The following is a 57,671-nucleotide window of genomic DNA, read 5'->3' on the forward strand; positions in this document are numbered from 1 at the left end:
ATTTTTGTCATGGTTTTATTTATTAACATCGCTGTTCAGGTCTATGTCTCTAATATAGCGAAAAATAACCCCTACGGTGTCATGTACTATCCTGCATATCCGGATTATCGATCTAACTCCAATAAACCCATGATAAATGGTCCGGTAGCTTTGGCGTCGTTCTCCCGGATACGTTCGTTGACGTAATAATCATAGCTTCCGTCGCGGTAAGGATGTCCACCTAAACCCGCGACCGCATTACATTGGATAAGCGTAAGTGTACCATCGGCTTCCTTTTTCAACAGTTTCTTTTGGATGCCTTGCAATGTCTTCTCTGCTACAGTTTTGTAAGATTCGGAAATATATCCTTTATTGGCAGCTTTGGCGAAGCTGTACATAAACATGGCGTTGACAGAAGCCTCCTGATAATTTTTTTCCTTCCCGATCTTATCCAATACTTGCCACCACAAGCCTTCATTATCCTGATATTTAGGCAATGTCTCGGCGAGCCCGTTAATCAGGAAGACTATTTCATTCCTTTGGGGATAATCTTTCGGGATGAAGTCCAACACATCCACCAACGCCATAAACCACCAACCCATACTACGTCCCCAAAAGTTAGGCGATTGTCCTGTTACTTTGCTGGCCCATTGTTGCTTTTTGCTTTCGTCCCAAGCGTGATAATAAAGTCCGGTTTCGGGATCATAGGTATGTTTTGCGGTTACGAGAATGTGGTTTATTACGTCGTCAATATTCGTATTATCATCGGTGAACTGCCCATATGCGGCAATGAAAGGATCCGCCATATAGATACCATCTAGCCAGATTTGATGCGGATAAATCAATTTATGCCAGTAGGCTCCCTCCAATGTACGGGGATGCACTTTCAACTGGGACATCAAATTTTCAATAGCTAATTTATATTTTTCTTTCCCGGTTTTTTCGTATAACGTGAATAGGATTTTACCGGGGTTAATATAATCGATATTGTAGGTCTCTCTTTTGTAGAGATGGATACTTCCCTCATCATTGATGATGGTATCCGCCCAAGCCTCAACATAATCGAAATATTTTTTATCGTTGGTTTTCTCCCACATTTTCAACATGGCTAAACAGCCCAGTCCTTGACCGTACCCGAAATAAAGCCGTTTGCCATGATCAATCTGCCAAGCTTCCGGGAAGCGCTTCATTTCAGACTCCGCAAATTGGAGATAGAGTTTTTGTTCTTGGGCCACAGAACGGAGACTCAAGAAACCGAATAGCAACATGAAAACTGCGATGGTTATTTTTCTATTTGACATAGGAATTAATATAAAGGATGCTGTTGACCACGAAGGCCGGGGTTATTGTCGATGGTCGATGTATTCAACGGGAAAAGCTCCACTTTGTTTTTCTCTAGACCGCGGAAGATATTTCTCACCCAAACTTCGTTTGCAGAAAATTTGTTATTAAAGAAAGCTGCAGTGCTTCCATACATATCCAAAAGGGTGTACCCCTGTTCTTCCAACGCTATTCTTTCGTCTGAGGTTGGTTCATTGGCGAACGGAATAAAATCTAAAGCAACAGTCGGATCGTTGAACGTCTTTGCATCTGTCATCTGATAAGCGCGATATCTCGCGACATCCGCATATTTCCCGGTACGGTTTGCTAGATCCAAGATTTGCTGTTTTGTTTCCGTCAGTTTTTCGTACAGTATACCCCAACGGATTAAATCGGTTCTGCGCCAGCCTTCAAATCCCAGTTCCAGCTTCCGTTCCTGTATGATTGCATTTCTGAAATCCGCATACATCGCGGGCGTTTCTCCTATCTTCGATCGATCATTTTGGAAGGCTCGCAAACGCACTTTCTCGTACATTTCTTTGGCCACGGTCGTCGGTCCGTTGTTCAGTTCGTTCTCGGCCTCGGCATACATCAATAACAGGTCTGCATACCGCAAGTGGATCCAGTTAATATCCCGTTGAGCAGCAGAAACACCTCCATCTGCCTTCCAGTTTACACGGTATTTACCGATCGCATGGTTCGCATAAGTATTCATTTGATGGGTACTTTGCGCCGTTATCGCATAATTGGCGATGGTGACATCCCGACGAACATCTCCTTCTTCAAATTCAAAATAATAAGTTGGCAGCGCAGCCATTGCCGGTTGAGATTTATTATAAAACGATTGGGTATGTGCGAAAATACCATTCGTATATCCCAAACGTGCCTCATTACGGTCGGCACCCTTTTGACCATATTCAAACATCGATTCGCTGTTGTATTTCCCGTTGACTAGGTCGCGAAAAATCGTTTCATAATCGATCAACGCATGCTCCCCTCGATCCACAACTGCCTTACAGGCGTCGCGTGCGATCTCGTATAGCTCTTGAATACGCTGCGTATCGGAGCGCCGCGCCAACTGTACGCTGCCCGGAGCGTAGCTATCCAAATCCCAGCGCAACGAATAGCCCGCTGCATATAGGGCTAGACGTGCCAATAGGCCATAAGCGGCATTCTTGGACACTCTTTCTACAGGCATCCCGGACTCCCCTTTCCACGGAAGCAATTCGATAGCTCGTTGTAGATCCGCTACGCAGCCGTCTAGTATGGTATCCCTGCTTACGCGTGACGATGAAAAGTCGGGCATTTCCACGACCGGGATAGTGGGATAAGGTACATCACCAAAATGCCGTACAACATGCAGCATATTCATCGCCCGGATAGCATAGGCCTCTCCTAACAGTGCATTTAGCTTTTGCTGTTCAGCGTCATTGGTACTCGTCATAAGTGGGATATTGCTGATCAGTACATTAGCCTGCTCCACACCAGCATACATCGTGGTATAAGTAGATGTAGGACTTATAGCAGGGTTAAACACATAGTTCGAAACCTGATTTTTCGAATTGGTTTCTCCTTCCGTGGAGAAGCACTCGTCCGTTCCCATACCAAATTGATAAAATAGTTCTGCATTAAATGTGCTGGTATAGGCACCCAAAACAGCCATCTCTGCTTTTCCAACGTCTTCGAATATGGTGGAGCTATCGAAATCCTTTTCTGATGGCAGTTCTAAGAAATCTTTACACGAGGTTGTACCCAATAGAACGCCTGCAATAACGATATATATATTTTTCTTCATGATGCTATGCTTTAAAAAGTTAAATTGATTCCGGTTACAAAACTCTTAATCCTTGGGTAAGCCGAATTATCGACACCTCGTGTCAAAATCTCGTTCGTAGCCGAAACCTCCGGATCATATCCTGAATACTTCGTAAACGTGTGAATATTGTTTAAGGTCACGTAGAATCTCAACCGCTGGATGAACGCTTTTTTCGAAACCGTACCCGGCAAAGTGTAGCCCAACGTAATGTTATTTATGCGCAGAAAGGAAGCATCTTCCAGGTAATAATCAAGCGGGTCGGAAATCGCAATATTGTTTCCCGAATTCAAACTCCATATCTGCCGTGCGTCGTGTTGATTAGGATTCAATTCTGCCAAGCGATTTAAGTTGTTTGTTTCCAGCCCGGTATTTGGATCAATGAGCGTGAAGCGATCGGCCATGTTGCCGAGCGAATTTTGGTTCGGCAAATACGGTCCCATAAAGCGTTGACTATTCATATTAAACACTTTGTTCCCGTAGGCAAAGTTTAGGAAAACACTCAGATCAAAGCCCTTATAGATAAATTCATTGTTGAAACCACCAAAAAACTTCGGCTCCGGGCTCCCCAATTCGGTACGGTCTTCGGGCGACCATACCGGATTGCCGGCATCATCGGTTTGGCCAGCAACTGGCAGGTATTTTACATCGCCCGGCTTCACCGTTGAACGGTTTTTACCTTTTAAGGACGCGACGCCATCTTTTAAGATATAACTGCCATCTCCCTGCTGAATGAAGTCATCGGTCGTGTATACGCCGTCATATCTATACCCGTAGAACGTACTGATCGGCCCACCTACGCCGGTATAGAAATTGATTCTGGACTCATAGCTCGTAATCATGTAGTCGTTACCCGCACTTCCGAAAAGCTGCCCTACCTTCGAACGGTTGAATGTAATATTGAACGCCGATTTCCATTGAAAGTTCTCATTCCTTACATTCAATGTATTGAGGGAAAGTTCCACCCCCCTGTTTCTTAAGCTGGCAACATTTTGGTATTGTTCACTGTATCCTGTTGACGTGGGGATGGCAGCTTTCAACAATAGGTTTTTCGACTCGTTGTTATAAAAATCGGCGGTTAGATTCACCCGGTTATTTAACAAGGCAACATCTAAAGCCACGTTCGCCGTCTGTGTCTTTTCCCAGACCAACGCGGGATTTCCTAAGGTATTGCTCGGTTTAACCCCAACAACAGTCTTATTATCTACCGCAACCACAGTCGATCCGTATAAGGTTGCGTACCGCGTACTACCGATACGATCATTCCCGGTTGTACCGTAACCGACACGTAGTTTCAGTTGGTTAAAAATTCCGTTGTCCTCCATAAAGCTTTCGTTATGGATGTTCCAAGCAGCGGATGCTGACGGAAAAGCCCCCCATTTATTCCCTTGCCGGAAGGTGGATACACCATCGGTACGGACAGTAGCTGTTACCAAATAACGATCATCGTAATTGTAAATTCCGCGGAAGAACCCCGATACCAAGCCGTATCGACGAGCTTCGGATTCGCCCCGTTCGGTACGCCCGGCTAAGCTAACGTCCTTCAATCCAAAATTACTCGGCGGAAATTCGAAATAATCATGTTTAAGACCTTGACTTTCTTCATAGCGCACTTCATGTCCTACCATTAAATTGATATGATGTTTATCCAGATCTTTCAACCACGATAAGGTGTTTGTCCACTGCCACTCAAATCCCTCTGCATTTTCCATCGAACCATACGGACCGCCATTGTTTCTGGCGTCCCGTGTCCTACCATCATCCCAAAAATCGGTACGGGTTTGCCCCCATTGGTATGATCCCTGCGTACGAAAGGTAAAATTATCGAGGAACTTCGCTGTTAAACCTACGTTGACATTTGCCAATCGGGAAGCGCGCTCCCTCATCCTTGCATCATTCATAATGATGGGGTTGCTCAGATCGTATTGGGAATTGATCAAGGCCATATCCTCACCAATATCGGTATGTAACAATTCTTCGTTGGTATACCGCACACCACCCGTAACTGGCTGTAGTGCCGCCATCTTGAGCATCCCTCCTAGAGAGCCACCTCCTTGTCGATTGGCATCTTGAAATAACGAATTAAAGTCTACATTAACGCCCTTAAATAATTGATGATCTACCTTCGCACGGACACTGTTCCGGCGGAAACCCGACTTTGCCAGTATACCATCTTGGTTGGTGTTGTTATAAGACAGCATCAATTTTGTCTTGTCGTTACCACCGGAGATATTGACATTATGGTTTTGTAACAACGCGCTACCACCGAATACTTCATCCTGCCAATCAATACCGGAGCGCGCCGCATAATCACGCTGGATTCTGTCGTATGCACCAGCGGCAAAATCAGGAGCAGACACATCGCCGCCATACATCTCGGCAAAATTATGTTCCTGCCCGGCCAATGTCTGGAATTCGTATTGGTATTTTACGTAGTCTTCTACGCCTAATAAATCCATCGTACGGCTCAGCCTTTCAAAACTCAGATAGGCGTTATAGTCAATGGCGGTACGACCGGATTTTGCGGACTTTGTCGTAATCAGCACCACGCCGTTTGCTCCCCGAGCACCATATATAGCAGTCGCCGAGGCATCTTTCAGGATGTCAATGTTTTCGATATCATTGACGTCAATTTTCATCAACGCGTCTTCCATGACAAACCCGTCTACAACATACAACGGCGCCGTTGAACCGGTTATCGATGTTCCTCCACGCACGGTAATATTGACGTCGGCTCCGGGTGCACCGCTTTGCGTAACTACGTTCACACCAGCGACCTTACCGGTCAATGCCTGCGCTGCCGTTGTAACGGGAACTTGACGAATATCTTCTCCTTTCACGGAGCCCACCGCACCAGTCAGGTCTCTTTTCCGCGCCGTTCCATACCCGATCACGACGACTTCGTCTAAGTCATTGTTGGCTGTCATCAGCAAGACGGTAATTGGGTTGCGATTAGCTAGGCTTACTTCTTCCGGGGTGTAGCCCACATAGCTCACTTGCAAGACGTCGCCGACTGTAGCCGGCAGAGAGAAAGTACCGTCACCACCTGTTAAGGTGCTTGCATTTTTTCCTTTAACCTGTACACTGGCACCACTAATGGGTTGATTGCTGGGATCGGTAACTCGACCCGACAGGGAAAATTCTTGTGCCCAAACGGCGGGCATTAATACACAAAAAAATACTAAAACAAGCAACCTTTTAAGATTGCCGTTTCGGATTACGTTCCATTTTGACATCGTTACTGGCATATAATTATAATTAGCGCTTAAACTTAACACCCGGCCATGTTCATCGTTAAAACAATGACGAATGTTACTTAACGATGTCAAAAGTAGAATTCAATTCTGCTTTTGACTTTTAAAAATTGACGAAATCTGTTTAAAAATTGACTACTTCCGGTAAATAGCACTCTTTATAAAAAGCAAAATTTTGTGTGTTGCTTTTTATAAAGAGCATTAAATACATTTGATTGCTTTACACAGAGCGTAATAAAAGCACATTAATCTTACAACGGATATTGTACAAACCAGTTTTGTTCGTTCATTAAATGTCCCCTGACTTGTTGTTTTTGTCCATCCGAATATTTTGCAGAAACGATATCGGCTAGGATAGCTGGATCATTCCATCGCTTGGCAATACGCATCAATGCGAAATAAGCTTTTGCTTCGCCTGCACTTTCCATCAGCGTTTCTTCAGCTATAAGTTTATCCAATGCTTTCATATATGCGCGTTTCTTCTCCTCGGTATCCAAATCATCTTTCGATAAGCCTTGTGGGTATACCGGTGCAAGGCTCACTCTCCTTCGGATCCCCATATTGATTGCAAAATGAGAATTGATCGTAGGATCATCAAACGGAGCTTCCAAATTATCTCCGTTGCGCGATCGATATAGCTCAACACCATCATTAAACAAAGCCTCTGCCGGTCCAAACTTTCCTAGATTATTCAGCGCTTCGATTACAAAGAAATGCACATCGGAATCCCGGTAAATTGAAATATGGACATTGTTTTTATAAATTTCAGAAGCACTCTCGCGATCTCTGGAAAACTTACGGATCACCCACTCCCCATTTTGGAAATAATACGTAAAATCAACCCCCCGATATCGATCTCCCAGGGTATGCCCATCATAACGTAATTGCGACTCGTAACGTTGCATAGCCACCTCTGTAGGTTTTAGATAATAAACAGAAGGTGCCTCGTTCGAGAAAAAACGGATTAAACGATTGGTCTGGTTTCTTTCAAAATCGTAAGGAACCATATTAATCAACACGCGCGTACGCGTGATAGGATCCCGTGTAAATGCCTGTATCCATTCACCATTCCAATCCTCATTGCTGACTTTATATCTTTTGCCACCGCCATCTGAAATAAACGGTATACCGATGTCCACTACGCGCTGATATTCTTTATTCCACAGGTACAATTCCATACGAAGAGGAGCCGGTGACGGACAGATCATGTTCCACACCAAATCTTGTTGGTTGGCCGGTATACCGGGATATAATATATTTCCCCAATTGGCTTCATATAGGCCATTTACACCATCTTCACCATTTTCCATCAGGGTAATCAACTTCGGAATCAATTCATCAAAACCGATTACCGGAATTTCACCTATTTTATCTAGATTCAACTCGGGATCATCGAAATAGGCTACCTGCCCATATAATTTACCCAAAGTTAGATAAGTCCATACTTTAAAACGGATAGTTCCGGATATCAATGCCGCATAGTGCGCCTCCTCAATGGCAGTGGGGTTGCTTTTTCTGTACGCAATAATCTTACTCAGGTAAGCGTTTGCATTGACGATCAAATCGTAATACGGTCTCGGATTGGCAAAGCTATTGCCTGGCTTTTCCTTGAAATTGTATAAATCCCAAAGATCCTGCGGGGCATTCACGGTCGGCTCGAGTAAATCCGTACGTAAATCACTGAGAAACACCGTCTGGTCCGCGATTGCCTGCATTTTAGACGCAACGCCCATATAACCGGAATACAGCTCATTCGACTCCTTTACATAATCTTTATCTAACAATATATCGTTCGTATCCACTTCAAAATAACGGGAACATCCCGTTAAAGTCAAGGCAACAGTGGCTATTCCACATACGAAAAAACTCCTTCTTATATTCATATTCTTCATTACAGCTTAATGTTAACACCAAATTTAAATGTACGTGGCAATGGAATCTTACCATAATCTGCTCCCATATAGCTAATCGCATTGCTATATGCGGTCACGGGATCCAAACCAAGATAGTCTGTCCATGTAAATAAGTTTTCGCCAGCAATGTACCATTCCGAATTAGATAGCACATTTAGTCGGTGCTGTCCAAACTTATACGACAGGGTGATGTTTTCCAGTCGTAGGAACGATGCATCTTCTATCCACCTGTTTGAAAAGCGCGCATTTTCCATAGGGTCACCATAAGCAGCTTGGGGAATATTGGTCTGCTGACCGTCAGTTTGCCAGCGGCGGAGTACGGCTTCCGACTGATTGGCATAACTATCCATGCTCTCCATACTACGACGCAAACCGTTGTACATCTGATTTCCTTGGCTGAAACTGAGCAATCCCTGTAGATGGATGTTTTTATAACGGATGCTAAGGGAGGTTCCTCCGAAAAGGTTCGGCAAACTGTTGCCCAACGGTACCTGGTCTTCATTGTCAATTACGCCATCTTGATTAATATCTGCGAAGTGCGCATCACCGGCACCAAAATATCTGTTCTTATAATCCTGTAATCCCAAAGCGTCTGCCTCTGCATCACTGGAAATAACACCGCGGAAGTTTGCACCGTAAAAAGAGAAGGGAGAGACGCCGACGCGATTAATGCGGGTAACACCGTCCGCCTGCTGATGGAGCATATCGGCTCCACCGACCAAACGCTTAACCTTACTATTCAAGGTAGACAGATTACCTCTCCAGGTTAAAGACCAGTCCCGGTTATCGATGACTGCCACATTCAGCTCCACTTCCAGCCCTTGATTGTCTATGGCACCGCCATTCATGTAGATCCGGTCGATGCCACCGATTGGCGAGACAGGAAAGGCATTTAATAAGTTGCTGGCACGATTAAAATAATAGCCTACATTAAGATTCAGGCGCTGGTTCATACCCGAGAAAATTAAACTCGCCTGCCAGTTTTCGTTATCTTCCCAGCGGATGTTTTGATTAGGAATGTTACCTACCACGATGCCCGCTAATTGGCGGTACAACTGGCTCCCATAATATGCCTGTCCAATCTTCGACGAAAAGCGACTATTTCCAGTCTTCGCATAGCCAATTTTAAATACGAGGTTATCAATACTGTTGATGTCTTTCAAAAGTGCTGTGTTGGACAGTAGGAACGACAAATCGGCTGCCGGGAACACACCGAAACGACTGGCGTTCGCCCCCGATACAGACGAACCATCTATACTCAAATTGACGTCCAATTTGGCTAAACTACGCCAACTGTACTGTGTATAGCCGTATATATTCATCCAGTTCCACTGTTCATTGTAGCCCCAAAAAAGGCGACCAGCATTATTCACATAATTGAGGGTACGGTAGAAATCCGAGCTGGTGTTTCTTCCACTTCCGGCATCATACTCCTGAGAAGTTAACAAGCCCTGTACACCGCCTCCGAAGAACGCCTCATCCTGATTCCATTTTTTGTGGTAGGTTCCGTAGAGGTTCCATGAAATATTGGACGTTTGTCCCGCTCCTGCTCTGGCGCTATTCAACGCTAGTCCATCTTCAAGCGGCAAGATCGTACCACTGGATAATCCGGGGATGAAAGCATTCTGCCGTGTATAATTGGAAAAAAGGCCTAAAACAGCGTTTAATCTAAAGCGATCGGTAGCTTGATAGCCTAAGTTTGCCTGTACAAACACATCATAGATATCCGATTTAAAATCGGCAGTTTGCAAAAGCGCCAATGGGTTGGAAACACCAAACTGTCCGACGCGATCCAGATCTGGCAAAACATTATTGTCCACATCTTTTTGGTATGGGCTAAGGATCGGCGCTCGGTATAATGCAGATATTAAGGGGTTTGTTGCCGTTAGGATACCCTGTTCCTGTAAACGGGAAGTACTATACGTAAGCGCTGTAATAGCTTTTAAATCGAACTTACCTCCTAAATTGATGCTGGAATTCAAGCGTGTGCTATATCGTGTGGTCGCAGTCTGATCCAGTGCTCCTTGCTGGCTAAGTACGCCCAGCGACAAATCATATTTCGCTACCGCATCGCCACCTTTGATACGCAAATGGTTATCGGTTACAAAGGCATTTCGATAAATGACATCTTGCCAATCTGTCGTATTATTATATAGGTAGTTATAATAGTAGTCTGGATCATCACGCAGGAAAGGGAACCTCGTCAATAGTTCGCCCATATCTTCGTATTGCGTCATGCCGACACTACCTAGTAAACTTTTATATGCACTACCTCCTAATAAAGGTAGTGTGCTATAATTGTGGGCGAGACCATAGTTACCTCTGAATTCTACAACGGTTTCCAAATCGTCGGAGGACGATGTTTCTAAAAGAAGTACGCCGTTCGATCCCAAGGATCCGTATCGGGCAGTTTCTGCTCCCTTCAACAAACGGATATGTTTGATATCTTGCAAGGCAAAGGGTGCGAACGTCCCTCTGGAATAGCCGCCGATAAGGGGCGAGTTCCCTAAATCTGGCAAATATGGCACACCATCGACCACAATCAACGGTGTATTATCCGCATCGAACGAGCGTACGCCTCGAAAGTTAAACATCCCACCTTCGGAGACCATCCCACTCTTATTGAGAACGCGCAGTCCCGTCATTTCGCCCGTTAATACCTGCTCGATATCGACGGCGCCCGCACGATAGTCGTTATCAGACAGCACATTGCTGTTCTTATCAGAAAACGTTCCGTCGACCACATTGATATAGTTTGTCCGCCCTTCACCAATCAATGTTATTTCGAAAGTACTGCGTCCCAAAATTTCTACGTATGCCTCATAGTATCCCGGGCTCCAGACCCGAATCGTAGTGGCCCGATCGTCGACCTCATCCAATGTAAAGGATCCATCTTTCTTCGTACGGACGTTGGACGTTGTATTTAATACCGTCACTACTGCATCGGGTACTGGACTTTTATCGTAATTACTAACCACCTTTCCGGTAATCGTCGTTTGTGCAAACACAGGAACGACCCCTAACGCCAACATGGTAAACAATAGCGAACGCCACATCCTCTTTTTCGTTATCTTCGTCATATATTCAGTTAATATTCGGTTCATTAATAGTTATTTTGTGTTGGGATCAAAGCCCAGTGGTAAAGATCCAGCCGTTCAACATTTCCTTTACCTAGGCCTGCAAACTCCACCTTAATTTTAAAGGAACGCACATCGTCACCCTCAAGCATAACCGGGCCGACCAATCCACCCCAACCGTTGTACTTCGTTCCAGGCACCGTATTCGTATTCCGATCGAAATGCCAAGGTGTTGCCGGCTCCACATTGAGATTTAACGCAACGGGTTTATCGTCAATATAAATATTGACAAAGGGATGGTTCGTTGCTCGGAATCCCATATACAGGTTATACTCTCCGGGCGGTACTTCGACGACCTTATAATCCGTCGAACCATCTGCGTTCCGCTCCAACATAACTGGTGTATAGTCAATCGATGTTGGTTTGTTATCTTCCAGATCACCCTCTATCCGTAGTGTGCGATAAGTTATCTCTACACCAATAGTAGGAAACGTTACGGTAACATCATCTGCAGGTCCAATACTTTTGACGTTATTCAATGTAAACCGCAAATCCTTTTCGTCATCCGGTACAAACTCCCAATAATGAAACAATTGCTTAATCATACTGATATGGACGTTATTTGGTATTTTGAGTTTGCTGATCTCGTAGATACGGCCGTTGCTCATGCGCCTAAAATTTGGGTCTACTTTTTGCACGGAAGGCTTCCAAAGCTTTCCAAAAACTGATGTAAGATCTTCTCCCGAAACATCATCGAGTAATGATTTATAAAAGATAGCATCTTTGATCCAGATGAAGGCCACTAAAGAATCCTCTTTCAAAAATTCCTTCCCAAATTGGTCGTACAATAGTCCTAGATCATTAAAACAATTTTCGATAACGTGATTGCTAGGCAAAAACATCGTTATTTCCGAAAACTCCGACCGGATATCTGCTTTTTCGAAAATAGGGTTGGTAATTACATATACCGAGTCATACAGCGTATTGCCCGTCGGGTCTACACCAATCGGAATACTGTTTTCCAGGTCAAAAATGGTATCGTTCATCGCGAGGATGGTATCCCGGATGATCGAGTAATCACTACCCAACGCTTCTATGTATTCATAAATGCTCAAATCAGGGGTCAAGAGTTGGTCGATCTCATGGACTACACCGTTCTGGCAAATCTGATTCCCTTTCACGACTGCTGCATCACCGACGTGTACGACCCCGCCATCTTTGTTTATCGATAAATATTTACCATTGAAGGTCATCACACGTAACCCACTCTTGAGCTTGGTATTATCATACATCAAACTGTTGATATGGTACCGCAGGATAAACTCGATATCTTCTCCCAAATTATTCAATGCGCCCATTTTTTCATTAGAAACCGCCCAAATAGTCAGATTCTGGTCGCGCGCGAGTTCCGCTGCCAAATCATATTCTTCTAGCTTGGCCACAAAGTCCGAATACTGGGGCTGCGATTTTAAATAGTCCAAAAGATTCAGGGAAGATACTGTTCCCTCTTCTTCCCCGTAATGGGTGTCCCAGTTTTTGTTACAACCGACAAGTATGGTAACTAAACATACTGTCGCATAAATTATCTGTTTCATAACAATAAGGTTTAAATCATTCTACGGGATCAAATTGCAAATAATCCATCGTGATCAAACGACCATCCAGTGATAATATACGCAAGGTATGATCTGCTGTTTCTGTAAATTCTACGGTGCCCATCGCTTGCGTTAGATTTCGCTCTTCTCTGGAGTTCGATATGACCAACCGAGCATGGATTATCTCATTATCAAGAATAAAAGCACAGATACCCGTATGTGCCGAATGCTTAGGGCTCGGCCAGACAAAGGAAACTTTATATCGTCCTTTGACGATGGTCGGGCTTTTAAACTCGATCCAGCCCGACTCACCCAATTCAGCACGAAGGTGGTCATGGTTCAATAGGGCATACCAATTCCCCTCCGATGGTCTATTGTTGCGATAGGTAACTACATTTGACTTGTATTCCGGACGTGCAGACCAGGTTATATTCGTTAGTTCATTGGCTGTAAATGTTTTATTGTACTGTGATCCTAAATTGGAATTTCGGTATTGGCTAACATTTGCTTCAATATCGGGGTAATCGGTCAATTCCCATATCACCTGAACTTGCTCTGGGGAAAATAACGGCATCCAGTTGTTTACTTCGTGGACAACACCATTTTTACAGGCAATATTCATCTCCACGAAGGCAATGGACTCCCCGGTTTCGACATCTTCATTGAGCACTAAACCAGCGCCACTTTCAGAAACCTTAAGCAATTCATGGGGAGCCATGGTCTGCAGGTTCATTTTAGTACCATTTTCCGAGAATTTTCCCAGATCGGCATATGAACGCTGCTGATCCAATAAATGGTATGAAACATATTTATTCAATGGGTTATCCGGGTTTGTATAATCGCTGCCTGCCGACACCTCGAGTCGCTCCAATAAATCCTGTATGCCATGGATACCTGCTTTAGTATAGGTCTCATTGCTTACAACAAAGGCTGTATATTTAAACCGTTGCTGAATCGGATTCCCTAAAGGATCGGTCGTTTCGGTGTATACGGTTTCCAATCTTTCCTTATATCCGGTTAGATCTACCAGCTCCTTGAACAGGCTCCAATGTTGTTGTGCTTGCAACCGGTCATAAACGGTCTCCACCAACGGAACCAGCACATCATCGATACTATGAATGATACCATTGGTCGCTTTGATATCATAACTGTTGAATCTCGACACGCCATTCAGATAAACTGCCTCTAATCCCCCATTTCTAAAGTCAACAAATAGGTTATCGTCCGTCGCATTGAGTTCGTTAATGGCGCCACTTTGAAATTGTGCAAATTCTACTTTTGCATTCGGAATTAAATGATATCGCACCAAATAAGCAGCCTGTTCTTCCGACATTTCCGATATCGCCCCCAAGTTTGTTGCTTTTAGGTAACGTTCTACCCCTTCGTTAACCGGAACGAAATGGGTATATATGGCATCGAGATTTAGTGTATTATATAGGTTTGCTTTTTGCAGTATCTCTACCCAAAGGCTGTATTTGTCTTCGTGGTTTTTCAGGTAAAGAGCGATTGGTGTCTCTTCATACGCGGTATAGGTGTTGTTTTCAAAAGCATCCTTACAGGAACTCACCAACGTGAGCATCCAACCCAGAAAGATCAAGAGCCCCCAGCTCCAAATTTGTTTTTTTGTGTTCATCTCTCTTAATTTAAGTGTTCATAATAGGGGTTCTGTACTAAAAGCCTATTGAAGCGCAATTCATCGATGTGGATCGGCAGGTAATGTGCATTTTCATTCATCAGCTGCGCTCGAATCACCGGCGCAGCGGCTCCGGGGTTACCTGCTAGTACCTGTTCAATAAAATATTCTTTGTATTTATAGTTGTCTCGCTGCGCGACACGCAATAGATCAAACCAACGCTTCCCCTCTGCCAGAAACTCTTTTGCTCGTTCTTTGAGCAATGCGTCCAATAGCTGTAGCTCCGTAGTACCTGCGTCCAATGGACGAGATATCGTCGCTCTGGTGCGGACATCGGTAATGAGTTCTATCGCTGCCGGGTAGGAGCTTTCACCTTTCATGATCAGCGCCTCCGCCTTCATGAGATAAATATCGGCCATCCGGTATACAATCCAGTTTTGATCGCTAAACGAGCGTGGTACCCCCGTGCCTGCTTCGGCACCGAGATATTTCCATATTTTCAGATCGGTGGCATAAGAAGCTCCAAGCGCACGTATATCTTCTGTATCTTCCGCATATAATGACAGGGCATAATTCGAGATAATCCAGTTATACGACGCACCGAACATATTCATCAAATCGTTATTCTGCGCCTTGGAGTTATCAAACTGTATCTCGAAAATCCCTTCGTTGGTATTGCCTTCACTAAAGATGGTGAACCAATTATTGGTGGTATTTATCCTTCCCTGAATCAATCCCACTCGCCCCGACTCCATCACGGCGTTACAAGATATGATGGCTTTATCATATTCGCCCATCCATAAATAGACGTCAGCCAATGTGGCGTGGATAGCCCATTTCGTGGCACGTCCTTTTGTTTCCCATACCGTCGGCCAAATTTCTTTGCTATTGGCTAAAGCTGTTGTTAAATCGTGTTCAATCTGTAACATGATCTGTTCTTTGGAGGATTTCGCGACTTCGTAGGCTGCGTGGTCGTCCATATAAGGTTCAAGAAGGAGCGGTGCTTCCCCAAACGTGCGCACGATGTAGAAATAACTTAATGCCCGGAGGAAATACGCCTCTGACAGATAAGATTGCATGACGGCCTGATTAAACGAGGGATCCCTGTCCACCACATCCGGCGCATATTTCAATACCATATTGGCATAATTGATAATCTGATAAAAATTGCTCCATTTCACCAGCTTGTTGGATGGCAGGATGGACAAGCCTTTTAGCCGTATTAAGTCCATATCTACGACAAGACCCGCTACACTTAATGTATTGCCACGTCCGTCACCGAAAATTAACATATCCTTTACCGCTTTCTGGAGTCCGACATAAGCCGCTCCTAAAACCGCTTCCGCTTCTTCTTTATTTGCCCAATAGTCATCAGTAACCTGCTGGTTTTCCGGCTTTAATTCCAGCCATTTTTGGCAAGAACTGCTTATCAACAGCACTGTGATTATTAGGAAGCTATACCATACTTTCATAATTCTTCTGTATTAAAAATTTACATTTACGCCCAACGCAAACCGTCGTGGCCGTGGGGTGTTGGCATTATCTTGACTTAACATATATACATCGCTGGAAAGTGATACTTCGGGGTCTTGACCCGAATATTTTGTCCAGGTATACACATCTTGTAAGGTGGCAAATACGTCACAACGGGAGACTCCAAAGCGCTCTATGAGCGACTTAGGTAACGAATAACGTAGCGACACCATCTTCAATCGCACGAATGATGCATCTTCGACGAAACGATCTGATCCAAGATAGTTATAGCCTTCACCGTACAGCGCCCTCGGGATCATACTGGCATCACCCTCGTTCCGCCATCTTCCCAATACGGCGGTACTCTGATTGCCCGTTCCGCGCATATTCTCTGTACTCATCCGAATTTTGTTCACCACTTTCTGTCCGAATCGTCCGTGGAAAAAGGTGCTCAAACGGAACCCTTTATAATGGACATCAATTCCTCCACCCGCCGTAAAGAGCGGCATGGCATTTCCCAAGTAGACAATATCATACTGATTGATAACCCCATTTCCATCGATATCCTGATATTTGGCATCGCCCGCAAATACGCGTCGATCTCCATTCCGGGTGAACACGGCTTCTCCATCGAGATCCCGAATAACTTCGCCATTCAGATCCCGGGCGTAGGTTTCTTCTATATTTTGATACACGCCTTGATACCGATAACCATAGAATGAACCCAATGGATTTCCTTCTACAATTTTGTGCGCATAATTTTCGTTGTCAAAATCATAGCGTTCAAACTCCATATTATCTGGCAATTCCAGCACGGTATTTCTATTCTTGGAAATATTCAGGTGGCTAAAACTCAAACCAAAGTCTTTACTACGAATGGCCTCGACATTCAGGATCAATTCCCATCCTTTATTCTCCATTTGGCCGGAATTGTAGAAGCTCATTTCTGTGAATCCGGTCGAGGACGGCAGTTTTACATCTTTCTGTAATAAGTCGGTGGTCACGCGGTTATAAATTTCACCGGTAATAGTCAACCTGTTTTTAAAGAAGGCCAGATCAACGCCGAAATCGGTTTGTGTAACCGTTTCCCATTTGAGGTTGTCGAGCTGCATGGATACAGGCCTGATCGCCGCCATATCACCATAACCGGGGGTAATCGGCTCAAATACGCCTAAATAGGTGTAATTACCGCGTGGCGAGTTACCGGTTTTCCCCCAGCTATAACGTAGTTTGACCATATCGGCGATGCCCAATTTCTTGATGAACTCCTCGTCACCAAGATGATAAGCCACCCCGAGCGCAGGGAATCCCTTCCAACGATGCTGCGCAGAAACTGCGGTACTAGCTTCCCAGCGATAGGTTCCGTTAATTAAATATTTATTTTTAAATCCGTAATGCACACTGGAGATCACACCAATATCTCTTCCCATCGAGTTACCGGATCCCATTTTTGCAATCGCTCCACCTGAAGTGGGATCACTCAGTGAGGAAGATGCATTTCCGGAGGTCTCGCTGGCATAACTAAAATTTCTTGACTCTCGCGTCTGTACCAATGCGGCCCCGACAATACTGTGATCTTGTTGAAAAGTCTTATTGTATATAAATTTATTTTCTGTTGAAATGTATAAGTTATCGGCTAGCGCATCTGTACTTCTGTTGAAGAACGGATCTGTCCAGATCACTCCAGTCACGGATTGTGGCAAATACTTTTTATTCTTGGTGGAACGGGTATCAAAGCCTACCGTAGCAGTATATTGCAGTTCAGGAAGGACCTGGTACTGTGCTCTAAAAATAACACGTGCCTGCTCTCCAGATGTTTTATTAACCGATTCATTGACCATCGCGACAGGATTGTACATACTTTCTTTTTCATCCCCAATAAAACTTCCCTGGAAATTAAGACGCGGTGTAAAATACTCGTCCGTATAATTACCGTACGCATCTATAAAGTACGGACTCATGTTCGGCATCTTCGTCATCGCCATGCCACGTGGTGTCTGAATCTTTCCCGTCCAAAAATTGTCGCGGTTACTCAATGAATACGACATATCCGCATTTATATTAAACTTGTTCGAAAACTTATAATTCACGCTTACCAAGGAATTGTAGCGGTTCAACCCCGTTCCTTTTGTCGTTCCGACATCGTTCAAGTAGCCTAAGGATACACGGTAAGTGGCCTTATCTCCTCCGCCGCTGATCGACAAAGAATTGTCGACAAAATACCCGACTTTGGTAACCTGATCCATCCAATTGGTATTTTGGTTATATTCTTTAAAATAAATCCATGACGGATCGTAGTTGATCTCTTGGGTATTATACAACAACGAGAGATAAGGAAGTGCGCGCTGATACCCCAAATCGTTTACGGAATTCCAGATCGCATCCTGAATCATGGCGACATATTGTCCACCATCCAACATCGGAATGGTCTCTGCCTCTCGTTTGACGTCGACTTTACTGGAAAAGGCAAATCGTGTTTTCCCCTGTCGGCCTTTTTTGGTTTTAAAGAGTAAAACGCCATTCGCGCCACGCGATCCCCATATCGCTGTTGCCGCCGCATCTTTCAGTACTTCGATCGATTCGATATCCATCGGCGAAATGTTGATTAACGCGCCGAAATCCTCATCATTGGCCGTCGAGAAATTAAAATCACTGGAAATCTCCGTTGGATAGGGTACACCGTCAACAACGATTAAGGGCTCCGAACTTCCATTGAGCGAGGAGGTTCCGCGAATACGGATCGAGCTACGCGCTCCGGGATCGGCACCGGAAATAATATCTACGTTGGCCAATCGTCCTTGCAGACCACTTTCAATAGAAGCAAAAGGCATGGTTTCCAGAGCTTTCATATCGATACTCTCGGTTGCCGAAACTTGATTTCGGTACGAAATACCCATGGCATTCCGTTGCTGATCTCCGGCGCCGGTAACCACGACCTCTTCAATAGACTTATCGTCAACTTGTAAAGTCACATTCACTTCAGCTTGCCCCGTATAAGGGATCCGTTGTGAAATGTAGCCTATACACGCAACTACAATTGTCAAATCACTTTCTGCGGGCACCTCGACACTATATTGTCCTTGGGCGTCTGTGGAAGCCCCCCTTAAGTTTCTATTATCTTTGTTTTCTACAAAGATCGAAGCCCCTTGTAGCGCTTCATTTCCCTGACCTTTTATATTTCCCGTCAACACATTGGATGATTGACCGACGACCAGAGAAATAACGCTCAAACATGTTATTAAGGTTAATATATATCGCCTCATTTATCTTTTTTTAAATGCTAAACCTAAAATATTTTAATCCGTTATCGTTTTAACAGCTTGTTTATTCGATAAACAGCTCCATCACTGAATACCTGCGGAAAATCTCCTAAAATCGGGACTACGGTACCATCCGAATCAATTAACTCGAGATTTGTTCCGCGATCTGCCAGACTGATCTGTCGGTATCCCGAAGCTCCCAGTCGCAAAGCTGTATCCCATGTTCCCTGAACACCAAATCCCGGAAATGGATAGTCGCCCAAAGAGTTATCCGGAACAGATACAAAATAGGATTTCAGGTATGCTGCTAGTTCCGATTTTTCAGTCGGGATGCTACCATCTTCCAAACCAGCTAACACCGTCTCGTTATCTGGCGCAAAGAGTAGAAAGCGATTACCAAACAGGAAAGACAAGGAGTTCCCGACTTCCATCAATCCGGCACGAGCTAGTAATTTGGAGAATTCGGCATAGGGATGTAGCACGTTCACAGAAGATTCTGCACTGATCAACGTAAACTTGATCGTTCTCGTTTCCGCACCCATCGCTACCTGTGTTTCCATACTCCGACCGTTGTACCATGCACCTTCGATATTACGGGCAGCTACATCTTCTTGCCCGTTATAGGTAGATGTAGAGTATACTTTTCCGTCTATCACATAGACATAGTTAAACGGATTTCGGGTGCGGTACACTTTTTTCCCTTGTAGGGTGGTGATTTCATCATATACAATATGGTCTGAAACAAAGTTCTCCATTTGATTTTGGGATAAGGCCACGAGGACGCCGTCCGAGTTTTCAACCAAAATGTATTCGTCGCCAAATACTGCTGGATTTCCCTCCGTCCAAAACAGCTGGCTATCTCCAATATAAGTATTCTGGATAACCACGTTGGTCGGTATAAAAAGTGTAAAGTCGATATCATTACTCGCTAAGGTTTCATAAAGGCCGGATTGGAACAACATATACATGAAAATTTTGTAATTCGGATTCCGGAATGCCGCACCGGTTACACTATTGAACATATCGGGCACCAATACTTTATCCAAGCCATAGAAAGCGCCATTGGAGGCAATAGCTTTTTGTTTTACATCGTTGTCTGGATCAAATACGATCGGCGTACCGAAAGCCGTCTTGATATCGGGATTCTTTCCGATTTCGGACGGGAAGACAATACTACCCGCATGCACATGGTTATACATTAACAACAATAGGGGCAGTAGATCTACTTGACTCAGCGACGTATAGTGTTCGGCCAAATAGCTATCAAAAAAGCTTTCCAAGGCTCTGTTATTTGGCGCAAACACATTAAACCCTCTATAAGCCAGTCCGGCTAAATCAAAATATGCGACCGCATCTGACAAGCCATAGGTGGTCCATTCGGACGCGATAGATGGCAATGCACCGTGCGACACATTAAAGAGGGAGTCTCCCGCTAGCGCATAGTCTCTGCTAGTCTCCTCATCATAAGTGAACGTCCGGTAACGATCGTAGATAGTCAAAAAATCCTTGTATTCGGGATATTCTTCGAGCGTTGCATGCAAGGTTTTCAACGGCTTCAAGACTTCGTCGACGATGTAGATATATCCGTTATCGCTGGGAATGGAATACTCGGTTACTCCGGCATTTCCCACGTTAAAACCGCTGTCTCCTTTCCAGGTTCCGCTGCCAAAGAAATACCCGTAGTTGCTTGCAGCATCAATACCTTTGGTCTGAAAATGTGTTGGAGATAAAACCGGCAGAAAGCGATCCTTGTTGAATACTTTTCGCTGCTTTCCGGTAATCTGATCCAGCTCTATGCTGATCGAATCTGAGCTACGCGTACGATGTTTGTAATAGAGTCCCGCCATATTGGGCTCTCTCGCTTCGCTGCCGTTGGGCTGATAATTGACCAACATGTCTTTATTGAAGGCGTAGTAGACTAAGTGGTAGCCAATCAGCTTTTTCAATTCTTGTTGTGGAACTTGGGCTACGGAAGACCACTTGTTTTCGGCCAGATATCGCTGAAACGCTTCGTCGGACGGAGCAAAAACCGTGGCGATGGTTTTTCCATCGAGGACCTCTTTAAATCCTGCCCGTTCTGCTGCTTCCAAAAACAGGGTAAACTGGCCCCTATCCTCCAAGACTTCCCAACTATTGCCTTTTAGCCAATCCGGACGTTCGTAATGCGAGACCAGTTCTTTCTTGGAACATGCCACAAAACAAGCTATAAATACACTCATTGTGTACAGTAACAGTTTTCTCATGGATTAATTGGTTTACTGAATTGTTAGTTATTGTTTATTATTTATTCTAGTCTATCTTATTGTTTTGCAAGATGATGGAGATAAACTTCTATATTCAAATATCCCCCGTATTTCGGATCATTACTTAACTGGAGGGCATCTGTCTTCTTATTTTTATCCAAACCTAGACGGACTTCCCACTCGTCGGGAATACCATCATTATCGGTATCTATTAATGATGGCTCATCTGCTAGATCACCCAATCCAGCATTACTTAACGGTAAATCCGACTCGTCATAAACATAAAGTCCGGAGACACCTTTACTAGATAGCTCATCAATTAGCAAAGCATCTACCTGATCTCGTTTCGGCCGTGTTGCGCCAACTTGATTAATCAGATAAGAAACTACTTCTTGTGCTTGCAACGCCGGCGATACGGAGGGATAATCGGCATAATCGGCCTTTGTTTTAAAATTTTTCAACATCAACCCTGGATACCATTGCTCATTCTCTTCTATCAACACTCCATCTAATATCCCATTTTGGTTGTTATCGTAATAATTGCCCGTTTGATACAGGTTAAAATTCTCGTTCCCTCTCGAAAACGGACTTTGCTTGTCCTTCGGTGTGGCAGGACCACCAATAAAATAGTTATTTAGTATGAGCGCATTAGAAATCATCTCCGAATTGCCCCCTAGAATATAAGCATCTGCTGACAACTGATGTTCATTATTGGTCTTATTGGCATTACCAAAATTGTAGACAACATTATTCACAAACTCACTGATTCCTTTTACTTTCGGGTTACGGGTCTTATTACTGATATAAAGCGACTTTAATATGGACAACTTACCTCCTGTTTGCATCAACCCGCCTGCAGAATGATTATACCGATGTAGCCCCTGCGCAATAATGCAGTTCTGGAGCGTTATACTATCCGGCTCCACGCCCTTTTTATCCCAGCTGACAGAGAAAACTTCATCTAATCCCCATGAAAACGACATGTGATCCAAGATTATATTTTTACCGTTTGCGATGCCGGACGCATCCTCATTTTTTCCTGCACCTGTATTAGCACCCAAACGAATACGTAAGAAACGCACGATGGTTTCATTAGCGCCCGAAAAGGAAACTTTTTTTCCATACAAAACAATCCCGTCTCCCGGAGCGGTATGTCCGGCAATGGTGGTGTAAGGGGCAACCGTTATGTTGCTTTTTAAATGTATTACACCCCCAACCCTAAAGACAACAAACCGTCCAGGTTGACTTACTGCCTCCCGAAAAGAACCCGGACCATCGTCTGCAAGGGTCGTTACAAAATAAACACGAGGTTCTTCGTGTCCTCTTGCGCCTTTTGCAAACCGTCCAAATCCTTCTGCTCCCGGAAAAGACAGCAATGACTGCGCCTGTAATACGGAACTTAGGGTGAATAAGACCCCGACAAATAATCCTCCGATTAGGTTCAAATCTCTCCTCATCTTAGTTAGTTTAAGACAGGCTTAAAAAAGCCCCTATTTTAATGTTTATACGTTGGTGTTTAGTTATTACATCCGTTTATCTCGAAACGATGTAGGTGTTACTTCACATAGTCAAATGTAGGGCACGTCTATTTTTTAGGTATTTAAAAATTGACGAAATACATTTAAAAATTGACAAAGCGCTTTTTTTAAACGATTTAACCAAAAATTGCTAGGAAAGCGTTGGTGTATTATGAAGCGACACACCAACAATCATCCCTTTTTTTTCAGATAATCAGATGGGGAAACCTGATACATCTCTTTAAAGCAGGTACTGAAATAACCCGAACTGTTGAATCCCACTTTGTAGGCAACTTCCGTCACCGTAAGCTCACCGGTATCCAGCAACTGCTTGGCTCGTTTCAATCTAATGTCCCGAATAAATTCTACCGGAGACATATTTGTTAAGCTTTTCAGCTTTTTATAGAACGTGGTTCTTCCCATCGCCATCGCATTTACGGCCACGTCAATAGTAAACGAGGTGTCCGACATCTGGTTTTCAATAATTTGGATAACCTCTCGTAAAAAAGTTTCGTCTTTAGACGTGATGACGACTTCCGTAGGTTCCAGTTTCAGTATCGTTTGCTGATCCACAATAGCAGCAACCAACCGTTGTCGATTTTTTAAAAGATTTTGCAGCAGATGCTTTACATAATCGATATGGAAAGGTTTCGTAATATAAAAATCTGCTCCGTAGGAAAGTCCTTTTATTTGATCTTCTATAGCGGACTTCGCTGTCAATAAAATAATGGGAATATGGCTCGTTGTCAGATCACTTTTTATCTTTTCTAACATCTCGATACCATCAATTTCTGGCATCATGACATCCGAAACAATCACATCCGGTATCAATTCTCTCGCTTTCTCATAGCCTTCCTTGCCGTTGCTGGCTTCGTATACCGTATATACCGCTTTGAATTCATCAACCATAAAGCGTCTTAACTCCGGATTATCTTCGACCAAAAGTAATTTAAGGCGGTCTTCTCCATATTTTTCGTCCGCATCGGTTTCGCATATCCCCGTCGGCACATCAGCGCGTTCTTTTTCTTGACGGACTTCTAGATTTTCGGCCAACAGATCTTGCGGTTCAAAATGGGCATTGCCTTCCAAAAATTGGATGGTAAAGGTCATCCCTCCATCTTCGTTTATTTCCGCAACGATCGTCCCACCGTGCAAATTCATAATATCTTTTGATAAGGCCAAACCGATTCCGGTGCCTTTAAACGCTTTATCTTGCGAATTTCCCCCTTCGTAATAAGGCTCGAAAATAACGTCGAGCTGATCTTTATGAACGCCCTCGCCTTGATCATGTATCTGAACGATGATATGCTCTCTTTCTTTTTCGATACGGATAACAATTCGACTTTTGTGCGGAGAGAACTTAACCGCGTTGGATATAACATTAAAAAACACAATATCCATTTTATCCTCATCACACCACATCTGGATTTCCGACTCACCGGTAATCAGCTCTAAGGATATCTGCTTATCCGCGACGATATCCGCGAAATTATCCAACAACTGTGTCAGAAAGCTCACCAATTCTACTTTTTTCACATCTAACTGTGCCTTTTGTTCTTGAATCTTACGAAAATCCAGCAATTGATTGACAAATCGAACCATACGGTCCGTATTCCTATTAGCCACATACAAGTATTTAACACCCTTTTCTGATAACGTTTCGGTCTGCTTCAATTTACGCAATGGGTTGACGATAAGTGTTAAAGGCGTTCGCAATTCGTGTGAAATATTTGTAAAGAATTGTATTTTCAAGGCCGCTATTTTCTTCTCTACGGCTACTTTATGCTTTAATCTTATCATCGTGAAAATAATCCGTCGAACGACCTCCAGTGCACCGACAACCAAAATAATATAACAAAGGATCGCCCAGCCACTTAACCACCAAGGTTTGTTTACGATGATAGCTATACTTTTTTCCGGTATGTTCGCGAAGTGTCCGTTGCTGGTCGTTTTCACCCGAAACGTGTAATTCCCAGGCGGGATTTTGGTATAGGTAGCTTTCTTCTGGTTTTTTACAAAATGCCAGTCTTTATCATATCCCTCCAATATATAAGCATAGGATATATCATCCGGCGCCCGATAATCCAACACGGTGTATTCAATGGTAATCACATCCTGATCATGCCGAAATACAATTTTGTCCGCATAATTAATGGATGTTTTCAGTGGCGATTCGGGATCCTTAATGTCCATCTCTTTATTATACAGTTGGCTTCCCGTAAACACCATATTGCCGGGAAATTTTTCATTCACAATTTTGTCCGGATAAAACGATATATAACCGTCCATTCCTCCAAAAAAGATCTCTCCTTTATCGGTTTTGAGACAGGCCGCTTCGGAAAAGCCCACTTTAGGGAGGCCGTTATAGGTATTGTAGTTTCTGAAATCTTCTGTTGCGACATTCATCACCGCAATACCATTCTCGGTGGTCATCCAAAGATTTTGATGGTTATCCTCAATGATGCTTAGGATGATATCATTTGGCAACCCCTGTTCTTTGGTAAAAGCTCTAAATCGCAGATCCTCATTAAATTGGCCGGGTTTATTCAGAACTTTACTCAGGCCTCCGCCAAAAGTACCGATCCAAACTTGATCATTACTCGATTTAAAAAGGTACATGATATCGTTATTTCCCAAACTACTTTTATCTCCCGCTATCTTTGCCGTGGGTATAAATTTAATGTCATCGGGATTTCCGTCCGGATCAAACCGCAGGAGCCCGTCGGTAGTTCCTAACCATATCTTGTTATCCGGTCCTTCCATAGCATGCCGTATCACCTGAAAAGCGCGTTTGGGATAATGCTTAAAGGAATTGTTAATATTTTTAAAATGCACCTTCCCCTTTTCTTCGACCAATAGATTTGGACCTTTCTGAAAGGTAAATATCCACAATTTACCTTTATCATCTTCGGTAATGTTATAAATCTGATTACTGCTCAGACTCGTGATGTCCCTGGGATCGTTCTCATAACGGACGACCTTATATCTCGTTCGCTGCTCATTTTCAGGCTCCAGTTTAATCAGCCCGTAGCCTTTGGTGCCCATCCAGATGTTCTTATGCCGATCTTCTGTTATACAATATATACTGCCTGGAATTTGGCTATTATTGAGCACTTTTACATCGTCGTTTTTATGGAAATATACTTCACCTCGCTTATTTGTAATCCATATCTTTCCGTCGGAATCCTGTAGTAAAGCCCTTATTTCATTATCAAACCGGTCCGGGGAGGTATTGACTAAACGACTATGCCGGAAGTTGTCAGAAAAAAAAGTTGCTTTATTCACCCCACCATTTCGAGTACAGAACCACAATACCCCTTTTTTATCTGAATATGCCGCAACGATATTGTTCGAAAACAGCCTATTCGTATCGGCAGGATCGTTATAGAAGTAGGCCAATTTATTTGTCCCGCTCTCATACGCGCCAAATCCTCCCCCTTTTAAGCATACCCATATCGTTCCATTAATATCTTCAAAGACTTTAAAACTTCGGTCGTTTATAAATCCTTCTTGCGTTATAAAAGGTAAATTATGTTCTTTCTTATGCACAAAGGCGTCGAATGTATCGGTCGATGGATTGTATAAAACGGCTCCGTCTTTTTCCGGTTCTAACCAGAGACTTCCGGTTCGATCTTCATACATAGACAAATAATTCGCTTGTCCATTTTTCTGCTGCAGGGTACCATGTTGGGTGTCATAAATCTTCAACCCCTGATTGGGCATGGTTAAATAGATCTTGCCTGTTTTGGAGAACAACATATCGGAAATTTCGCCGTCTCCTATCCGCTTTTGGGAAAAGGTTTTCGATGTCGGCTCATACGCTACCAAAATACCATCCGTTGTTGCGAAATACAATTTTCCTTTTGCATTAGTCGCCGCATGCGAGAAGTTATGTTGTTGCCCATACACCTGATTTTTAGGTTCGAGAAGGGGAGTATATTCTTTATTCGCTTTGGTTAAACAGATCAAACCACGTTTCGTTCCAAACCAAACCCGATGCATGAGGTCTTCAAATATGAAGTTGACGTTATTTCCTAGATATGCGGTTTCCATACTGTAGTTTACGACCTGCAACTTTCCATTTTCTAAGTCGGAGACGCATATCGCACTGTTGTCTTCCGTGGTTAACCACACATCCCCATTTGCCGTCGGAATAATACTTGAAATAAAGGCATGTTCCAGACTTCCTCCTTTATCGGTCATCGTAATCGGCAAAAATTCTTCTTTGCGCTTGTCAAAACGATATACTTTCTTATCGTATGTTTTTACCCATAGATATCCACGCTTATCCTCAACTATTTCCCTTATTTTATTACTTTTTAACGTAGACTGGTCTCCAGGTCTGGATTTATAAACGACAAATTTATTGCCATCATAGCGATTCAATCCATCCCAAGTCCCGAACCATATAAAACCTTCCCTATCTTCTACTATACAGGAAACCCCATCATGAGACAATCCATTTTCGGTTGAATAGGTTCTAAATCTAGGTTCTCTCGCGATTCCTTGTGCATGAAATATAATGATAAACATTATCCATATCACCGCACCCCAAGCTTTTCCAATTTTTGCAGTCATTTATATCGGCTCCAATACTATCGTCATTTTGGTTTACAATTTCTAAATATAAACCATTCCTTAACATCGCGCATCATGTAGTATCCTGCTCGGCACTGTATTACAAAAAAACAGGCTGTCCGTGAAGGAACAGCCTGTTGAAAAGTAAACAATATAAACTCCTTTTTTAATACGTTTGCCCGTCTACCCCGAAAATCGCTGCATCCGTTTTTGGATCTATCTCGTAGTATTGAATCGCGCTATCATTCATTTTCGGATAGCTTTTCTTAATCAACGTTATCATTTCTGCTCCTGCTAACAATGCCGGCCCATATCCGTGTGCTGCATAGGCATTTACCGGACGATGGTAATAATAGGCCGGATCAAAAGCCATACCCGTACCTACACAGGTACCTTCTACCTGTCCTTTCGCATTGATTTGCGTGGACACCGCGCTCCATCCCAATTGTGCTACCGGTCCGTAGGATATAACATCCAGCCAACCTTTGTTAATGCCACGCGCAATACAGTATACATAGATCGCCGTAGCCGAAGTTTCTAGGTAGGAATCATTTTTATCCAATAACTGGTGCCAGAAGCCGGTACCTGATTGATAAGGAGCAATACCTTTGACATGCTTTTTATAAATATCGAGTATATCGTCTCTCTCTGGATGATCCAGCGGCAATACATCAAGCACTTCGGTTAGTGTAAGCAACGCCCATCCGTTGGCACGTGCCCAATGAAAAGCAGGGTGGCTATCTGCGCTTTCGATCCAGCCATGCATATACAATCCTTTTTCCGGCACGAACATACGTTGTGTAAATTGCTTTATCTGGCGTACAGCTTCGTCGAAATAACGTTTCTCGCCCGTGTAACTCCCCATTTGCGCAAGTGCAGGTATGCCCATGTACATATCATCCAGCCATAGACTATTCGCCTGTGGACGCATACGGGCGAACGTGCCATCGGCCAGACGGTGTTCTTTATTTTCAATAAAGTCCATGTAATTGTTGATCAGCTCCTTGTAATCTACACCAGATGCCGTATGGCTAAATTTCACCATCGCGGCACACATTGCGCCGGCATCATCCAACGAACCAGGCAATATCACTTGCCGGATTTGCCTATCCACCACATGGTGTTCTTCGTGCAGGCGCCGAAAATGCGGAGCCACGTCTGATAGAAAATCAAAGCGTTTCGCTACGTACTCCCTATATTTCGGATCTGCTGTTGCTTCCGCTGCCTCCAACATACCCGCATAGGTCACTCCCCATTCGTAACTTGCCAGACGAAAGTCACCTTTTTCCAATTGGGCATGTTTATTTAGTTGTGTGTAGTCTGTAATATCCTTTCCTGTTATAGTATCCAGTACACGGGTAGGTGTCTCTTCATCTAGATAAACAAATATCCGATCAAGATGCTGTTTAATTTCCGCTGCGGTCCACTCTTTATAGGGCGTGGTATATTCTGGCGCCAACAGGTGCAGCGGAGTATTCGAATCGTTGACCTTCGTCTCTTGTGTGGTCGTCTCTTGACATGACATCATTCCTACTATGGAAATGAGTCCTATTGATAAATACGCGGTTCTCATATGTTCGTTAATCATTTTATCGTTCTTTTCAAAGGAATTAGGGTTACTTCACCCGAAAGACCAGAAGCTTTCGGGTTCCAATTTCGGGCAGAGAATATACCATCTTCCCCTCTATTTTCTGCACGTCTAGCCGCAAAATTGATATTATAAAATTTTCGCCAAGTCATTCCTTGTTTATCCATATAGGCTATACGGTTGGCCATCAGATTAGATACAGCAATTTTCAAGGTGTCGTTCCCATGCAAGGCTTCTACTGGTATTTCCAATTCGTATGGCGCATTCAACAGGGTACCGATATGCTTGTCATTCAAATAGATGGCCGCACTCTCATGCACATTATCCAAACGCAACAACCAAGCGTCGGTACTTTCCGATAAGGACGGAATAATCGTCATGTATTCCGCCGTCCCAGAAAAATGTTCATAATCGCTACCATAATTCACCCAGGACTGCAATTTTTCTGTCGAGACACTTTCCGGCAAGATAGGACCTCCTTTAATAAAATCAATCTTCCAGTCTGAGAGGGCGACAGCATTGTCCAATATTTCGTAGAAAGGGTATAATTCTCCCGTATAAATATCCTTAAATGTCTCCACGACAATCGATTCTTCGGGACGAATACTTACATATATGACGGTTTTTCTTTCATCTGATTTGGTAAACGCATACCCTTCCGCACCTGTCATCGGGTTATATAATGCGGCCGAAGTGTAATCAACCTGTAGGGCAATCCATCCCTTAAACAATGTATCGGAGGTATTTTTGATAAAATAATAGTAGTTACCATCATCTTTAAGACGACGAATCGATTGTAAACCATCGTTGTAAAACGATTCAGGCTGAACGCCGGAATATGTGACAAGCTCCGGGAGCTCTTCAGCGACCACAATTAATCCTTTTCCATAAGCCGCCATACACCGGTTGCCTTCCTGTTTAAACGATAATTCGTTTTTCAAATGTGCTATCTTCTGCGTTCCCTCTGCCTTTCCGCCCATACCCGGAGCGGCCTTTGGAAGATCTTTCACAAATAACAAAGTTGCTCCCTCATTCGCCAAATTAATCAGTTTTTCAAAGGTCTCAGCCGGCATAAGGGACGCTTCCGGAATTAAAATAGTTTTATAGCTATTCCCATTTGTAAGGAGTTGATTAACCTCGTAGGTAACATCCTGCAATTGTTGATCGGAAATAGCATCCCAGGAATATCCATTTTCCGACAAGTAATCCCCACAGACCTTGAGACTGAGATCGTCAAATAAGGTGTTGGAATGAAAGTGCTTCAACATGTAATTCCCTCGTTCTGACCAGTGGTCGGCAACATTAAAATAAACCAGTATATCATTGGCTGGACGCCCTGCTTGCAGGAAACTCTGGGAACGGGCGACGTATTGGTTTAATGTTTTAAAATCGTCCCACAGACTATTGGTCGGCGTAAAATGTACCGCTGCATAAAAAAGCCATCCTGGCCACATAGCTTCTTGTGGAGAATAAGCCGTACCATGATAAAAGATATGATTTACGCCAGAAAGAAACATGTTATCTACCGCATTCTTTACATCCCCCCAATTAGACTCAAAATGTTCATTAAGCCAAGTGGCCGATTCGGAGGAAATCAGCTTTTTACCCGTAACATGTGCGGCTGAGGCGGCACTTTTAAGGTTAACGATTTCGCGGCCTTCGATTTCGGGCACGTCGCTGGCTGCGTACAAATCCAACACATTTGCCGGCGAGCCGTGCGCCTGATTACGGATGCCTTTACCCTGTGCACTCGCCCATTTCTGCCATGGTTTGGTATAGTTTTCTAACAAAAGCTGACTTATCGTCCAGCGGTAATCATATATAACGCGGCCGTTCATTTCCTCCGTATCTCGTCCTAACAAGGCAGGGATATAGTTGCGCAAATCGTAGTCGTTTAGCTGCTGGAATGCTGTAAAGAAGTCTGGAGTCCAATTGGCTTCGCCATGGGCGTCGTCCACTTCATAGGAATCGTTAAAATAATATCTTAGATAGTTGAGATCATGATTTTTGAACGCTGTATCAAACTTATCCAAATATCCGTCTAACGCTGATCTTGAGAAATGATCGATCACATTTCCTTCTCCTCCAGGGCCAGCACGCTCTACCTGTTTGCCGTGCAAACCTTCAAACAGTGCACAGATCACCCACTCTCCCTCGGGGACTACCCATGTCAGCTGGCCATCTTCTACCTGATTCGTCAGGTCGATCTTCTCCGTAAAACCATCTTGACCAGACTTATGTGCCGAAACCAAAATCAGCGGCAAAGGCTTCTCCAAACGCACCTGATCGAAAGCGTATTCTTGCAAATCACCATAAGTTGACAACGGTTCTTTTACATCGTTGATTTGCACCTTCTTTCCGTCTTGCATACGCAGGACAGGTTGCTGCATATACGCTATGTTTGTTGAAAATGTTTCTCCACCGGCGACGTTAAACACTTGAGAAGTGAAATATCGAGATGCTGTTTCCGCGCCAACCCAAGGTCCACCGAATGGCCATCCTGATGCGTTAGCTAGATCTACACCTAATCCAAGTCGCTCGGATTCTTTCAACGTATACACCAACTTCTCCGTCCAATCAGGAGAAAGAAAATCAATAAACTGTTTTTCTTCTCCTTTTACACCATAAATAGGTGTTATTTCCACACCCCCCAATCCCGCTTCTTTGTAGGCCTCCAGTGATGCTGTTAATCCTTTTTCCGTTACCGCACTACCATGCCACCACCAGCGTGTCCAAGGTTTCATTTCCGGTGTAATTTCCGGCCAGGAAATTTTCCCCGTTTCTTTTTGTTGCAAATTATTTTGCTCGCAGCTCGAGAATACAGTTATCAGACAAAGAGAAAGAAAAATAAAGTGTTTCATATTACAGGGCTTGAGTTATTCATGAACCGACCTTCAATTCATTAGCAGCAGAAACTTCTACCACTACTTTCGCGGCTAATTGTTTCGCCAGATCCACAATGTAGTTTTCAAAATAATCACGGTTACGGAAACCCTCGTCGCTCAATTCCCAACCGGCAATGGCATAATAGCTGACATGGGCATCATCGGAGATGTCTAGTTTGGCCATATAACTATCCACCAATGGACCTATTTTCGGAGCTTCCGTGTATCCGTTGTAACAGTCATACGGCAGGATAAGAGCCAATCCCAACCACCACTCCTGACCGTAGGACTGTCGATCGTGTGTATACAAGACCACCCATTGGTTATCGATGATGATTTCTTTGGGTGGCTGGCTCGAAAAAATATTGACCAAGCCCACAAGTAAGGTATCTCCCTCTTGCACCCCTTGGGCACGAACCGTATTCTGATAGCCGTACATCCCTGCCCAGATAACAGGCTGCTCCGTTAAGCTATAATAACGACCTCCTGCTTTCCAATTCCGGTACTGAAGATCCATTGAAGATCGCAAAGGTCCTTTCTCTACAACCCTAAAAATCGTTGTGTCCACGTTGTTAACGGCATCCAATGCGGTTACCCCGACACGGTACATAGCATCTCCATTGGCCAACGCAATCCCACCAATTCCCACAGAGTTCCCTACAGGCATGATATCCCTTCCCCAATCCAACATCACATGGTAGTTGTCTTCCACAGCCCCCTGCGCATTGATGCCAACATCGGAGGGGCTCATATAAGAAACCTTTTTACCAAAAACGTCCTTCGAATTACGACCGTCCAAGTAATGCCGAAACCCCACTTTGTCGTTTTCCCAAGAAGGCCCATCCGTTTGGTATGGTTGGTAACCTATGCTAAGTGGCAATTGATCAGCGTAAAGTGTGTCTCCCAATCTCGGTTGTACGGGGTTGCCCAGTCCGTCTCGCTTACCAAACCGAACCGCCGTTTTCTGTTCATACGCTATGCTGTCATCGGTATGTTGCGCTGTCAAGACCACTTCGCCCAACGCGGGAATATCGATCAGGAAAAACAGTTCATCCCACTCACCGTCTCCGGTGGTATCATTTACTTGGGAGGGAATGGTATCGCCCTTTGCATCAAGCAAGAGTGGGTAAAATTTCTTATCGTTCGTCAAATCCGACCGTTTGACGACAATGGCCTTCTGCCGTAAATCAACAGAATCAGTATTCTTCAGCGTAATTATCTTTATTTCTTCGCGTTGGCTACATGATGATAATGCGAAAAGGGCTGTACATCCTAAAAAGAATAAATATTTCATCATCTTATCGATTAGTCAAGTCTTTTACTATATGTTCGTTCCAACCAACTTTTTGGTACAGGAATAATACAGATATTCATCGTACGGTCATCTTCCGAGAGCATGGCGGATTGAATCTGGATACGCGTGCCATCTGGACTGAATGTGGGGTGTGGGTGGTCTGCTGCGGTAGTTTTATGCCCCGAAGACAACAGCACCATCTCGTGGGTATGACGGTCAATCAGATAGATATCTCGTGCAAAGTCATCCCCAACCAGCCAGCGGCCATCACCCGAACCAGCTACGTGCCAAAAACCACTGCCACGATGGGTCTGCCCTTCAATACGCATTTCCCGTGTTCGGAGGTTTACAACGGCAAAACCCGTAGGCTTCTCCCGTGTACCGGAAGGACCCCAAGCTGTTTCCTGTCCCGGATTAGCACCACCAACGTTTGTGCCCGGAGACGTCTGACCCTTCACAACCCCAGGAATAGGGCGATGCCCCATAATCGCAACACCGACTTCATCCGTCGTCAGAAATGCTTCATGGGTGACCCATTCGTATTCGGACTCGGGATAGAGCGGTCGCAGTCCGGTACCATCCGCCATAACCGTCCATGTACGCTGAGGCGACTTGCCCCCGGTTTCCCAGCAAAAGACAATTTCACCCTTTTTCCAAGGGTTTGTCTGTATATGTCCCACCTGAAAAGGAACAGAGATCACATGGGCGACTTCACCAGTCTTAATATTCATCTTTGCGATACCTGATGGACCGGCTCCCATATTGCGGGGACCAAACGCTTCTTCAATTTTTGTACCCTCGGGCAGGTGTTTAGCCGCTTCGTCCTTACCAACACGGAAAAACACCCATTCTTCGCTATCGCCGTCCAATGCCATATCGCCACCGGCACCGATTTCAGGAGACGTGGTCCCGCAAACCCTTTGGTAGACCGATGCCGACTGCAAATTTCCCGTCTCAATATCAGCAAACAGCTTTGCCAGATCCACTTCGATAACTTCCATTGATCCATCTGCACTCCTTCCCATAGGTTTGCGCATGAAATAGAGGTGCATGGAGTTTCTCGCGATATTTAACATACCGGTGTACCCTCCTTCAGTAACTTGCACCATTTCTCCGCTTTCTTCATGAGCGGCAATTGCTTCGCCAGGTTCACGGTCTGAACGAAAGATCAACCACTTTCCATCCGACGTCCATTGGTTGTGTGTCTGGTATATTTTTGAATCCCCAACCGGTGTGCTGGTTAAAAATACCAGATCAATACCGGTAACCGGATCATTGACAACCTTTCGCTCGGAAGGAAAACGTTTACCAATCTGTGCTGTGGCAGACCAAGAACACAACAAGACCATACCAAACATCATCAATTTCAAATAAATCGTATACATAAGCTTAATAACTGTCTTTTTTTCTTACAAAATGTACAAGCAAAGTGAAGAGTTGCCCATGATAAAGTTGAAAGATCTCTTCAAAAGCGACCTCATCGCCTTGGCGAAGACGATCGATTAATATTGGATTAACTACACTTCTAGTCATGAGAAAGGTTTATAATGTTTATTTATAACATAGTTGCCAATTGCAATTTAGGGAATACCTTTCGTAACACTATCATGCTGTATCCTGTGTACAGATGGCTATAATGAAAGAGAGCTGCAAATCAAGCAGCTCTCTAACATATACATATAATAAAAACTAATATCCGTTATTTTGCTCATAAAGTCCGGGCGCATTACTCATTTCCGACTGCGGAACGGGATATAGGATATAATCCGTTTTGAAATCTTCCATTTGCCCTCCGGTATCCTCCTCCTCGATCCAAGTTTTCATCGTGGTTTCCGCCGTTCCTGACCGAATAAGATCAAACCAACGCAATCCCTCGCCCACGAATTCACGACGACGTTCCTCCAGAAGCTGTGCCTTCGTTACATCGGTGAGGGTTGTGGTCAAGCCGGCACGCTCACGAACTGCGTTCACGACTGCATCTACATCAGTTATTGTAGAGCCCGGTGCTCCATTCAATACACATTCTGCTTTTAACATCAACAGGTCTGTGTAACGGAATACGATATAATTAATCGGCCAGTCAAACCGGCTCGTGGTGGGCACCTTGGTGATATCTACATATTTTCTGATAAAGGAACGGTTTTCGACGACAGCTCCATACGTATACCCCTCCTGTATACTAAAGGCTCTACGAACATCATTTTCGTCATATTTACTTAATAAATCCAAAGAAACCGGCCGTATCATAAGGCCTCCCTGTACCCCAAAACCTAAAGATTGGAACCAAGTATCGGGTACCAATACCCAAGGGAAGGTTGCACCAACGACAGGGTTGGATCCGCTGGAATATTCAATATTAAATACGACCTCTTTATTACGTTCATTACCGTAATTGAATATCTCTTGATAGGTCGGTAAAAACTGAAACTCATTACTGGTTATAATATCGTTAAATTCATTCACAGCCTCGCTCCATTCGTTTGTATTCAGTCCGGCTCCATCAATACCATAATTAGGCCCCGAACGTGTCATATACACCAGTCCAAGCAACATCTTGGCGGCGTACTTGTTCGCACGCCCTTTATCTGCAGTAGCATACGTACTCGGTGCAGGCAGATAGTCAATCGCCAAGTTAACATCTTCGATGATTAAATTATAGATATCGCTGACCTCACTGCGAGGAATAGTCTTCGCTTCATTCGCGGAGACTACGCGGTCAATTAAGGGGACTCGCCCAAAATAACGAAGCAAATCAAAATAATAAAATGCCCGGAGAAAACGTACTTCTCCTTCCATACGCCGACGTACAGCCTCATCTAAAATGACGGATTCGCCTTTTTCCGCTAATTGCTCCAAATAGTTATTAGCCCTAAAAATACCGGTAAAATTGGCCTCCCAAGCTTCCTCCACATAAGGATTGCTCGAAATGGTACGATGAAAACTGTTAATGCCCTCCCAATCGCGCACCCCTCCATCCGAAATTGCATGCAGATTGTCCGATCTCGTCTCGGATAGATTCATGAGTCGGTCCGGATAGCTTCTTGCCGAACTATAGACCGCATTTAGTCCTTGGTTAAAATCATCCACCGTTTGAAAATAAGTTTCAGACGACGCCTCTGAGATCGGCTGCTGTGCTAAATCCATATCACAGGACGTTAACAACCCTAAACTCATTACAAAATATAATATCTTTTTCATCGTTTTAGAAAGTCAAGTTAACACCAAATGTAATTGTTTTCGGCAGTGCCAGTCCGCCGTAATCGCCAGCTTCGGGATACCGATCGCTACCACTCAGATTCGTATTAGCCGATTCGGGGTTAAGTCCACCATCGTATTTATCGTTACCCCAAAAGTTTTCCAAGGTCAAATATACCCGTCCGGAATTTAACCAGGATTGCCCTGCTAAGCGCAGTTCTCGGAAATTGTATCCGAACGTCACGTTGCGCAAACGCCAATAGTCTGAAGAATACAGCCAATCGGTATTTTTGATACGCCCGAAAGTAGAGTAAGCCTTTCCGACCCGTCCCTCACCAGGGTCTTCGGCCGAATACCACCTATCTCTATAGAAACCGAGCGCATTGTCCGTCGCTCCTTGGCCTGTACGCCCTAAAGCCCGACCCAATAGCGAGTAGAGGTGTCCGCCGTTCTGCCCTTGAAACATAAAGCTTAAGTCAAAATTCTTGTATCGAAAGTCATTGGTGATCCCCCAAACATAATCTGGATTCGGATGCCCTACAATCACCCGATCATCTGCATCAATCACTTTATCGCCATTGGCATCTACATAACGTGGATCACCAGCAACCTGGCTACCGTATAAAGCCACTCCATTATCAATATCCTGTTGCGTCAGGATACCATCTTGCTGTACGACATAAATACTATACATCGGTTGCCCTACCCGCAGGATGCTATGTTCAATATCAAAAGAAGAAGGAATCAGGATTTCCTGTTGATCGCCTATTAACTGCGTCACTTTATTGGTATTATGGCTCAGATTAAAGGAGGTCGACCAAGTAAAATTATCCCGTTGTATATTACGCGAAGTGATCTCCAGATCCCAACCGCGGCTGCGCACTTCGCCAGCATTGTCCAATAAAGAACCAAATCCCGTCGACCACATCGTCGGTACATTCAGCAATAGATTGCTACTGGTTCGTTGATAAACATCAAACGATCCCGATAGCCGGGACTGGAACAAGGCAAAGTCTAATCCCACATCGAAGGTTCTGGACTTCTCCCAGGTGAGATCCGGATTGATGATATTCGATGGCGCCCAACCCGGCGCCGCGCTACCATCCCAAGAATAATTGGCTTCACCTAGAACGGCTATACTACTATAATCGCCGATGTTATTGTTTCCAGATTCACCGTAACTACCTCTGATTTTCAAGTCTTGAATAAATGTTGCCGATTGCATAAAACTTTCATCCGACAGGCGCCAACCCGCGGATATAGATGGGAACCAACCCCATTTGGTATTCATACCGAAGCGGGACGATCCATCACGACGCATGCTTGCAGAGAACAAATACTTACCGTCGAACGCATATTGCACCCGTCCGAAATAAGATAATAGCAAATTTTTCGTCGCATTCGTCGATGCTATGGTTCCCACCGCCGCGTTTAACGTCATGATATTACTGTTCCTATAACCTCCCTGCGACGTAATGGTTGACCCATCAAACCTGTCGTAGTTATAAGCATGCCCTAACAACGCCGTTAAATTATGTTTATCCCGTTCCAAATTATAGGTTAAGGTATTCTCGTTGACAAAAGTCTGTTTCCGGTATTTATTACTCGACCCGTAGGTAGCCTGATTTGGATTGGTTATCCGTTGCTGCAACGTTCCCCCAATCGTATACGGCCGGAAACTAAACGCCGTACGGTCGGTATGGTCCACGTTTACCGTGGTCTTAAAGATCAAATTATCTAAAATATTATATTGACCATACAACGTAGCCAGTATCCGAGCGGTCTTATTTTCACCCACATAATTGGTCAACTTAGCTATAGGATCATTAGTAGATGTACTCCAAGGGTATTTTTCATTTTCAAAAACATTGACGGTACCCACAGGGTTGTCCTGAACGGGTGACATCGAATAAATCTGGTGTATCATATTGTCTTTGCCTTCTACACCCGGATCGTTTGCCTCCGAATACGTCGGTGCCAGATTCATCCCGAAGGTCAGCTTCTTCGTTGGCTTCACATCGATATTGGCACGAAGCGCATAATTTTTATAATCCAATCCCTGCACAATCCCTTTCTGATCCATATAGTTACCCGACACATAATAATTCACGAACTCCGTACCACCAGAAGCACCCAACTGATAGTTTTGTACCAGTCCGTTACGATAGGCCTCATCCTGCCAATCGATAATATGCAATCCGGGGTATCCTGGCTCCAGCCAGCGTTCGTCATACATATAAGCAGTGTTATAGGTTCCCGGGGCCAAGCCTAAAATTGCCCCGCGTTCGGCTATGCTTTGTGATGCGGTGCGTCCCGCGCCGGAAGTGACCCACGCACTGTTAATCATTTCTATAGAACGATCTATCCATTCCTCTCCATTTAACATATCCAGCTTCCTATAGGGTGATGACGCCCCTAGATAGGTATTAAAAGAAATCGTCGGCTTTCCAGATTTCCCACGTTTTGTGGTAATGAGTACGACCCCATTGGCTGCTCTTGACCCATAAATGGCTGCTGCCGAAGCATCCTTTAACACTTCAATCGATTCAATATCGTTCGGATTAATGTTATCTAATGGATTACCTGACGCATAATTTCCGGATCCATTTGGTGCGGCCGTTGCCAAGGGAAAGCCATCGATAACATACAACGGCTCGCTTCCCGCTGTAATCGACCCGGATCCACGAACTTGCACACTAAGGCCTTTACCCGGCACACCGGTTGTCTGTTTTACGCGGACACCGGACATTTGCCCCACCAATGCCTGATCAACACGTACCAATGGACGCTCCTCCAAGCCTTCGGCATTAAATTTAGAAACAGGGGCAATAACATCCGAACGCCTTTGCGTCCCATAACCAATAACAACGACTTCGTCCAATACTTCATCACTCGCTTGCAGGGTTACCGTAAGTGGCTGTAAGTTCTTCACGACAATACGCTGACTTCTGTATTCCACCGACGTGAAGACCAATGTTTCGCCGATATTAATCGACACGCTAAATTCGCCTCCCGTTCCGGTCGATGTCGACCGCTGATTGTCTCCCAACACTTGCACAGAAACCCCAACTAATGGTTGTTCCGTGGCGTCCACAACCTTACCCGTTAATAGTTCTTGTGCTACGGCCTGATGAGCAGCTCCAAGAAAGAGGGCAAGTAGACTGTAAAAAAAGATTTTTCCTCTCATAGATTTATCAACTCGTTATAAAGATTTATACTAGCTCAAAAGCAAGGTAGAAAGTTTGCGTAACAAAACTGTTATGCACTCTCATGGTCATTATAAAAGAGGCCATTTCCTTTTCGAAAATGGCCTCTTTTATAGAAAATAGACAGGAAAGTATTAATAGCTGAATAAACGCACTGGTCCTTTTAGACCGCTATCCATTAGTTTCCATTGACTTGCATCGAAATCGTTATAATCAATATTCACAAAGTTGATTTCATGATAATTACGCCAGGAAACTTTTCGTTTATCGAGATCCCGAACGCGATTGGCCATCAAATTCGCCACTTCAATACGAATATCATTCTTACCATTTTGTAACAGTTTTCCAATCTCCAGCGTAAACGGATGAGCCCATACGATACCGGCGTCTTTTCCATTTACCCATACCTGTGCACTTTCACCCACTGTCCCCAAATGCAATTGATATCCTTTGTCCGACTTATTTTCGATGGTGAACGAGGTTTCATAAGCAGCCATGCCAGAAAACTTATCAGCAACCGCATCTCCCCAAGTTGTCCAATAGCTTAGCGTGTTCAATGTTCGTGCTTTTGGTAATTGTGGTCCGCCGTGCAAGAAGCTTACCTTCCACGGATGAACGAACACCTTTTCCTCCTGCGGCTGATTGATATAGTGATAGTCCGGATCTACCTTATCCGTATTGGACGCGTACACCACCCAAGCATAACCAGCAGGAATCTGCAAACGAATATCGCTCTTTTCTATCGGAAGATTAAATATATCGCCAGTCTGCGGATCCAATAACGTATAATGCGCTGCTTCGCTATTTAACCGAACAAACTGATCTATTGTTTTATCGGTATGATTTACCAAGTAATAATATGTTCCTTTTTCCGTCACCCGTCTATTGAATTTCAGCCCTGTACGTGCTAATCGTTCTGCATATAATTGCTCTGTTTCCAACGCAGAATACACATCATTCGTCAGGTAGACTTTTCCCTTACCATAGGCTGTATATTGGTTTTCTTCATCCCCATCAAAGTGGAGTGTTGCCAATAAGTCGTTCAGTTTTTTGCGACGCGATTCCAGATTCGCTAAACCGCTAACATCTTTAGGCAACGTTTCAAAAATAAGTGTCGCGCCATTCCTTGCCAACGTCAATAGATTAGCGAGGGTTTCCTCCGAAAAATATTGTGTAGAGGGAATATAGATAACTTTATAGGGTCGCGCATTTTCCGCCGTTACGACAAGCTTATCGTGAACGGTTGATTTCGCAAGAATAGCGTCTGTCACAAAATCAAAACTATATCCTAAGCGCTGCAAAGACATGCTTTGTTTGTAGAATTCCGTGGGGTGTAACCAGTCATCAACATGATGTACACTCAACGTCTTAAACGGAGCCTTTGTATCATGCCAGACATCATATATTGGCCAATAAATCAAGAGTTCATTATCTGCCTGTGTCGTCTGTAAGATGGATTGTACACGGGTAATGTAATTGTTTAATCCAGGCAGGTGTGGCCAAAAAGAATTGTTGGTCGTAAAATTAACCGATGCATAAAACAACCAACCCGGATAAGGTACATCTTCGGGAGAATAGGTCGTACCATGATAAAAAACATGATTTACACCTGCTAAAAACAATTGCTCTACCTCTGGCTTTGCCTGTGCGAGGGATGTTTTAAAATGTTCGGTAAGCCAGGTAAACGTTTCAGAAGATGTATATTTTTTACCTGTGGTGTGCGTTGCAGAGGAAGCGAACTTAAACATCATCGGATCAGGATCAACGTTCCGAACATCGGTGCTATCCCGTCTCAGATCCGGAATAGCAAAAAAACTTGATCCAAAAGTCTCACATTCAGCAATATCAGTACTGGCATACAGATCGATCAAATTTCCTGGCGATCCATGTGCTTGGTTTTTCGATAGCGCTCCGTGTTGATTAGAAAACGAGGTAAAAGGGATCAAAAAGTTATCCCGAAGAATAGCATTCACTACTTCCCGGTAATCTGATTTCACACGTTTTTCCCGCTCCTTATCATTTCCCTTCCCAGCAAAATCTAATAAATATGCCTGTAATTTATACTCTTTTCTTTTTTCAAATTCTTCCAAAAATTGGTCTGTCCAATTGGCGCCATATACTTCATAACTGTCGTTAAAAAAAGCACGAAGCTGTAAATCCTTTCCTTGAAAGGCTTTCTGAAAATGGTTAAAGTAGCGTTGTACAGGATCTTTACCCAAATGATCAAGTGTGAAGCCTTCGCCTCCGGGTGCTGCACGTTTTACTTTTTGGCGGGTCCGACCTGAGAAAAGGGCGATCACACGGACATTTTCGGGCGCAGTCCAGCTTCCCGACTGATTATGCATATAGCTGTCCAGATTAATCTCCTCTCCATTGGATTTATAGGCGCGAAGAGCTTGTAGCTTACTGAAGCTTTGCTTCGTATCGCTTACCCCTAATGGAAATGATATTGGCTGTCCCATCTTCAACTCGATCTCATCCAAAAACAATTTGGTCGCCGCATGTTGTTCGTCGATTTGGGGTCCACCAAATGGCCAGCCTGTCCCTAAATTAATGTCGACACCCATTTGGTGAGACTTTGCCTGATCTATTGTAAATGCTAACATATCCAGCCATTTATCCGACAAAAAGGGGATATACCGGTCCTCATATCCTTTAGCCCCATAAATCGGCGTCACCTCTACTCCTCCGAAACCTGCTTCATCTAGTAGCTTTATCTCTCTGGACAGATTGGGCTTATCCACAGCGGAACCGAGCCACCACCAACGTGTCCACGGCTTCATTTCCTTCGTTACGCTAGGCCACAAATCTTGTGCCCATCCCACGGAGGTGGCCATACCATAACATAGCAATATCGTTATAAATCTTTTCTTCATTGTCGTTTAATCTAAATGGAATACGTTTGTTAAAGGTGTAGAAACCGGAGAAAAGTCAGGATTCGTTACCATAATATCAGCCATATATTTCCACCAGCGCTGGACAACTTCCGTATTTCCCAGTTCTTGGGACGAGTTACCGGTTAAACGTTGCACCGCAAAAAGTGTATACGTTTCCTCATCCAGAAAAATCGTGTAATCCGCAATACCATTATCTTTTAATAAAGCGACCAATTCTGGCCAAATAGCTGCATGTCTCTTCTCATATTCTTCCTTCATTCCCGGTTTCAATTGCATCTTAAACGCTACTTTCATCAGTTTATTTTTTTGTGGATATCTATTTCAATAATACTCAATCGCCCTTTTGCGCCGATATCATCCCGCGCCACACCATCATCCAATTTCTTACCCCCAATTTCGGCATGTTGATTTTCCGCAGCAACAACCGAACTCCCCTTCAACTGAATTTTCACCCGACGTCCTTCCGTACGGGGGATTTCTAATGTATAATATCCTAATGTTGTTTTTGTATTTCCATCAAATACCAGCTTGTCATCGACAAAAACCTGCAACGGATAGCTTCTAGATCTAAAGTTATTCAATTTTAGATCAATCTCGTCAATAGCCGATTTCTTTGCCAAGGTATATTCTATCCAGGCGTTTTGAAGAGATCCATCGTTTACCCAGTCCGTCAGCTCATTATCATCATAGGAGGAGGCTGCCATTTCTTGATTTGCACCTGCCTGAACTTTCTGTATCCGCAAGGTTATACGTTGTTGCTTTAATGGTTCCTCTTGCAAACCTTCCCCTCTATCTAAATTCAAGGGCAATCCTATTCCGGAATTTTTCACAAAAAGCCCATTTTTATCCAAGATAGGAGAAACTTCCCATATAAGGCTATCGGCGATAAGACCATTTGCCTGTGCGTGGATTTTCACTTCTCCGGCTTCACCAAATCGGGTACGCAGCATAACCCTGTTTACGCCGGCTTCTACTGGCAACGATTCGGAAAGGATGTAATTGTTAGGTCCCTGCGCAATACCTCCTCGCCAATTCATAGGGCCATCCCAACGAAAATCAATCATATTGGTCGCTGTAGGGCAACGTCTACCCTCTTTATCCAGCACTTCTACGTCAACCAAAACCATATCATTGCCATCGGCATACAAACCGTTATCGCCGTGCTTATAGTTTAGTTTTACACGATAAGGCTCGCCTGCCGTTTGTATCAGCTGCTCATTCAATACATTATTATTTTCGTCATAAGAACGGGCTTTCAGTTCACCGGGCGCAAAAGCTATTTGCGGAAAAGTAAACAGAAACTGGTAGGAACGTTCGCCAAACCCTTGGCTCTGTCCGTTCACAAAGAGCTCTACTTTTTCGCCCGCACTAACAACGTGTATATCCTTTTTCGTATCTGTTGGATAATTCCAGTGACCAATGATATGGAGACCTTTCGGATCGGGATCTACCCAGCCGTTCCACATCACCTGGTGGGCATAATACGCATCTTTAGGAATCCGCATCGCATCGACTTCTCCGCTTCGACGATAGTTCTCTTTACCTCTATAATGGGTATTAGAGTCGGAGAAAATAATATTTACGCCCCCCGAACTCACGCGTTTCCCGGTTCCCGGGCGTACTTTCCAGTATTCCCACCACCGTCGAATGGTTTCCATGGCATGCTGATCCTGGTTCCTGTTGTAATCGCTGGCATCGTTACCTTTATACAAGGGGCCTTCTCCCTCCTTATGAAACGGATAGGTATATTCATCCCAGTATTTACGCAAACCTTCATCGCGCATGTATTCGGTAGCGATCATCGGATGTTTAGCACTTTTATTGATATAGAGCATCTCCCCGCCGTACTCAGCTAGCTTGCTATCCAGCATTTCACGGGAGCCTATGGCCCGCCCGCCATGCAGATCATATTGATCGCGAATGGTAATCATCTCGGCCATGTGCTCTTCTGATATAGACTCATTGCCACTCTCCCAAAACAGAACACTTGGACTGTTGCGATAATAAATAATTGCATCCCGCATCAGTTCTGTACGCTGTTCCCATCGACGCCCCTCCACATCCCTTTCCGCATCTCCGGCAGGCAGCATTTGCATCAGTCCGACCCGGTCGCAAGATTCTACGTCTTGACGCCAAGGTGCTACGTGCATCCAACGAACTAGATTCGCATTACTTTCCACCATCAACTTGTTGCTATAGTCACTCACCCATGGAGCAACGGAGAGCCCTACTGCAGGCCATTCATTGCTCGTCCGTTGGGCATATCCCTTCATCATCAATACCTGATCGTTGAGATAAACCATACCGTCCCGAAATGCAGTTTTCCGGAATCCTGTACGCGTATCAACCGCATCGATCGTTTCTCCACCAACGACCAATTTAGACGTTACCGTATATAGATAACCATATCCCCAGTTCCAAAAATGCACATTGTCCATTTTTGACTGTACCTGGATTATCCCGGTCGCTCCTGCTTCCAGTGAAAAAGGATTTTCAAATGTTTTCACCAACACCCCTTCAGCATCTCGTACTTCCACCAAAAACTGACCATTATATGTATTAGCTGTTTCGTTTTTCACTTCAGACTCCACATGCAGATCCAATTGCTTTCCGGGAATATCTATGTTTTTTGCATAAACATATACACCCGTAGTTCCTAAATTGGAATATAAAGGCAAGGTTTGATACATTCCACCGGTAAAATGAATCCATACGTTTTTGGGAATACCGCCGTAATTCGCATTAAAATTCTTATCGTTCCATTGGAAAATGCTATTGGTTGCATTTTCCCTATACCGCCAATCGTTATCCGTTCGAATAGCTAGGACATTTTCACCTTTTTTTAATACCTCTTTCGAGATATCTAACCCTGCTGCCATGACACCGTTTTCGTGGCGGCCTATCCACGTATCATTGAGATAAAATTCTGCGCCGAAACGCAGGCCTTCAAATTCTAAAAACACCTTTTCTTGCGGCACGTCATCCGGCAATGTAAATGTTTTACGGTACCAAACCACCGCTGTGCTATGTTCGTGTATAGGTTTTGCGAAAGCTTCGTCCTCATTCCAGGCATGGGGCAGCGTAACCTCTTTCCATTCCTTATCGTCAAATGCAGCTTGTTTGGCTTCCGGTATGTCACCAATATGTAGCTTCCATGCGGCATTAAAACTATAGGTCTGTCTCGATTGGGCAAAAACTGCGGTACAGCATAGCACGACGCATATCGTACTCCAAAACTTCATCATATGTATAAAGGTTTATTCTTTTTATTATTATTTATTCGTTTCCAAAAAACGGTATATCTCTGTTCCAGCCAACAAAAAACAGCCCAATCCGTAATCTTCAAAATCGGGCACACTCGCGTAGCTCACCGGCTGACCGTCTTTGGGTTCTTTTCCTGTTCCTTGCAGGTAACCTAAAAAACCCGAAGGATGTACGGCTTCGTTTACCATGGCCTTCCATGCTTTCTCCATAGCAGGTCGGTAGATTTCCTCATCCAGTAATCCTTGATTTATTCCCCAAGCCATACCGTACACAAAAAGAGCCGTGCCACTGGTCTCTCGACCGCCGAAATTAGTGGGATCATGCATACTAACATTCCAGAAGCCATCTTCCCGTTGCGTAGCCAGCACCCCCTGCATAAGATCCTTGAAGTCCTGTACATATTCTGCACGATGTTGTTGATTTTCCGGAAGGAGATCAAGTACCCGAACTAATGCAGCCACGACCCAACCGTTTCCACGCGACCAATAACAATCTTCTCCATTAGGTTCCGTATAAGGGGGAACAAAATCTTTGTCGCGCCACCATAGTTTATCTTCTCTATTATATAAACCGCCTCCTTCAACATCACGCGAATGCACATACATTTTGTACATATAATCAAAATACTGCTCGTCGTCAAACATAACACCCAATTTCGCGTATATTGGCATCGCCATCTGAATAGCGTCTATCCAGGTCCAATCATCTACTTTTCCCGATGCGATGACGAAATCGATATTCGCTTTAATATCCGCTATACGCTCTGGTTGTGGATCTATTTCGTAAAGATCCAAGTAGGTTTGACCGCAATTTTGATCATCGCCATTACGGGTTTCTATACCATTGCGCAACCCCCATGCATGATTATTACCCCAGTCGACCGCATAGTCATAATAGCGTTTATCCGGATCAATCTTATATAGCGCCATTAACCCCTCGTAATATACACCTCTCGTCCATATATTACTCGGACGCCAGCGTGTCGTATAAATAGGTTTCTTCGTATCCGGCCATTTATCCATAAAATAGTTATTGGTTCGCCGTAAAACTTCTAATACCTCATGTTTCTCGTCCTGTTTCGATGTCAATTGTTTTTTGGAAGCACAAGCACTCAAGAGAATAGTCATTACGACAAGCATACTATAGGTAATTCTTTTTCCGTTAGTCATATTATTATTGCATAAATACATGTAATTTTTTATTGATATCGTACGTTTCCCTTATTCTTATCCAGCTGCTGATAGGGTATCACACCTACACGATCCGCCCAGGTATCATAAATATCCGTTAACTCTTTTACTATTTCCGGATATTTTTCCTTAACGTCGGTAGTCTCCGTCCGATCTGCAACAAGATCATAGAGATACCAGATATTCTCCGGATATTCCGCCACTAACTTCCATTTCCCTTTCCGAACGGCTTTATTTCCTTCGTGTTCAAAACAAATCGCTCGATCTTCTTCTATTATCTCTTTGCTCCATATCGTCTGCAAAGCTTTTCCCTCCATCGGCTGAATGGCGTGTCCAGTAAATTCCGTTGGGTAAGTAGCATTTGCCCATTCCACTAAAGAAGGCATAATATCAATCAGATGCGCAGGTTCATCAATCTGCAAACCTGTTGGAATATAGTTGGGACCATAGGCAATAAAACCGGTAGCATTTCCTCCTTCAAATTCCCAATGTTTGAACTTACGAAAAGGTGTGTTACTGACTACAGCTCCTTCCCTCCCATAAGCCGTAAAAGATTTGGGATGACTCGCCGGAAAGAAATTGGCTGCTCTGATTTCTGCTGTGAATCCTTGATTGGTTATTGTTTCGTTACTTGCGCCGTTATCGGATAGGAACAGGAAAATGGTGTTCTCCAACTGACCGTTTTTACGTAGATGCTCTACTAACCTACCGACATTTTGATCGATGGCATCTACCATCGCAGCATACACGGACATACGTTCATCCCAATGTACTTTTTCTTCCCAGGAAAGATCCTTCCAATTGCCGATGTTCGTATCTAATGGGGACAACTCCGTCGACGACGGAAACAATCCTAAGGTTTGTTGCTTTTCAAATCGTAGCTGACGAACAGCCTCCCAACCATCCATATATTTCCCTTGATAGCGTGCAATGTCTTCCGGTTTGGCATGTAATGGCCAATGTGGTGCTTGATAGGCGATATAAAGGAAAAATGGATCTGTTTTTCGCTCCTGTAGGTGCTCCTCTACGAACGAAATGGCATAATCGGTATAGGCATCGGTACTATAATAGTTTTGAGACGGTGTTATTTCTTTGTTATCCAAAGCAATGGTCAGCTTTTGATTGGGCCGATAGGGTCTGTTCTCAAAATAACTATTTGCACCATCAATAAGACCATAAAACCGATCAAAACCACGCTGTAGTGGCCAGTGTTCCTGTGCCTGTCCTACATGCCACTTGCCTGTCATATACGTACCATACCCAGCACTTCCTAATACTTCTGCGAGTGTAACCGTCTCGCGGTTCAAGTATCCCTGATAGGCCGGATAAGGCCGGGTATTCATCATATCACCGATCCCTGCTTGGTGGGGATATACCCCCGTAAGCAACGATGCCCGAGATGGACAACAACGTGAAGCATTGTAAAAGTTGGTCATTTTAACGCCGCCTTGCGCCATACTATCCAGATAAGGTGTCTGTATTTCGGATCCAAAACAACCTAAATCCGAATAGCCCATATCGTCCGCCAGAATTAAGACGATATTTGGTCGCTCAGCAACTTGCTGCGCCACAACGATGTCGAATAGTGCTAAAACGCAAATCAGACTGATGCTTATTTTTTTCATTCGCTGTTTTTCGTGATTCGTAACTAATCAAAAATTACCAGAAACTAATTAGGAGATACCAAATACTTTTTCAATCCTATTTCGGAATTTTTCCCCAAATAATCTGCTATTAACGATGCGTTCACTTCTGCCCCAGCTTTCAACGTATGGGTATGATCTTTTGGATCAAAAAATAAACGGCCTACTTCTGCTTTTCCGCTTTTTTCATATTCGGCTATAATCAAATCTTCCAACGGGATGAAAAATGCATCGGCTTGTTGTGCGGCTTCTTTTGCCCATATGGCATAATCTGATCGGATTACTTTATCTCCTTCCCAACGATTGCGGGGAATAGGTGAGCAGACAATCGCTGTAGCTCCTTTATCCCGAATATTTTTCACAAATAAGCGTAGATAGTATCCATAACTATAAACTATTTCTTTCTGTTGTAGTAGCGGGTTTTTCACCTCTTGATAATCGTCGCCGTTTCCTTTGATCGTACCACGCGCACGCGAGGTGTCTACAATCGGACTGGCATCATTATGGCCAAACTGCATGATGACGTAGTCTCCCGGCCGGATGCTGTCCAAGACCTGTTGCCATAGTTTCGGATTGTTGTAAAATGTACGGCTGCTCGTTCCGCCTAATGCCTTATTCTGCACATCGATCTGTTGCAGATTAAAATAATCTGCGATAAAACTGCCCCATCCCCATTGTCCGTTGCCACCGTCCCCTCGCCCAGTTTTTACCGTAGAATCTCCGATAAGAAAAAGAGTAGGTTTGTCTTTCTTCTCGATAAAAGAGCATAAGCCCCATACCAATAAAATAAAAGATAACGTTATACTAATTTTGTTGTTCGTCATTTTATATATTTTACCAATGGATGTTCTACATTTCTTAAACCTTCTATCACCGAAGCCGCATTCTCCATAGCTCCCTCATAATTAGTGTGGGTATGGTCTCCCGGAAAATACTTCGCTTTCGCCTGTTCGGGTCCAATCTTATCGTATTTTTTGGCGGTAATTTCATTCAGATCGATAAAGGGTACCTGTTCCTCTTCTGCAATCTGTCTTGCCCATAGACCGAAATCCTGATTCGCGCGTTTCACGTTTCCCTGCTCATCCCATTGATTTCGTGGAATCATCGAAAGCAATATCGGAGCGACACCTATCTGCTTCGCCTCCCGTACAAAACGACGTAAATTTTCACCATAGGTGCGTACTATTTCTCTTTCCCCATTTCCCCAATCCAACGTAATGGAGTCTTGTCCGATTCCTCTTAACACACCTCGATAGCCTTGTCGGGTTGTATCCGGCTTACTGCCCTCATTATGTCCAAATTGAATCAACAGGTAATCACCAGGTTTCATATTTTCCTTCACCTTATCCCAGCGCCCTTCTTTACGGAAAGTACGTGTGCTTCGACCCGCCATGGCATGATTGGCTACAACCACTTGTGTCGTATCCAAAAATTCGCCGATTAGCGATCCCCAACCCCAATACGCCTGATTACTATTTCTTACCGTAGAATCTCCAATCAAATAAATCGTCGGTCGATCTTGTTTTCCAAAAGAAAAAAGACATACCGCCAATACGATGATCGTCAATTGTTTTATCATTTGCTTATCCTATTTATTTGTTTTTAAACCTCGATCTGGTTTTACGATACGTATGTCCGGCGTTTTAACGGGTAAGGTCATTCCTGTTCCGAGATAAAAACCAGTATGGGGAGGTTGATTATAGGCTACATTTTGCCAAGCGATACTCAAACGGTATACTGGATCATGCATCAATGTGTACAGACGGTGTTCCGTTGGAATGGTTGTCGTGTATATCCGTAGGGACTGGTTGTCATCGGATCGAATGACAAGCTCTTCCCGCCAGTCACCGAAGATATCTGCACTCAGATTGGGGGTGCTTTTTGATCCATTAATGGAGGAAGCTCCTTCGGCTCTAAAAATAACACCCTGTTGATATTTCTCTATATAATTACTGTTCAACAACTCCCGGCTCAAATCCTCATCCCACCAGATAAGAAAATTGGCTGAACGAGGGGAAGGCCCCACCGGATTTCCTTTCATATCATACATAACCTTTGAACCTAACCACCACATATAGGCTCCTCGGTGATTGGGATCGATATTAGCTGCTACTCCTCTTCCTACATCTTGGTCAATAGCTCCTTTAAAGAGCACTTCCCCTGTTCTTGCATCGCGAAGTGCCGCTCCTACACCTTTACGTCCACCTTTCAATTCATGTATACCAAACGCCTCCAAGCCCGGACGGTCCGGATCTAAATCGGTTACATGCAATGCATCGCCATGTCCTAAACCTGTTGTATATAATCCAGTACCGTCATCATCGATGCACATCGCACCGAATATAATTTCGTCTTTTCCATCTTGGTCTACGTCAGCCACCGATAGACTATGATAGCCTTGTCCCGCATATGGATGTTTACCCGTTTTCGTATCAAAAACCCAACGGCTCACTAATTTTCCATCTTTAAAATCCCAAGCGGCTAGTGTCGTCCGTTCATAATAACCTCGTGTCATGACAAGACTAGGATTCGTTCCATCTAAATAAGCAATCGCTGCCAGATAACGTTCTGAACGATTCGCTCGAGTATCTCCCCAACTGCGAAGATCACCTCTTTCCGGAAGATAATCCACGGTGCTGACCGCCGCACCTGTACGTCCGTCAAAAACAGTCAAGTATTCTGGCCCCTCTAAAATACGACCATAGGTAGACGAGTTGCTGTCGGTATCCCGCCAATCCGCATCGGCATCGCCTATTATCTTTCCGAGGCCGTCTTTTGTACCGTCTGCCGTTTTACATACGAACTCTGCACATCCGTCTCCATCCAAATCGTACACCATAAATTGTGTGTAGTGGGCACCCTCCCGAATATTTTTTCCGAGGTTAATTTCCCAAAGAAAAGTGCCATCAAGTTTATATGCCTGAAAAATAGGATCGGTCGTGATACCATTATGCGCATTGTCATGTCCCTTTCCCGTTTGATGTATGATAATTTCATATACGCCATCGCCATCTAAATCCCCTACAGATGCATCTCCTGGCGTATAACCTGCCGGGGTTTGTAGTGGAATCTCCAAATACTGCCTTACAGGTGTATTCTTCGCCAGTTTCAGCTCGGCTTCGAAGTTTTCCTGTTGGTTTTGCACACTAACCAACGTATAGGTTACGTCTTTCGTTAAATTGACTTGTTTATCTTCAAAGTTTGTTCCTTTCATCAACGGTTGATCGGTAAGGCGCACCTTTTCCTCTCCTCCGTATTGTCGATAAAGGTGAAAAGGAAGATTATACGCATCCGTTGCGAGCAGACGCCAACTGAGAAATGCGCTATTATCGCCCGTTTTAACCGCAATCAATCCACGGTCTAAATATTCCATATAACGTTGGGCCGAAAGAGGTGTTGCCAGAAACACGGCAGATATGACGAACAGGAGGTTTATCAAGAAGTTCTGTGGGGTTGTAGTGCGTACCATATCTTTATTATTTTGGCTTATTTCTGAACAATTTCTTTACCGTTCACGACGACATTGTTTAATGTAAAATCCGCAATATAGTCCTGATTGATATGTGGTCTTTTCGCTTTGACATTCATGTTTTCAAATGTAAAATTGGACAGCTGATACTGATCGGAGTTACTGACGTCAAACAATACATTACATTCCAAATCGATATTACGTAGGACGATATTCCGCGCATAGGAAAGTTTAATACCTTCTTCTCCCTTCAGGTTAAAAAACTGTGTCCAAGGGCGGATAAACAGCATGATATCAGCGGTTCCCTTGACATTTTCAACAAGAATATGTTCGTATTCCTGTGGGGTATCCGGACGCATCTTCAATTGTAGCATTCTTTTCGCACCATTTAGCGTATTATTCCGATAAATAATGTTGTAGCTATGGATCGATTCACTACCACAGGTTAAGGTACTATGACAGAATCCAAACGTACAATCTTCAATAATAATATTATAATTCGGGCCATTATTAGGGTCTTTGTCGGCTTGCGGTCCTTTGCCTCCTTTTAACGCAATAGCATCGTCGTTCACCGACATATAGCAATTTTTAATCAACACATTATGGCAGTCATCTAAATCAATCGCATCGGAACTCGGCGCCTTAACAGGTTTCTCCGGTGCGGTGATATGTAAATCAACAAGTTTTAAGTTTTCACAACGGTAATAATGTGATGTCCAGAACGGAGAATTCTTTAAATGTATCCCCGAAACCTGTACATCTTTGCTGTTCGATACATACAAGACCCGTGGACGCATTTCATCTTTGTTCGTACAGTCCGGATTGAATCCTCTCCGAAGCCAAAAGGCTTTCCAGTACCGCAGTCCGTTTCCATCTAACGTCCCTTTGCCCGACACGGTAAAACCATCAACTTTATCGGCATTGACCAACGCCGCAAAATACTTAACCGTTTCTCCTTCTATACGTGTCATCAATAGTTTAAAATGGCTGATATCATCACTTCCTTTTAAGACTGCACTCTCTTCTAAGTGCAAATGGGTTTTTGGCTTAAAAAATAAAGATCCACTAAGAAACGTACCTCTGGGTATAATGATTACCCCTCCTCCACTTTCATAGGCCTTGTCTATGACAGCCTGAATCTTCTCCGTTTGGAGGACAGTACTATCTTGCACAACGCCAAAATCCGTAATACGATAGGATTTCCCTAGTGTTTCTATACGGGTCGGCTCCACCTTTTTAAACCAATCGGAGACTGCCGTTCCATCTGGAAATTGATCTTGCCCCTTTACCAGGCTTATGGAAGTCAGTGTTACAAATAACACGGCAATTATGAAGATTCTGCTTTTCATATATTCTTTTTTTCGGTCAGCTCGCTAGCTCTATTATCGTTTAACTTTCAATTTATAATCCCTAAACTATTAACAATTGGCAGCACAGGCAACCTGTAGTGTCCTGTTTGCACCGCTAAAAAAGTGAATTAAAGTCGCTTTTCTAAAGAAAAAGCCTGTATATAGGGTTTGATAGCGATGTGTAAAAACTTTGTTATGGTTACCTCCAACCGGACGGAAATACAGAAAAAAAGTGACTGTTATTGAAAAAAAAGTGATCACATTTGAAACACCAATGACCATTAGCAAAACAAACGTAATTATCGACAATATAAATATCGCCACATCTGATATGCCAACGGCCACCAGCAAATGACAAGCGGCCATGAATAACTCTCCGATAACCACTGGATATGTGCCAGCAAACACCGCTAAAACAAAGATGATCATCGACAGTTTACAGGCGGACATAGGCAAAACAAAAGTGATCACAGATGGTACATCAACGATCACTGACGGATTACGAACGAACACGGAAAATTCACCAACAACCGTTGAAAGTTCGCCAACATAGATTGTCAAAAAAGATACAACCACCGTCAGTTTACAGGCAGGCGTAGGCAAAACAGAAGTGATCACAAATGGTACACCAGCAGTCATCGGCAGATCACGGGGAACCACATGCAGATCGCCCGTGATCGCTTGTACTTCAGCAGCAACCCCTTTTTCCATTTGGTAGTTTACACACACTTCGTGGGATCCTACCGAACTATGATATTTTCACAAACTCCAATCACTTCGATAATTGAAAAAATAGATACTTCTCAAATAGAAAAACGAGGCTATAAAAACCTCGTTCCTATTTTCACCATTCCTTATACCGAAGAAAAGGTATATCCTTGGGAGGCAATAGTTCATCCTTATCCATATCAAAAAGGGAGTACTTTACGACTTTGTAATATTCTAATAAGGTTGGCATTTTGCTAATTCGGGGATTATGCAGACTATGATTGTAGGTATAACTATAGCCTTTTTTGTCTTTGTATTGGACAGAATCTACTCCAATTGCCTTATTCAAAAAATTTACAAATTTTTCGCGGTTAGGCCCACGTTTTATTTGGTTTACCATATTCACGTACTGTTGTTTAGCCTCATTTGTTTGCTGTGCATACTTATCTGACAGCTGTGCATATTTATCGTACTCTACACTAGATTCACGAAGTTTACCAAGCATAACTCTAATCGTTCGTTCCTCTTGATTAGAGTTATGCTGAGCCATACCAATTCCTATACATAGAACCAATCCCAATGTAAAAAGTAAAATTTTTTCAAGTATTTTCATGATTATTCTTTTTTTTTAAATTTCAGCATCATACCTACTGTTCTTTTTCGACATAACGGTCTATCAAGAAATACAATTTATTCTTTTAGTCATCACAATCTGAACCAAGGGTACTAAGTGGTATCTTACCAGCTATCACGTCTTTTATTTGGCTGTAACTCCCTGTACCAATCAAGAAAAAAACAACATCAGAATCGCCACAGGCAAAGTTGTTGCCCATGGCGATCCCAATGTCATACAAGGAAGGCTTACTAAACTTCTCGTTTGTTATTCCCTCTCCGCATAACGGTCAATTGTAAAATAAAGCAGAATCGGTTCAAAAAGTCACTTTATATCCCGGTCTATCCCCTCCAGCTTCTATGTAAGCCTCTGTCTTCTCCGGTAAGAGGGTATCCCTTCTCTCAAAAATGTGCTTCTTAATGATCTTATATAGGTCCAACCTATCTATAGAATGCAACGTAAGATCAAATGGCATGGAAGGGGCAGAATAACTATATCTGATACGTGGGGGGCCGTCGTACTCCACTTTGTTCTGTGCGATCGCACCGTTGATATGTGACAAGTATTTATCGGGAGCATTCCGGATAATTTCGATTTGATCCCGATACAGGGTGTACATCGAATCCCGTTTATTCTCGTAATGCTTGTACTTTTCAGCCTTTCCTTTGTACTCTTCATAACTACGCTTATAATGTAGCAACCAATTAAACTCTGCATCCACACCAATACTTTCTCTTTTTCCTGAGCAAATATTGCCGATGGTTGACTAAAAATAAGGATAGTTATAATAAAAATAATATTTTTCATAAACTTCAATCATTTCGACAAATGAGAAAATAGATACTTTTCAAGTGGAAGAACGAGGCTATAAAAACCCCGTTCCTATTTTCACCATTCCTTATACCGAAGAAAAGGTATATCCTTGGGAGGCAATAGTTCATCCTTATCCATATCAAAAAGGGAGTACTTTACGACTTTGTAATATTCTAATAAGGTTGGCATTTTGCTAATTCGGGGATTATGCAGACTATGATTGTAGGTATAACTATAGCCTTTTTTGTCTTTGTATTGGACAGAATCTACTCCAATTGCCTTATTCAAAAAATTTACAAATTTTTCGCGGTTAGGCCCACGTTTTATTTGGTTCACCATATCAACGTACTGTTTTTTAGCCTCATTTTTTTGCTGTTCGTACTTATCCGACAGTTGGGCATATTTATCGTACTTCACCGCATAGTCTAATAAATACATAAGTTGCTTTTTTATTTCAACTCTTTCTGATACCTCTTGTGCTACAGTAACTGTACATAATAAGCACAAGAAAAAACATTTCAAAAGTGTTATTCCCATCTTTTTCATGATTATTCTTTTTTTAAAGTTAAAAAATCTATTTATGTCTATAGTATATTCTATAATATTTCGTTGTCACCGTTCCATTTCCTGTGAACGTGACTGAAGGATGCACTGGTCCATAAGATTCTGGAATATCTCTCGGATGATGCTGTATAACGCCATAAACTCCCATTTTACTCTCCACTTTTGTGGCATATCCATCTAAATCAATCTCTGTCACAATGGCTGAATGTTGTATAGCGTCTCGCCAATCTTGACTAGGAGATGTCCAAATATAATAGCCAACTCTATCCCCTACTTGCACGTTATCACTTGGTGTTAATGCATCGTAATTAGAAAGGTCAGGATAATAAATAAATTTTGTATGAGGAAGATCATAAGATGATGGATCTGAATTTTCACCAAATGCATAATAATGACAATTATAAAATGCCGGATTTGGAATTTTCTCTCCGTTTTCATCAAAAATTAGTTCACCTTCATCATCATATAAATACATCAAATCTGGCTCTGGGAGATGTTCATAAAAATCATCAGTTGTTTTCAGTTTATCCCGCCAAGGAGTCGATGCAGGACTCCTATCCCCAACTTTATACGATTGCTGCGTACCTCCACCAGGGTTAGGATTCGTTGGAATTGGATCAACATACCCCGGATTTGTACCAGAGCCGGAACCCGAGCCGGAGCCGGAACCGGACCCAGAACCGTTACCACTGCTAGAACCATTGCCATTACCAGGAGGATCTGTCTGCTCACCCGGACTTCCTGTATCATCGTCACACACTTGTTGATACTGCAATTCCCATTTTGGTTCACAGTCCATATCTACATTAATCACATCCTCTCCCCATTCCTCATCCCATTCCGAGTGGGTATCTTGTTCACAGCCCTCCACCTCTACCCATACGGGGACGGTACTGCAAGAATTCCAACCTCCGGTAGTAGATGAGAAGGTAGTCATCACCGGTTCTTCGGCAGGCGTTATCCGAGCAACGATTTTCCCCTCCCGATAGCGCCATCCATTGATTAAGGAGCCATCCAGATTATAGAATTTCACATCACCCTCAAAGTCTTTATCCCGTTTGAAATAGCTGTTCTTGTGTATCCTATCTGTTCTTTTCAGATAATCATAGGTACCCACAAATACAGATATAAAGGAACGCATTTCGCCTGTTTCCATATCTTTTTGGATAATCAGTCTCGCCGAATTACGAACAGCTTTCCTATCCGATTCCCGATTCATCCGTTCCTTGGTCTCTGCATCTAGGAAAAGTACTTTTCCTTTGGTTTTAATAGGCATTTCCACTATCGCATAACGCCCTTGTTTTCTCTCTTTTGCACGCTCCCAATTCGGCATAGATA

General features: G+C 43.6%; 33 protein-coding genes (2 of these 33 cut by a window edge). All 33 read right to left on the reverse strand.

The features are described 5' to 3' along the window. On the reverse strand, positions 1-11 hold the 5' end (the start) of the coding sequence (locus tag H8B06_RS17810) for a glycoside hydrolase family protein (protein ID WP_223857753.1). It extends 1,090 nt beyond the left edge of the window; 11 of the gene's 1,101 nt are visible here — the first part of the coding sequence; it begins with the start codon at positions 9-11; its stop codon lies beyond the left edge, outside the window. Positions 12-104: 93 nt separating this feature from the next. Next, positions 105-1,280: a glycoside hydrolase family 88/105 protein gene (locus H8B06_RS17815; RefSeq protein WP_190995559.1), complete on the reverse strand. Its 1,176-nt coding sequence runs from the start codon at positions 1,278-1,280 to the stop codon at positions 105-107. A 5-nt stretch (positions 1,281-1,285) separates the two neighbouring features. Next, on the reverse strand, positions 1,286-3,094 hold the full coding sequence (locus H8B06_RS17820) for a RagB/SusD family nutrient uptake outer membrane protein (protein ID WP_190995560.1): 1,809 nt from the start codon (positions 3,092-3,094) through the stop codon (positions 1,286-1,288). A gap of 11 nt (positions 3,095-3,105) precedes the next feature. Next, on the reverse strand, positions 3,106-6,348 hold the full coding sequence (locus H8B06_RS17825; RefSeq protein ID WP_190995561.1) for a SusC/RagA family TonB-linked outer membrane protein: 3,243 nt from the start codon (positions 6,346-6,348) through the stop codon (positions 3,106-3,108). Positions 6,349-6,617: 269 nt separating this feature from the next. Next, positions 6,618-8,249, reverse strand: a complete 1,632-nt coding sequence (locus H8B06_RS17830) for a RagB/SusD family nutrient uptake outer membrane protein (RefSeq protein WP_190995562.1) — start codon at positions 8,247-8,249, stop codon at positions 6,618-6,620. A gap of 8 nt (positions 8,250-8,257) precedes the next feature. Then, positions 8,258-11,383 carry a SusC/RagA family TonB-linked outer membrane protein gene (locus tag H8B06_RS17835; protein ID WP_190995563.1) on the reverse strand — a complete coding sequence of 1,042 codons (3,126 nt, stop codon included), beginning with the start codon at positions 11,381-11,383 and terminating at the stop codon, positions 8,258-8,260. Continuing rightward, entirely contained in the window at positions 11,383-12,951 is a 1,569-nt protein-coding gene (locus H8B06_RS17840) for a fasciclin domain-containing protein (protein WP_190995564.1), read from the reverse strand. The genes H8B06_RS17835 and H8B06_RS17840 overlap by 1 nt, the downstream gene beginning before the upstream one ends. A 16-nt stretch (positions 12,952-12,967) precedes the next feature. Then, positions 12,968-14,584: a fasciclin domain-containing protein gene (locus H8B06_RS17845; protein ID WP_190995565.1), complete on the reverse strand. Its 1,617-nt coding sequence runs from the start codon at positions 14,582-14,584 to the stop codon at positions 12,968-12,970. 5 nt (positions 14,585-14,589) lie between these two features. Beyond that, on the reverse strand, positions 14,590-16,056 hold the full coding sequence (locus tag H8B06_RS17850; RefSeq protein ID WP_190307810.1) for a RagB/SusD family nutrient uptake outer membrane protein: 1,467 nt from the start codon (positions 16,054-16,056) through the stop codon (positions 14,590-14,592). 12 nt (positions 16,057-16,068) lie between these two features. Then, positions 16,069-19,287: a SusC/RagA family TonB-linked outer membrane protein gene (locus H8B06_RS17855; RefSeq protein ID WP_223857754.1), complete on the reverse strand. Its 3,219-nt coding sequence runs from the start codon at positions 19,285-19,287 to the stop codon at positions 16,069-16,071. A gap of 74 nt (positions 19,288-19,361) precedes the next feature. Then, the gene (locus H8B06_RS17860) at positions 19,362-21,560 is read right to left on the reverse strand and encodes a fasciclin domain-containing protein (RefSeq protein ID WP_190995567.1); all 2,199 of its coding nucleotides are present in this window, start codon (positions 21,558-21,560) and stop codon (positions 19,362-19,364) included. A 56-nt stretch (positions 21,561-21,616) separates the two neighbouring features. Further along, positions 21,617-23,017 (reverse strand): thrombospondin type 3 repeat-containing protein, encoded by a 1,401-nt coding sequence (locus tag H8B06_RS17865; RefSeq protein WP_190995568.1) that lies wholly within the window; start codon positions 23,015-23,017, stop codon positions 21,617-21,619. Positions 23,018-23,269: 252 nt separating this feature from the next. Beyond that, positions 23,270-27,655 (reverse strand): hybrid sensor histidine kinase/response regulator transcription factor, encoded by a 4,386-nt coding sequence (locus tag H8B06_RS17870; protein ID WP_190995569.1) that lies wholly within the window; start codon positions 27,653-27,655, stop codon positions 23,270-23,272. Positions 27,656-27,821: 166 nt separating this feature from the next. After that, on the reverse strand, positions 27,822-29,243 hold the full coding sequence (locus H8B06_RS17875) for a glycoside hydrolase family 88/105 protein (RefSeq protein ID WP_223857755.1): 1,422 nt from the start codon (positions 29,241-29,243) through the stop codon (positions 27,822-27,824). Beyond that, the gene (locus H8B06_RS17880; protein ID WP_223857756.1) at positions 29,240-32,038 is read right to left on the reverse strand and encodes a glycosyl hydrolase; all 2,799 of its coding nucleotides are present in this window, start codon (positions 32,036-32,038) and stop codon (positions 29,240-29,242) included. Before H8B06_RS17880 ends, H8B06_RS17875 begins: the two co-directional genes overlap by 4 nt. Before the next feature lie 85 nt (positions 32,039-32,123). Next, on the reverse strand, positions 32,124-33,425 hold the full coding sequence (locus tag H8B06_RS17885) for a DUF4861 domain-containing protein (protein ID WP_223857757.1): 1,302 nt from the start codon (positions 33,423-33,425) through the stop codon (positions 32,124-32,126). An 8-nt stretch (positions 33,426-33,433) separates the two neighbouring features. Beyond that, positions 33,434-34,807 carry a TolB-like translocation protein gene (locus H8B06_RS17890; RefSeq protein ID WP_223857758.1) on the reverse strand — a complete coding sequence of 458 codons (1,374 nt, stop codon included), beginning with the start codon at positions 34,805-34,807 and terminating at the stop codon, positions 33,434-33,436. A 304-nt stretch (positions 34,808-35,111) separates the two neighbouring features. Next, positions 35,112-36,620: a RagB/SusD family nutrient uptake outer membrane protein gene (locus H8B06_RS17895; protein ID WP_190995571.1), complete on the reverse strand. Its 1,509-nt coding sequence runs from the start codon at positions 36,618-36,620 to the stop codon at positions 35,112-35,114. A 4-nt stretch (positions 36,621-36,624) separates the two neighbouring features. Then, entirely contained in the window at positions 36,625-39,804 is a 3,180-nt protein-coding gene (locus tag H8B06_RS17900) for a SusC/RagA family TonB-linked outer membrane protein (RefSeq protein WP_190995572.1), read from the reverse strand. A 153-nt stretch (positions 39,805-39,957) separates the two neighbouring features. Continuing rightward, positions 39,958-42,699 carry a glycosyl hydrolase gene (locus H8B06_RS17905; protein ID WP_223857759.1) on the reverse strand — a complete coding sequence of 914 codons (2,742 nt, stop codon included), beginning with the start codon at positions 42,697-42,699 and terminating at the stop codon, positions 39,958-39,960. 6 nt (positions 42,700-42,705) lie between these two features. Beyond that, positions 42,706-43,014, reverse strand: coding sequence for an L-rhamnose mutarotase (gene rhaM / locus H8B06_RS17910; RefSeq protein WP_223857760.1), 309 nt, complete (start codon positions 43,012-43,014; stop codon positions 42,706-42,708). After that, positions 43,014-45,965 (reverse strand): sugar-binding domain-containing protein, encoded by a 2,952-nt coding sequence (locus tag H8B06_RS17915; RefSeq protein WP_190995573.1) that lies wholly within the window; start codon positions 45,963-45,965, stop codon positions 43,014-43,016. Before H8B06_RS17915 ends, rhaM begins: the two co-directional genes overlap by 1 nt. Before the next feature lie 27 nt (positions 45,966-45,992). Then, positions 45,993-47,153: a glycoside hydrolase family 88/105 protein gene (locus H8B06_RS17920; protein WP_223857761.1), complete on the reverse strand. Its 1,161-nt coding sequence runs from the start codon at positions 47,151-47,153 to the stop codon at positions 45,993-45,995. A gap of 29 nt (positions 47,154-47,182) precedes the next feature. Continuing rightward, a complete protein-coding gene (locus H8B06_RS17925) occupies positions 47,183-48,799 on the reverse strand; it encodes an arylsulfatase (RefSeq protein WP_190995574.1) in 1,617 nt (538 codons plus the stop codon). Positions 48,800-48,843: 44 nt separating this feature from the next. Beyond that, positions 48,844-49,641, reverse strand: a complete 798-nt coding sequence (locus H8B06_RS17930) for a rhamnogalacturonan acetylesterase (RefSeq protein ID WP_190995575.1) — start codon at positions 49,639-49,641, stop codon at positions 48,844-48,846. Next, complete coding sequence (locus H8B06_RS17935) at positions 49,638-50,396, reverse strand: rhamnogalacturonan acetylesterase (protein WP_190995576.1); 759 nt, start codon at positions 50,394-50,396, stop codon at positions 49,638-49,640. The genes H8B06_RS17930 and H8B06_RS17935 overlap by 4 nt, the downstream gene beginning before the upstream one ends. Before the next feature lie 9 nt (positions 50,397-50,405). Continuing rightward, positions 50,406-52,286 (reverse strand): rhamnogalacturonan lyase, encoded by a 1,881-nt coding sequence (locus H8B06_RS17940; protein WP_190995577.1) that lies wholly within the window; start codon positions 52,284-52,286, stop codon positions 50,406-50,408. Between the two features lie 17 nt (positions 52,287-52,303). Beyond that, positions 52,304-53,635 (reverse strand): rhamnogalacturonidase, encoded by a 1,332-nt coding sequence (locus tag H8B06_RS17945; protein ID WP_190995578.1) that lies wholly within the window; start codon positions 53,633-53,635, stop codon positions 52,304-52,306. Between the two features lie 69 nt (positions 53,636-53,704). Then, positions 53,705-54,346, reverse strand: coding sequence for a hypothetical protein (locus H8B06_RS17950; RefSeq protein WP_190995579.1), 642 nt, complete (start codon positions 54,344-54,346; stop codon positions 53,705-53,707). A 133-nt stretch (positions 54,347-54,479) separates the two neighbouring features. Next, positions 54,480-54,956 carry a hypothetical protein gene (locus H8B06_RS17955; RefSeq protein WP_190995580.1) on the reverse strand — a complete coding sequence of 159 codons (477 nt, stop codon included), beginning with the start codon at positions 54,954-54,956 and terminating at the stop codon, positions 54,480-54,482. A gap of 316 nt (positions 54,957-55,272) precedes the next feature. Further along, entirely contained in the window at positions 55,273-55,677 is a 405-nt protein-coding gene (locus H8B06_RS17960; RefSeq protein ID WP_190995581.1) for a hypothetical protein, read from the reverse strand. Between the two features lie 167 nt (positions 55,678-55,844). Further along, a complete protein-coding gene (locus tag H8B06_RS17965) occupies positions 55,845-56,207 on the reverse strand; it encodes a hypothetical protein (protein WP_190995582.1) in 363 nt (120 codons plus the stop codon). Positions 56,208-56,343: 136 nt separating this feature from the next. After that, positions 56,344-57,671: the 3' portion of a hypothetical protein gene (locus H8B06_RS17970; RefSeq protein ID WP_190995583.1), read on the reverse strand. The gene runs 265 nt beyond the window's last position; only the last 1,328 of its 1,593 coding nucleotides appear in the window; the start codon falls outside the window, past its right edge; it ends in the stop codon at positions 56,344-56,346.

Source organism: Sphingobacterium micropteri (genome assembly GCF_014692515.1).
Classification (GTDB): domain Bacteria; phylum Bacteroidota; class Bacteroidia; order Sphingobacteriales; family Sphingobacteriaceae; genus Sphingobacterium; species Sphingobacterium micropteri.

Bases quoted from the DNA above. Each gene is read 5' to 3' on its own strand.
- H8B06_RS17890 (WP_223857758.1), bottom strand. From the start codon at position 34,807: ATGTATACGATTTATTTGAAATTGATGATGTTTGGTATGGTCTTGTTG.
- H8B06_RS17945 (WP_190995578.1), bottom strand. From the start codon at position 53,635: ATGAAAAGCAGAATCTTCATAATTGCCGTGTTATTTGTAACACTGACT.
- H8B06_RS17850 (WP_190307810.1), bottom strand. From the start codon at position 16,056: ATGAAAGTATGGTATAGCTTCCTAATAATCACAGTGCTGTTGATAAGC.
- H8B06_RS17870 (WP_190995569.1), bottom strand. From the start codon at position 27,655: ATGACTGCAAAAATTGGAAAAGCTTGGGGTGCGGTGATATGGATAATG.
- H8B06_RS17965 (WP_190995582.1), bottom strand. From the start codon at position 56,207: ATGTATTTATTAGACTATGCGGTGAAGTACGATAAATATGCCCAACTG.
- H8B06_RS17915 (WP_190995573.1), bottom strand. From the start codon at position 45,965: ATGATGAAGTTTTGGAGTACGATATGCGTCGTGCTATGCTGTACCGCA.
- H8B06_RS17840 (WP_190995564.1), bottom strand. From the start codon at position 12,951: ATGAAACAGATAATTTATGCGACAGTATGTTTAGTTACCATACTTGTC.
- H8B06_RS17935 (WP_190995576.1), bottom strand. From the start codon at position 50,396: ATGATAAAACAATTGACGATCATCGTATTGGCGGTATGTCTTTTTTCT.
- H8B06_RS17950 (WP_190995579.1), bottom strand. From the start codon at position 54,346: ATGGAAAAAGGGGTTGCTGCTGAAGTACAAGCGATCACGGGCGATCTG.
- H8B06_RS17900 (WP_190995572.1), bottom strand. From the start codon at position 39,804: ATGAGAGGAAAAATCTTTTTTTACAGTCTACTTGCCCTCTTTCTTGGA.
- H8B06_RS17930 (WP_190995575.1), bottom strand. From the start codon at position 49,641: ATGACGAACAACAAAATTAGTATAACGTTATCTTTTATTTTATTGGTA.
- H8B06_RS17925 (WP_190995574.1), bottom strand. From the start codon at position 48,799: ATGAAAAAAATAAGCATCAGTCTGATTTGCGTTTTAGCACTATTCGAC.
- H8B06_RS17845 (WP_190995565.1), bottom strand. From the start codon at position 14,584: ATGAACACAAAAAAACAAATTTGGAGCTGGGGGCTCTTGATCTTTCTG.
- H8B06_RS17940 (WP_190995577.1), bottom strand. From the start codon at position 52,286: ATGGTACGCACTACAACCCCACAGAACTTCTTGATAAACCTCCTGTTC.
- H8B06_RS17895 (WP_190995571.1), bottom strand. From the start codon at position 36,620: ATGAAAAAGATATTATATTTTGTAATGAGTTTAGGGTTGTTAACGTCC.
- H8B06_RS17955 (WP_190995580.1), bottom strand. From the start codon at position 54,956: ATGAAAATACTTGAAAAAATTTTACTTTTTACATTGGGATTGGTTCTA.
- rhaM (WP_223857760.1), bottom strand. From the start codon at position 43,014: ATGAAAGTAGCGTTTAAGATGCAATTGAAACCGGGAATGAAGGAAGAA.
- H8B06_RS17865 (WP_190995568.1), bottom strand. From the start codon at position 23,017: ATGAGGAGAGATTTGAACCTAATCGGAGGATTATTTGTCGGGGTCTTA.
- H8B06_RS17885 (WP_223857757.1), bottom strand. From the start codon at position 33,425: ATGATGAAATATTTATTCTTTTTAGGATGTACAGCCCTTTTCGCATTA.
- H8B06_RS17815 (WP_190995559.1), bottom strand. From the start codon at position 1,280: ATGTCAAATAGAAAAATAACCATCGCAGTTTTCATGTTGCTATTCGGT.
- H8B06_RS17830 (WP_190995562.1), bottom strand. From the start codon at position 8,249: ATGAATATAAGAAGGAGTTTTTTCGTATGTGGAATAGCCACTGTTGCC.
- H8B06_RS17860 (WP_190995567.1), bottom strand. From the start codon at position 21,560: ATGAGAAAACTGTTACTGTACACAATGAGTGTATTTATAGCTTGTTTT.
- H8B06_RS17825 (WP_190995561.1), bottom strand. From the start codon at position 6,348: ATGTCAAAATGGAACGTAATCCGAAACGGCAATCTTAAAAGGTTGCTT.
- H8B06_RS17875 (WP_223857755.1), bottom strand. From the start codon at position 29,243: ATGATTAACGAACATATGAGAACCGCGTATTTATCAATAGGACTCATT.
- H8B06_RS17835 (WP_190995563.1), bottom strand. From the start codon at position 11,383: ATGAACCGAATATTAACTGAATATATGACGAAGATAACGAAAAAGAGG.
- H8B06_RS17820 (WP_190995560.1), bottom strand. From the start codon at position 3,094: ATGAAGAAAAATATATATATCGTTATTGCAGGCGTTCTATTGGGTACA.
- H8B06_RS17905 (WP_223857759.1), bottom strand. From the start codon at position 42,699: ATGAAGAAAAGATTTATAACGATATTGCTATGTTATGGTATGGCCACC.
- H8B06_RS17920 (WP_223857761.1), bottom strand. From the start codon at position 47,153: ATGACTAACGGAAAAAGAATTACCTATAGTATGCTTGTCGTAATGACT.